The following is a 55693-nucleotide window of genomic DNA, read 5'->3' as shown; positions in this document are numbered from 1 at the left end:
GCGCGGCGCGCAGCCGCTGCCCTTCCTTGAGCTCCGGGTACATGACCTGCGGCGACCAGCGGACGAGCCAGTCGCCGTCCTTCTTCACCATCGGAAGCGATCCGTCGTACTTCCACACCCGGTCGCCCGCCAGCGTCACCTCGGCGCTGTAGGCCCCGCCGACCCTGCCGTCCTTGGGACGCCCCACGGACGCGACGGTGTAGCGCTGCCTGACGGCGCCGAGGTCGTCCCGCATCCGCGTGAAGCGCGTCTCGAAGTCGGCGGGCGGGGCGTCGGTGAGGGCCTTCATCGCGGCGGGGTCGCCGCCGCTCCAGGCCGCGAGGTAGCGCTCCGCGGCGTCCCTCGGATCGTCACCGTCGCGCAGGAACCACACCGCCCCCGCCCCCACGATCACGACCGCCGCCACGACCGCGGCGACGGCGAGCACACGGGATCGGCGCATCGTCGAACTCCTTCTCCCCCTGTCCGGCCACCGGCCGGGCGATCCGCAGAGCGCGGATGACCGATGGGGGCACCAGAACACCAGGCGACGCCCGAAAAGTCCAAGATTGATATCGGTCCAGATGAATATCCGTTTTGGTATTATCCCTGCTCGTGAACCTCGTCGGGCATCTGCGGTGCTTCGTCGTCGTCGCCGAAGAACTGCACTTCGGCCGCGCGGCCGAGCGTCTCGGCATGGCGCAGCCGCCGCTGAGCCAGCGAATCCAGCGGCTGGAGAAGGAGCTCGGCGTGCGGTTGTTCGACCGGTCCAGCCGGCGGGTGCGGCTCACCGCGCCCGGCGGGCTGCTGCTGGAGGAGGCACGTGACATCCTCACCCGCGTGGACCGCATCTACTCCGTCGCCGAGCGCGCCCGGCTGGGCGAGGTCGGGACGGTGCGCGCGGGCCTGCCGAGCGACCTCGGCGGCCGGGTGGTCGCCGCGCTGATCGCCGCGTTCCGGGAGCGCCGCCCGGACCTGCGGCTCGACCTGCGCGAGACGGGCACCGACCAGCAGATCCGCGCGCTCGCGGAGGGCGCACTGGACGCCGGTGTGGTGCGGCACCCGTGCGACGCCCGCGGGCTGGAGCTCGGCCCGATGCTGGCGCAGCCGCTCGGCGTGCTGCTGCCCGCCGGCGACGCCGTCGCGCGCCCGGACGCGCCCCCGGAGGTGCACCTGGCCGACCTCGGCACCCGCGACGTCGTCGTGCCGCCGCGCGAGGAGGCGCCCGGCGCCCACGACGAGGTGCTGGCGGGCTGCCGCCGGCACGGGTACGCGCCCGCGGCGGTCCACGAGGCACGGCATCCGGGCTTCGCGCTCGGGCTCGTCCTCGCCGGGACGGCCGTGGCCCTCGTCCCCCGTACCGACGACACCGCCGGGGCGGTGTGGCGGCCGCTGGCGGGCGAGCCGCTCGCCTGGCGGACGTCGTGCGCCTGGCGGCGGGCCCGCGATCCCGAGCACGCGCGCGCCATCGCCGACTTCACCGCCGTCGCGACCGCGGTGCTGCGCGGCGAGGCCGGCATGACCCCGCTCGACCGCGCCCCCGCCCGCCGGGTCGTCCCGCGCCCGTCCTCCGGGTTCCTGGCATGAGCGAGGCGCCCGTCAGGAGGGCGAGCGCGGCCGAGCGGATCAACGCGGCGTTCCGGTCGGCGGGCGTGACCGGCGTCCTGCACGTCGTGGACATCGACACCGGGCGGGACGTCGCGGTCGGCGCGGACGAGCCGGTGGTGCTCGCGTCGGTGTTCAAGGTGCCGCTGCTCGTCGCGTTCCACCGGCAGGCCGCCGCGGGCGTGCTGGACCCGACCGAGCAGGTCACGCTGCGCCCGGACGACCGCACCGCCGGACCGACCGGGGTGTCGGCGCTGCTGGACGAGGTCCGCATGTCGCTGCGCGACCTCACCTGCCTGATGATCACCGTCAGCGACAACGCCGCCGCCGACGTCGTCATGGACCGGGTCGGCCTGGACGCGGTCAACGCGACGGCCGCCGACCTGGGGCTCCGCGACACCGTCATCGAGGGCAACGGCCGCGACCTGCACGAGACCCTGCTCGCCGACGCCGGGGCGGGCAGCGTCGCCGAGGTCTGGGCGCGGCTCGACGAGCCGGGCCTGAAGGATCGGCTGCGCGCCCTCGACCCGCTCCGCACGAGCCGCAGCACGCCCCGCGACATGACCCGGCTGCTGTCGATGATCTGGCGGGACGAGGCCGCCCCGCCCGCCGAGTCGGCGGCGATGCGCCGCCTGTTCGGCCTCCAGGTCTGGCCGCACCGCCTCTCGTCCGGGTTCCCCTACGACGACGTCGTCGTCAGCGGCAAGACCGGCACCCTGCCGACTCTGCGCAACGAGGTGGGCGCCGTCGAGTACCCCGACGGCGCCCGCTACGCGGTGGCGGTCTTCACCAGGTCGACGCTGCCCGTCGCCGTCCTCCCGGAGGCCGACGCGGTCATCGGCTCCGCCGCCCGGATCGCCGTGGAGTCGCTCCGCCGCGCCTGAGCGCGGGTGCGGCGCTCCTGTGCGGCGCGACCCTCTGATCCGGTGCGACGCGGGCACCCCAGCACTCGCTTGGAAAACATAAGCTGTACCCCTGTTTTGGACGTTCTTGGGGAGTATTCGTTGCGGCTGCCGGAGCATCTGGAGCTACTGCTCACCGACGAGCCGGTGCTCGACGTCTACTCGCACGGCCCGTGGCGCGTCCCGGACGGGCTGTTCGAGGAGATCTCGGCGCGGATCGACGGGCTGGCGGCCGACCCGCGGGCCGTGGAGCTGACCACCGACGAGCACAAGCTGCTGACGCTGCCCGCGTCGCTCGTCACCGCGGAGATCTTCGGCATGCTGGCGTTCCTGCCGGGCGGCGGCGCGATCAAGGCGGGCTCGTGGTCGCAGCTCCCCGAGCGCCTGCTGCACCGGCACCTGGTCAACCCCGGCCCGCTCAGCACCCGCATGACGCGCTGGGACGCGCCGGGCGGGCGGTGGCGGCCCCCGGTGGACTGGCTCATCGAGGCGCCCGACCGGGCGCTGGCGATCGAGCTGGCCCGCGACTGCCTGTCGGTGCTGGAGGGCATCGAGCCGCTGGAGGAGCGGCGCAAGGCGCTGGTGCGCCTCTACGACGACCCGCCGGTCTGCGACGTGAACCTGCCGAAGACGGAACTGCGCGAGCACTGGCACGCGCACGCCGGCGACGACATCGTGGCGGCCGTGCCCGAGCTGCTCGGCCCGGTCGGCTACCTGGAGTGGGTGTGCGCGGGCCTGCTCGCCGCCTACGAGCACCTCATGGAGGCGGCGCCGCGCGAGGAGACCGTCGAGGTCCACCTGGTCCACCTGCTGCTCCAGGGCAGCATGGAGCAGGTCCCGGCCGAACTCGCGGTCGCGCTCGGCGAGGACCGGTACGGCGAGCTGCTCCAGCGGTTCACCGCGGAGCGCCGCGGGTTCAAGGCGGGCGCGTGGCAGGAGCGGACGCGGGCGTGGCTCGTCCGGGCCCTCGTCGCGGGCGCCGCCGACGCGTGCCGCGGCTGGCTCGACATGGCGATGCGCTTCGTCGCGATCGTGCAGGGCCTGCCGGGCGACCCGTGGTTCCCGAAGGCGGAGTGGATCCCGGTCGGCCAGTTCCAGACCGACCTGCGCCGCCTGTACGCGCCGCGCCGCCGCGTCGTGAACCCGCTCACCGAGACGCTGCGCAGCGTGCCCGCCGCCGACGCCGCGTCCGGGACGGCCGCGGGCGGCCGGGCGGAGATCGCCACGTCGCTGGTCGGGCAGCCCGAGGTGACCGCGGCGCTGGCCGAGCTCACCCGCGGCAACGCGCCGGTCCGGCTGCTGATCAGCGGGCCGGACGGCACCGGCAAGCGCGACGCCGCGCAGGAGCTCGGCAGGGCGCTGGCGCTCGGCCGCGACCCGCACTGGGTCACCGACAACCTGTTCTCCGGGCAGCGCCTGTCGGACGCCGTCGCCAAGCTGCACGCCGACGCCCGCGACTGCGCCGGCGACCGGCTGCTGATCATCGAGGGCCTGGACGGGATCGTCGCCGACCCCGGCAACGGCGAGGCCCTGGCCGCCGAGCTGCACCGGCTCCTCGCCGTCCACCCCGACCTGAACCTGGTGGCGCTGTGCGACGCCGGCGGCGAGGAGCGGATCCGCGAGATCAATCCCGTCCTGCCGCAGCGGTTCCGGATCGCCCGCACCCGGCCGTTCACGGCGGCGGGCCACGCCGAGCTGTTCCGCCGCGCGCTGGAGGCCCGCGGCGCCCGCGGCACCCGCCCGGCGATCGAGGCGGCGGGCGCGCTGCTGGCCGCGACCACGCCGACGCAGACGCTGCGCAACGCGCGCCTCGCGCCGCATCTCGCCGACCAGGTCGTCGCCGCCGCGCGGTCCCGGCTCGGCGCCGACGCGGCGGGCGCCGCGCCAGTCGTCCGCAAGCAGGACCTCCCGGCCGCGCTCGACACCGCGCAGGCCGCCGGCGACCCGCTGGCCGAGCTGCGCGAGCTCACCGGCCTGGAGAGCGTCAAGCACGAGATCGCCCTGCTCGTGGCGGGGACGCACGCGGCGCGGCTGCGCAGCGAGTCGGGCCTGCGGATCACGCCGCCGACCCGGCACATGGTGTTCACCGGCAACCCGGGCACCGGCAAGACGATGGTGGCCCGGCTGCTCGGCCGCATCTACAAGCGGCTCGGCGTCCTGTCGTCCGGGCACCTGGTGGAGGCGTCCCGCGCCCACCTCGTCGGCGAGTACATCGGGCAGACCGCGCCCCGCACGCGCCGCCTGGTGGAGCGCGCGGTCGGCGGCGTCCTGTTCATCGACGAGGCGTACACGCTGACGCAGTCGCCGCTGAAGGGCGACTACGGGCACGAGGCGATCGCCGAGCTGGTCAAGCTGATGGAGGACCACCGCGACGACCTCGTCGTGGTCGTGGCCGGCTACGAGCAGGAGATGGCCGAGTTCCTCGCCGCCAACCCCGGCCTGGACTCCCGGTTCCCCAAGCAGATCCACTTCCCCGACTACAGCGACGACGAGCTGATCACCGTGTTCGGCCGGCTCGCCGCCGCCGACGGCTTCGAGCTGGCCTCCGGCACCGAGGACGTCCTGCGCTCGATGCTGCGCCGCGCGCCCCGCGGCCCGTCCTTCGGCAACGGCCGCCTGATGCGCAACATGCTGGACGTGGCCGTCGCGAACCAGGCCGACCGCGTCGCCTCCGCCGCCGTCTCCCTCGCGGAGGGGACGGCGGCGAAGAAGGGCGGCGGCAGGGACAAGGGCGGCGAGCCGGCGACGCCGACCAGGGAGGAACTGGTCACGCTGACCGCCGACGACCTGCCCCCGCTGCTGGACCACCCCGAGGAGTTCTTCGGCCTCTACCTCTAGCCGGGCGCGGGCCCGGTCAGGAGGCGAGATGCTCGGCGGCGGCGAACAGGAGGTTCTCCGCTCCCCGGCGGGTGACGAGCTGCGCCCCGATCGGCAGCTCGCCGCCGCCGTCCGCCGGGACGGTACCGGCGGGAACGGACAGGGCGGGCAGCCCCAGCACGTTCCACGGCGAGGTGAGGCTGACCAGCAGGGCGGTGAGCGGGCCGAGGCCGACCTCGGTCGCGCCGATCCGGGGCGCGGGGATCGGCATGGTGGGCATGGCCAGCAGGTCGTAGCGGTCCAGCAGCCCGGCGATCTCCTCGGCGTGGCGGTCCCGCTCGCGCAGCGCCCGGACGAGCCGCCAGCCCGGCATCCGGGCCGCGTCCTCCAGGCGGGCGAGCGTCGCCGGCTGGTACCGGTCGGGCGCCTCGGCGACCCGCTCGGCGTGCACGTCGTACGCCTCGCTGTACTCGATCGCCAGGAACACCTGCCGGAGCCCCGCGAAGTCGATCCGCTCGGACGGCGCGTCCGGGAACAGGGCGCGGACGCGCCGCTCCACCTCGGGGTCGCACGCCGGCGGCTCGATCCAGGCGACGCGCCCGTACGCCGGGCCTCCGGCGCGGTCGCCCCCGCCGGCCGGGCCGTCCAGGAGGGACGGGACGGCCTCCGCCGGCCCGGTCAGCGCCTGGTAGGCCACGCGGCAGTCCGCCGCGGTGGCGGCGAGGACGCCCACGTGGTCGAGCGAGCGCGACAGGGGGAACACGCCGTCGGCCGGGATGGCGCCGTGCGGCGGCTTGAACCCGGCGATCCCGCAGAACGCCGACGGGATGCGCACCGACCCGCCCGTGTCGGTGCCGATGGCGAGCGGGACCATGCCCGCGGCGACCGCGACGGCGCTGCCGCTGCTGGACCCGCCGGACATCCGCTCCCGGTCGGCGGGGTTGCGGACCGCGCCGTTCACCGACACGTCGCCGCTGCCGCCGAACGCGAACTCCTGCGTCCCGGTCTTGCCGACGATCACCGCGCCCGCGTCCCTCAGCATCGTCACGCAGGCCGCGTCGGTCTCGGCGACGTGCCCGGCGAAGTGGCCGGACCCCATGCCGGTGGGCAGCCCGGCGACGTCGATGATGTCCTTCACCGCGACCGGGACGCCGTGCAGCGGGCCCCGGTCGACGCCGGCCGCCAGCTCCTCGTCGGCCCACCGGGCGGCGGCCTCGGCGCCCTCGGCGTCCAGGGTCACGAAGGCGTTCAGGTCCTTGTCGACCGACTCCAGGGCCCGCGCGACCAGGCCCCGCGCCGACTCCCGGCCCGCGCGCAGGTCGCGCCCGATCCCGGTCAGCGTCCGTCCGGTGAAGAACCCGCCCATTCCGCCTCCTTGCCGCTTACCTGTACTGATCTGCGTAGCATCTCAGACCGCCGCCGCCCCGTCCGTCCCGGTCGTCGCGCACAATGTGGCACTCTGTCACCAATTAGTCGCTCATTGTCAACCGTTCATCGCAGAATGCCCGCCGTTCGCCGACCGCGCGCCGGGAACCGTGAACCTACGCGCGAGTAGCCGCCAGGCTTCCAGCACCCGGAGGTGACGCTCCCGCCGGTTCGCTGGGGGGCGGGGCGGAGGCCGTGCGCCGGCGCGCCGGCATACCGCCCCTGTAGCCGGCTGCGGCCGCACCGAGGTGGGGGGACGAGGTCACGGCCGTGCGCCGTGGCCTCGTTGTCGTGGTGCGCCTGTCGCCGCACCCGCTGCCCGTCCGGCCATCCGGGACGTTCGGCCCTAGGCCCGCGGGCACCGGGCTGATGGGCTCTCTTCGACGGTTGAGAACCCCGTTCGTGGGGACGGGATGTCCTCAGGGCGGTCGAGAGCACCCGGAGGACGCGCATGACCCAGTCGGGCACCCTGAGCGACGACGAAGTACAACAGATCAACGCGTACTGGAGAGCCGCCAACTACCTCTCCGTGGGGCAGATCTACCTTCTGGACAACCCCCTGCTCCGCGAGCCGCTCGAACGGCGCGACCTCAAGCCGCGGCTGCTCGGGCACTGGGGCACCACGCCGGGCCTGAACTTCTGCTACGCCCACCTCAACCGCGTCATCAGGGCGCGCGACCTCGACATGATCTACGTCATGGGCCCGGGGCACGGCGGGCCCGCGGCGGTCGCGAACGCCTGGCTCGAAGGCACCTACAGCGAGGTCTACCCGGAGGTGTCGCAGGACGAGGCGGGCATGCGGCGGCTGTTCCGGCAGTTCTCCTTCCCCGGCGGCATCCCGAGCCACGTCGCGCCGGAGACCCCCGGCTCCATCCACGAGGGCGGCGAGCTGGGCTACTCCCTCGCCCACGCGTTCGGGGCCGCCTTCGACAACCCCGACCTCGTGGTGGCGTGCATCGTCGGCGACGGCGAGGCCGAGACGGGTCCCCTCGCGGCGAGCTGGCATTCCACCAAGTTCCTCGACCCGGTGCGGGACGGCGCCGTCCTGCCCATCCTGCACCTCAACGGCTACAAGATCGCGAATCCGACGGTGCTGGCCCGCATCCCCGAGGAGGAGCTCGTCCAGCTCCTGGACGGGTACGGCTACCGACCCTTCCTCGTGAGCGGCGACGAGCCCGCGTCCATGCACCGCAAGATGGCCGCCGCCCTCGACCAGGCCCTCGACGAGATCGCCGACATCCAGCGCGGCGCCCGCGAGGGCGGGGCGTCCGAGCGGCGCCGCTGGCCCATGATCGTCCTGCGGTCCCCCAAGGGCTGGACGGGCCCGAAGGAGGTGGACGGGCTGCCGGTCGAGAACACCTGGCGCTCCCACCAGGTGCCGCTCGCCGGAGTGCGCGAGGACGCCGGGCACCGCGCGCAGCTGGAGGAGTGGCTGCGCTCCTACCGCCCGGAGGAGCTGTTCGACGAGGCGGGCCGCCCGGCGGACGGGCTCCGGGCCCTCGCGCCCGCGGGCGACCGGCGGATGAGCGCGAACCCGCACGCCAACGGCGGGCTGCTGCTGAAGCCGCTGGCGCTGCCCGACTTCCGCGACTACGCCGTGGAGGTCGGCAAGCCCGGCTCCACCACGACGGAGCCCACCCGCAGGCTCGGGACGTTCCTGCGCGACGTCGTGCGGGCCAACCCGTCCAACTTCCGGATCATGGGCGCGGACGAGACGGCGTCCAACCGGCTCGGGGACGTCTTCCAGGCCACCGACCGCGTCTTCGAGGGCGGGCTGCTGCCGACCGACGAGCACCAGGCGCGCTCCGGCCAGGTGATGGAGGTGCTGAGCGAGCACCTGTGCCAGGGATGGCTGGAGGGCTACCTGCTCACCGGGCGGCACGGGCTGTTCAACAGCTACGAGGCGTTCGTGCACATCGTCGACGCCATGTTCAACCAGCACGCGAAGTGGCTGAAGGTCACCCGCGGCCTGCCGTGGCGGCGGCCGATCGCGTCGCTGAACTACCTGCTGTCGTCGCACGTGTGGCGGCAGGACCACAACGGCTTCACCCACCAGGACCCCGGCTTCCTCGACGTCGTGCTGAACAAGAAGCCGGAGATCGTCCGCGTGTACCTGCCGCCGGACGCGAACACGCTGCTGTCGGTCGGCGACCACTGCCTGCGCTCCCGCGACTACGTCAACGTGATCGTGGCCGGGAAGCAGCCCGCGCTGAACTGGCTGCCGATGGACGCCGCGATCGCGCACTGCACCCGCGGCATCGGCATCTGGGAGTGGGCGTCCACCGACGGCGGCGCCGACCCCGACGTGGTGCTCGCCTGCGCGGGCGACATCCCGACGCTGGAGACGCTCGCGGCCGTCGACCTGCTCAGGCAGCCGTTCCCCGAACTGCGCGTCCGGGTCGTCAACGTCGTCGACCTGATGCGGCTCCAGCCGTCCAGCGAGCACCCCCACGGCCTGTCGGACCGCGAGTTCGACACCCTGTTCACCACCGACAAGCCCGTCATCTTCGCCTTCCACGGCTACCCGTACCTCATCCACCGCCTCACCTACCGGCGCGCGGGGCACGGCAACCTGCACGTCCGCGGCTACAAGGAGGAGGGGACGACGACCACGCCGTTCGACATGGTCATGCTGAACGACCTCGACCGGTTCCACCTCGTCATGGACGTCATCGACCGCGTCCCCTCCCTCGGCGCCCGCGTCGCCCACCTCCGGCAGCGGATGGCCGACCAGCGCCTCTTCCTGCGCTCCTACACGCGCGAGCACGGCGAGGACGCCCCCGAGGTCCGCGACTGGACGTGGCCGTACTGATGCGGGTCCTGACGGTCAACCCCGGGTCGAGCAGCCTGAAGGTGAGCCTGCTCGGCGCCGACGACACGGTCCTCGCCGAGGACTCCGGCGGCGGCCACGAGATGGCCGGGCTGGTCGCGGGCCTGCCCCGGCCGGACGCCGTCGGGGTGCGGTTCGTCCACGGCGGGACCGACTTCACCGCGCCGGTGCGCGTCGACGAGAAGGTCACCGCGCGGCTCCGCGAGCTCGCCGACCTCGCGCCGCTGCACCAGCCCGCCTCCCTGCACGCCCTGGCCGAGATCTCCGGCGTCCTGCCGGACGTCCCGGCCGTGGCGTGCTTCGACACGGCCTTCCACGCCACCCTGCCGGACGCGGCCGCGACCTACGCGCTCCCCCGCGAGTGGCGCGAGCGGTTCGGGCTGCGCCGCTACGGCTTCCACGGCCTGTCGTTCTCCTACGCCGCGCGGCGCGCCGCCGCGATGCTCGGAGCCGACCCGGCCTCGCTGCGGACGGTGGTCTGCCACCTCGGCGCCGGCGCGTCCCTGTGCGCCGTCGCCGGGGGCCGGTCGGTCGACACCACCATGGGGTTCACCCCGCTCGAAGGGCTGGTCATGGCGTCGCGGGCGGGCAGCATCGACCCCGGAATCCCGCTCTGGCTGATCAAGCACGGCATCGCGCCGGAGGAGGTGGACGAGGCGCTCGAACGCGACTCCGGGCTGCGCGGCCTGACCGGCACCGGCGACATGCGCCGGGTCCGCGAGCGGGCCGCCGAGCACGACGCGACCGCCCTCGCCGCGCTGGACGTCTACCACCACCGCCTCCGCGCCTGCGCCGCCGCGATGACCGCCTCGCTCGGCGGGCTCGACGCCCTCGTGTTCACCGGCGGGATCGGCGAGCACGATCCCGCGGTCCGCATGCGGCTGGCCGGGGACCTCGCCCACCTCGGGACCGCGGTCGATCCGGAGCGCAACGCGGCCGCGGACGGCGACGCCGACGTCACCGCCGCCGGCGCCGCCGTCCGGACGCTCGTGGTGGCGGCCCGCGAGGACCTGGAGATCGCCGCCGGCGTCCGGAGCTGCCTGCGGCGCGACGCCCCGCCATCTGGCGCATAAGGTGTGAAGGTGGAGAACACGGCGGGCGCTTCGGAGGGCGCGATCCGCAGGCTGGCGAACATCCAGGCGATCACCGACGAGGCGTTCGCCCACATGGACGTGGACGAGCTGCTCGACACCCTCCTCGACCGCGTCCGGGCCATCCTCGAGGTCGACACCGCCGTGGTCCTCCTCCTGGACCGGGAGGAACGGTTCCTCGTCGCGACGGCGGCCAAGGGCATCGAGGAAGAGGTCGCCCAGGCCGCCCACGTCCCGGTGGGCGAGGGGTTCGCCGGGCGCGTCGCCGCCGGGCTACGGCCGGTCTACGTCCCGGACGTCCCGAGCGCCGGCGTGTTCAACCCGCTCCTCATCGAGCGGGGCCTGCACTCGCTGCTCGGCGTCCCGCTCGTCACCGGCGGGACGCTGGTCGGCGTCATGCACGTTGGAACGCTCTCGCCCCGCCGGTTCACCTCCGAGGAGACCGAGTTCCTCCAGCTCGCGGCCTCCCGCATAGCGCTGGCGGTGCAGGCCCTGCTCAGCCGTGCCGAACGCGCCGGCGCGCTGGAACTGCAGCGCAGCCTCCTCCCGGCCGCGCCCCCGGAGGTCCCCGGGCTGGAACTGGCCGCCCGCTACCGTCCCGGCAGGGCGACCGTCGGGGGAGACTGGTACGACGTGTTCGTCCTCCCCTCGGGCGAGATCGGCATCGTCATCGGCGACGTCGCGGGCAACGGGCTCCCGGCGGCCGTCGTCATGGGCCGGATGCGCAGCGCGCTGCGCGCCTACGCGCTGGACACCGACGACCCCGCCGAGGTGCTGCGCAAGCTCAACCGGAAGATGCTGCACTTCGAACCCGAGGCGACCGCGACCGTCCTGTACGCGGTGGCCGACACCGCCGCCGGCCGGGTCCGGCTGTCGTCGGCCGGGCACCCTCCCCCGGTCCTCGCGCTTCCGGACGGCCCGGTCGAGGCCGTCGACATGAAGTTCGACGTCCTGATCGGCCTGGGCGAGGACGTCCCACGCCGGACCCGCACCCTCGGCCTCCCGCCCGGCGCCCTGCTCTGCTTCTACACCGACGGGCTGATCGAGCGGCGGGACGAGTCGATCCTGGCGGGCATCGCCCGGCTCTGCGAGGCGGCCTACGCCGGGGCTCCCGAGGCGGTCGGCGCGGCGGTGATGTCGGCGCTGATCGGCCGCGAGGCGGCCCAGGACGACGTCGCGCTCCTGCTCGCGCGCCGCCTCCCGCCGGAGCGCCGGGACAGCTGACAGGAAGTGCCGCACCGCCCGCCCGTTCACGGAACCTCGGTGCGGGCGGGAGCGTCCCAGTCGGGCGTGCGGAGGCAGGAGGGCGGCGGTGGCGGGCGTTCGGCGGGCGGATCCAGGTCGGCGACGGCTCCTCGGTGCGGTGCCGGGCCGGCGACGGCTTCTGTGGGCGGTCCTGGCAGGGGCGGTGGCCGTGGCGGGAGCGGTCGTGGCGGTCGTGGTCGTCCTCGACGCGCCCGTCCGGCATCGGGAGTGCGGGTGCAGGCTGCCGCCGGTCACCAGCGGGATCGACGGGGTGCCGCGCGAGTGGCAGGCCGCCGTGACCCGGCGCGACGCCGGGACGGCCTGGCGGTTGCTGACGCCCGGGGCGCAGCGGCGGTACGGCTCGGTGAAGGGGCTGCGCGGGGCGCTCGCCCGGCTTGCCCCGGCTTCCCATGGGCCCGCGGGATGGCGGCTCGTCCACACGGTCACGCAGGGGAGCGGCACGCCCAGCACGTTCCTCTACCTGCTCGTCGAGAAGCGGAACCTGCGGCCGGACGGAGCAGTCGTCGTGCACTCCATGGCCGACGGCTCCGCCGACGGGCGGGTCGATCCAGCGCCCGCCGCCACTGTCCGCATCCTGCGCCCCGCCGCGCGGGCCACCGTGGACGTGCGCCCGCGCCTGCGCGCGGCGACCGGGCTTCCTCCCGCGTACGCGGTCGTGCGCCGGGACGGTGAGACCCAGGGGGCCGTGGGATCCATCCGCGACGCGGACGGGTGGGACGCGCCGTTCCACGAGGCGCTCAGGCCCGGCCCGGCGCTGATCGTCGCGGTCGCGGCGGACGGCGGCGGACGCCTGGCGTACGGAAGCGTCCGCGTCACGATCCGCTGACCTCGTGCCGGGGTCGCCGGCGGGTCAGTCGGCCGGCTTGCGGGAGGCGGCGCGGGCGCGCTTCTCCTCGTCCTCCAGTAGGGGGCCGAGGCGGAACGGGACCTGGTGGGTCAGGACGATCGAGGTGGTGCTGCGGCGGACGCCGGGGCAGGCGAGGATCGAGTCGATGACCTCGTGGAGCTGCTTGCCGTTGGGGGCGACCGCGCGGACGAGGAGGTCGCCCTGCCCGGTGATCCCGAGGACCTCCAGCACGCGCGGGATCGCCGAGAGCGCGACGGCGGCCTCGCGCAGCCGGCCCTGCGCGACCTCCAGGGTGACGAAGGCCGTCAGCTCGAAGCCGATGGCGCCGAGGTCGACCTCGCGGCCGCGGTGGCCGATGACGCCCTCGCGTTCGAGGCGCTCCACGCGGGCGTGCGCGGTGTTGCGGGCGATGCCGAGCTTGGCGGCCAGTTCCGTGACGCCGATGCGGGGCTGCTCGACGAGGCGGCGCAGGATCTGCAGGTCGAGGAGAGTGGTACGGGTCACAACGCTCAGCTCCGGCGGGTAACTCGGTTCTGACTTGAGCAATCCGCTCAATTATCGCCCAGCCATCTTGCACTCCGCTCAGCCTAGGCGGCTCAATGCAAGCATGAGCACCAGCGTTCCTTCCTCCCCTCTCCGCGACCGGCTCGAACTGGAGCGCGGCCGGATCGCGATCGGCGGGGTGCACGCCCTCGTCCGGCTGCTGCTGGAGCAGAGGCGCGCGGACGCCCGGCGGGGATGGCGGACCGCCGGTTTCGTGTCCGGGTACCGCGGGTCCCCGCTCGGCGGCCTGGACCAGCAGCTGGCGCGGGACGCGAAGCTGCTGGAGGAGCACGACATCCGGTTCGTGCCGGGCGTGAACGAGGAGCTGGCGGCGACGGCCGTGTACGGTTCGCAGCTCGCCGACCACCTGCCGGGCCCCCGGTTCGAGGGCGTGTTCGGGCTCTGGTACGGCAAGGCGCCCGGGGTGGACCGGTCGCTGGACGCGTTCAAGCACGCCAACTGGCTCGGCACGTCCGAGCGCGGCGGAGTGCTCGCCGTGGTGGGCGACGACCCGTCCGCGAAGTCGTCCACGCTGCCGTCGGCGACGGAGGGCGCGCTCGCTGAGGCGTTCATGCCGGTGCTGGCGCCCGGATCGGTGGGCGACCTGCTGCGCCTCGGGCGGCACGGCTTCGAGATGTCCCGGTTCAGCGGGGCGTGGACCGGGTTCAAGCTCGTGACGGACGTCGCCGACTCCCACGAGATCGTGGACGTCGAGCCGGTCCCCGGCCCGGTCCGCCCGGAGTTCGCGTGGCGCGGACGGCCGTGGACGCCGACGCGCAAGCCGGGCGTCGACCTCCAGGGGACGACGGCCATCGAGACCGAGGTCCTCCAGGGCCGCCTGCTGGCCGCGACGGCCTACGCCGCCGCCAACGGGCTCGACCGGATCGAGGGCGCCGCCGGCGACGCCGCCGTCGGCCTGGTCGCCGCGGGCCGCACCTACGTGGAGCTGCGCGAGGCCCTCGACCGCCTCGGGCTGGACGACGAGGCCCTGGCCCGCCGGGGCGTCCGGCTGCTGCGCCTCGCGCTGATCCACCCGCTGGACGCGGACCGGATCCGGGAGTTCGCCCGGGGGCTGCGCGAGATCGTCGTCGTGGAGGAGAAGCGGCCGTTCGTCGAGTCGCAGATCCGCGACGTCCTGTACGACCTTGCGGAGCGTCCCGCCGTGTACGGCAAGAACGGCCCGGACGGCGCCGGCCTGGTCCCGCCCGACGGGGGCCTGGACGCGGACCGGCTCGTGAAGGCCCTCGCCAGGCTCCTCGCCGACCGCGTCGGCGAGGAGCACATGGACCTGCGCGACGCGGTGCTGAAGCCCCGCAAGCCGCAGATCAACCTGCTCGCCCCGGCGCGCACCCCGTACTTCTGCTCGGGCTGCCCCCACAACCGGTCGACGGTCGTCCCGGACGGGTCGATCGCGGCGAGCGGCATCGGCTGCCACGTGATGACCGTGTTCACCGACCGCGGCATCGGCACCACGCAGATGGGCGGCGAGGGCGCGATGTGGGTGGGCGCGGCGCCGTTCTCCGACACCGGGCACATGTTCCAGAACCTCGGCGACGGGACGTTCTTCCACTCCGGCAGCCTCGCGGTCCGGCAGGCCGTCGCCGCCGGCACCAGCATCACCTTCAAGATCCTCTACAACGCGGCCGTGGCGATGACCGGCGGGCAGCAGGCCGACGGCGGCGCCGACCCGGCGGCGATCACCCGGATGCTGCACGCCGAGGGCGTCGCGAAGATCGTGGTGGTGGCGGACGACCCGTCCCGCTACCCGCGCGGGACGGACTGGGCGCCCGGCGTCCGGGTCCGGCACCGCGACGACCTCGACGCCGTCCAGCGGGAGCTGCGCGAGGTCCCGGGCGTGACCGTGCTGCTGTACGACCAGGCGTGCGCGGCCGAGACGCGGCGCAAGCGCAAGCGCGGCCTCGTCCCCGACCCGCAGACCCGCGTCCTGATCAACGAGGCCGTCTGCGAGGGGTGCGGCGACTGCGGCACCAAGTCGAACTGCCTCAGCGTGGAGCCGGTCGAGACCGAGTTCGGCCGCAAGACGCAGATCAACCAGACGTCCTGCAACAAGGACTACTCCTGCGTGGACGGCGACTGCCCCTCGTTCGTCACCGTCCTGCCCGGCACGAAGGTCCGGGCGGCGCGGACCCTGCCGCCGATCGGCGAGCTGGAGGAGCCCGAGTCGCGGCCCGAGTCGGCGGACGTGCTGCTCGTCGGCATCGGCGGCACCGGCGTCGTGACGGTGAACCAGGTGCTCGCCACGGCGGCCCTCATCGACGGCCGGCACGCCCGCGCGCTCGACCAGACGGGGCTGAGCCAGAAGGCCGGCGCCGTCGTGTCGCACCTGCGCATCGGGACCGCCGGCCTGGACCGGCCGGGCATGGTCGGCGCGGGCGGCGCCGACGCCTACCTCGTGTTCGACTCGCTGGCCGGGACGAGCGAGGCCAACCTGCGCCGCTGCGCGCCGGACCGGACCGCCGCGGTCGTGTCGACCAGCGAGGTGCCGACCGGACGGATGATCGTCGACACCTCGGCGTCGCTGCCGCCGAGCGCGTCGCTGGTCAAGCGGATCGCCGAGCGCACCCGCGCGGACCGGCTGGTCGCGCTCGACGCCCTCGCGCTCGCCGAGCGCTGGTTCGGCGCCACGACCACGGCCAACTTCGTGGTGGTCGGCGCCGCCTACCAGGCGGGGCTGCTGCCGCTGTCGGCGAAGGCCGTCGAGGAGGCCCTCACGCTGAACGGCGTGCAGGTGGAGGCGAACATCCAGGCGTTCCGCGCCGGGCGCCGCCTCGTGCTCGAACCCGAGAGCCTGGACGACGCCGCGGCGCCGGCCGCGCAGGTCGCGCCGCGCCCGCTGGACTCGACGGCGTCCGCCGCGATGGACCTCGTCGACGCGTCCGGCGTGGACGGCGAGCTGGCCCGCGTCCTGCGGATCCGCGTGCCCGACCTCGCCGCCTACCAGAACCTGGCGCTCGCCGAGCGGTACCTGGACGCGGTCCTGCGCGTCGCCCGGGCCGAGGAGGCGGCGGGCGCCGGCGGGCGGCGCCTCGCGGTCGCCGTCGCGCGCAACCTGTACAAGCTGATGGCCTACAAGGACGAGTACGAGGTGGCCCGCCTGCACCTCGACCCGGAGCTCGCCCGGCGCGTCGAGGAGCAGTTCGGGCCCGGCTCCACGGTCGCGTACATGCTGCACCCGCCGCTGCTGCGGGCCGTCGGGGTGGACCGGAAGATCGCCCTCGGCCGCACGGCCCGCCCGGCGTTCCGCGCGCTGCGCGCGATGCGGCGGCTGCGCGGCACCCCGCTCGACCCGTTCGGCGCCACGGCGCAGCGGCGCGCCGAGCGCCGCCTCGTCACCGGGTACGTCGCGGTGCTGAACGAGCTGGTGGCCGGGCTGGACGCGGGCGCCGCCGGGGACGGCCGGCACGAGGCCGCCGTCCGGATCGCCGAGCTGCCGGACATGATCCGCGGTTACGAGGACGTCAAGACCGCGAACATCGCCCGGTACGAGGAGAGCCTGCGCGAGCTGCTCGCCGCGTGGCGGGCCGAGCGGTCGCCGAGTCGCGTGTGACGCCCGGGTGAGCGCGGCCGCCGCCCCGGCCGGGTCCGTCGAACCCGCCGGGGCCGGCGGCGCGTACCTCCTGGCGAGCCGGGGACCGCGCCCGGCACCGGAGGGTGACGTCCAGTGGAACCGGGCCTGCGGCTGACGGAGCGCTACCGCCTCGTGGAACGCCTCGACGACGGCGGCACCATGGAGGTCTGGCGCGCCTGGGACGAGCTGCTGGGCCGTCCCGTCGCGGTGAAGGTCCCGGCGCCCGCGGGCGCGGGTCCGCAACGGAGGTTCCGGCAGGGAGTGAACCGCGCCGCCGCGCTCTCCCACGCCGCGCTGGAGACGGTCTTCGACAGCGACCAGACCCGCGACGCGTCCGGACGGCTCGTGTCCTTCGTCGTGACCGAGTTCCTGGCGGGCGAGACCCTCGCCGTCCGGCTGCGGCGCGGACCGCTCGCCGCGTCCGAGGCCGCCGCCGTGTGCGGCCGGATCGCGGGGGCGCTGGAGGCCGCGCACACCGCGGGCGTGACGCACGGCGACCTCACGCCGGACAGGGTCGTGCTCGCCTACGGGGACGCCGGCGTCGACGTGAAGGTCGTCGACACCGGCATCGGCGGCGTCCTCCGCGCACCGGCGGGCGGCGGCACCGAGGCCGCCGACGTGCGCGCGCTCGGCGCCGTCATCTCCGCCTGCGTCGCCCCCGGCGCGTCCGAGGAGCTGTCCGCGGTCGCCGCCCGCTGCACGGGCCCGGACGCCCCGTCCGCCGCCGAGGTCGCCGCTCTCCTCGTCCGCGACGAGGGGCCGCCGAACGCCGTCCTCACCGCCTTGGGCACGGGCCCGCCCGGCCACCGGGCCGGTGCCCTGCCCCCTCCGCCGCCTCCGCCCGCGACGGCCCGTCGCGGGCACGCCCGCCTCGCCGCGCTCGCCCTGGTCGCGGCGATCCCGGTCACGGCCGCCGCGGCGGTCCTGCTGTCAGCGCCGCGCTCACCGGCCGCCGTTCCGGCCCCGGCACGGACGAGCGCCGCCCCGGCGCCCCGGACGCCGCCGCCGACCGCCTCCCGCGTCACCGACGCGCTGGGCCGGCTGCGCCCCATCGTCAGCCGCGGCTACGCCGCCGGAGAGATCCGCTCCGACGTCGCGATCGACCTCGACAACGTCATCACGAACCTGGAGAACGACCTCACCGCCGACCGCGACGTCGACGTCGGCGGCCGGATCGCCGAACTCCACGACAAGATCGCCACCCGGCGGAGGGAGCGCGGCCTGTCCCCCGGCCTCGCCGACGAGCTGAACCGCGTCCTCGCGACCGTCCGGGCATGACGGGGCGGCGGGACGCCGCGGCGTGGCGGCGCGAGGACCTCCCCCGGACGCCGCCCGCCGCCCGCTTCCCCTGGCTCGCGCTGGCCGGCGTCGCCGCCACGATCGCGGCGGCGACCGTGCTCGTCCTCGGGATCGGCGACACCCTCTCCGCCCGCGACGACTCCGCCGGACGGCTGCTCCCGCTCCAGGCGGCGTCCCCGCCCGCACCGTCCCCGCCCGCGGAGTCAGGTCCGCGGACGCCCTCGCCCCCGCCCGCTCCCCCTCAGCCGCCGCCGACGGAACCGGGCGTCGACGAGGTCCTCATGAGGTTGCGGCACGCCGTGGACGAGGGCGTGGCCGCGGGGGACGTCCGCGACGACGTCGGCCTCGACCTCGGCAACGTGATCGAGCGAATGCTCCACCACGGGCGGCGCGGCCGCGCGGACGTCGCCGCCCTGCGGCACAAGATCGCCACCCGCGCCCGGGAGGGCACCATCACCGGCGGCCGCGCCGAGCAGCTCCGCGTGATCCTCGACGGCGCGCACCCCTGACCGCTCACCCGGCGACCGCCCGGACGGACAGGGGCTTGACGAAGGCATATCGTTTATCGTTATTATCGAAAAACGATACGCTCCCCAAGGAGAGTTGAGACATGACACTGGCCGCGCGCTGGACGAAGATCGACAGCCGTTTCCTGGAACTGCTCATCGGGCTCGGCCTGCTGCTGGTCGGACTCTTCCAGGCCCTCTTCCCGATCCTCGGCGTGACCGGGCCCTTCCCGCCGATCGACACCCGCGACGTCGACCTGCGCTCCACCGCGCGGGTGCCGGACCTCGCGGCCGGCGGAACGGTCCTGCGCGGCACCCGCCACGCCGAGCTGGCGGTCGGCGACCCCGGCCTCGGGGACCGGGTGCTGCTCGCCGCCCCCGAGGTCCTCCGCGCCGCGCTGATCATCGCGATCCTGTCGATCCTGATGCGGATGGCCGCGACGTTCCGCACCGGCGACGTCTTCGTCCCGGCGAACGTCCGGCGGCTCTTCGCGATCTCCACCGCCGTCCTGCTGCTCGGCACGGCCGCCCCCGCCGTCGACATGCTCACGACGAACGCGCTGGTCAGCGGCACCCCGATCGAGGACGCGGTCGAGATCGGCTTCACGGTGCGGGCCTCCACCGTCCTGCTGGCCATCCTGATCGCCGCGCTGGCCGGGGCGTTCGGGCACGGCGCCCGCCTGCGCGCCGACACCGAGGGCCTGGTCTGATGCCGCCCGAGGACCCCCACCAGATCACCGTCCACCTGGACAAGATCCTCGCCGACCGCGGCATCACCCTGGTCGAGCTGGCCGAACGCGTGGGCGTGACCCCCGTGAACCTGTCCATCCTGAAGAACGGCCGCGCCAAGGCGATCCGGTTCACCACCCTAAGCGCCCTCTGCCGCGAGCTCGACTGCCAGCCCGGCGACATCCTGTCCTACACCAAGGACTGAAAGCCCAGAGACCCGCAAAGCGCAACAGTCGACCCAAGGACCGCAACCGTCGGACACAGGGCCAGCAACCGTCGAACGCAACGACAGCAACCACTACAGCAACCACCAACAAGCCAAACCGTCGCGATTGCGAGCGAAGCCAGGTTCGAGCCTGCGAGAACCTGATCGCCGAGTGAGCCGCCAGGCGAACCGAGGCGATGCAGCAATCGCACGTGTTTTTTGGGCGGTCGGCGCCCCCAAGGCGCCGACCGCCCAAAAAACACAATAAATACAGCAGGCACCTCTCCGGATGAGGTGCCTGCTGTGCGGGGTACGGACGAACCGGGCCTCGCGGTCCGGGTCAAGGCTTCGCCCGTTTCCCGTGTCAAGGAGGGGTGTCAGGCGCGGGCGATCACTTCCGTTTCTGGCTCGGGGACGGGACGGGACGGCCGGAGCCGGCGCGGGGTCATGCCAAGGGCGGCGATCGCTGCGATCGCCATGAACGCGCCGACCATCAGCCAGGCGTGGACGTAGGCGGTGTGGGCGTCCGGGTAGCCGTGGGGGGTGCCGAGGACGGCGACGGCGAGGCTCACGCCGAGCACCGCGCCGATCTGCCGGCTCATGTTCACCACGGCGCTGCCCGTCGCGTAGCGGTGGGGCGGCAGCTCGACGGCGGCGGCGGACAGGATGGTGGGCAGGGCGAGCCCGACCCCCGTCCCGCCGACGAGCCAGCCCGGCAGCATCTCGGCGGCGTAGGCCGGCGCCGGGCCCAGGCTCATCGCGATCAGGACGACGCCGAACGCGCACAGCGTGCACCCGACCGCGGTGATCAGCCCGACCGGGACGCGCGCGGAGAGGCGTCCGGCGACGAGCGCCATCACGGGGACCATCAGGGGGCCGGGCGCGACGGCGAGCCCGGTGCGGATCGGCGAGTAGTGCCAGACCTGCTGCATCCACAGCACGCCGAGCAGCAGGTTGGCGGCGAACGCGACGGTGAACAGCAGGACCGCGGCGTTGGACCAGAGGAACGTGCGGACGGCCAGCAGCGCGGGCTCGATCACCGGCGCGGGGTGGCGCAGGGAGCGCAGCCAGAACCAGGCGAGGCCGAGCAGCGCGGCGGCGGCCACGAGGACCGTCCGCTCCCCCGGCCAGTCGTTGATCTTCACGACGCCGAGCGCCAGCAGCGCGATCGCGGCGGTCGCGACGGCGGTCCCGAGCAGGTCGGGGACGCGGGCCGTCACGCCTTCGCGCGAGTCGGGGACGAGCCGGGCGGCGAGCAGCACCGCCGCGATCCCGATGGGGACGTTGACCTCGAACACCCAGCGCCAGGAGGCGTCCACGAGGACGCCGCCGACCGCCGGCCCGGCCGCGGCGGCGATCGCCGAGGCCGCCGACCAGATCCGCACCGCGCCGCCGCGCCGCTCCGCCGGGAACGCCGACAGCAGCAGCCCGAGGCTGGTGGGGATGAGCGCCGCGGCGCCCGCGGCCTGCACGACGCGGAAGGCGACGAGCCACCACAGCGACGGGGCGGCGGCGCAGGCCTGGGAGGCGAGGGTGAAGACGGTCAGGCCGAGCAGGAGGCCGGCCTTGCGGCCGTAGCGGTCGGCGAGCCGGCCGAGCGGCACCAGCAGGGCGGCGAACACGATCGCGTATCCGTTGAGCACCCATGACAGGTCGGCCATCGACTCCCCGGCGAAGTCGCGGCCGATGTCGGTGAACGCCACGTTGACGATGAACAGGTCGAGGCCCGCCATGAAGGAGGCGACGGAGAGCACCGCGAGCACCGGTCCCCTGCGGACCCGGCCCGCGCCGCGCACCTGACTTTGTTCCACCATAGTCAGGGAGGCTAGCGAGCCCCCTGACTTTGGTCAAGCAAAGTCAGCAGGTTTATAGTGGAAGGGTGACAATCTCACTGGAAGGGCACTTCGCCGACCGCGACGCCTGGTCGATGCAGAACTGCCCGGTCGCGAGGACGCTCGCCGCGCTCGGCCCGCCGTCGGCGGTGCTGGTGCTCAGCGAGGCCTTCTTCGGGACGAACCGATTCGGCGACTTCGTGCGCAACCTCGGCATGACCGAGTCGGCCGTCACCGCGCGGCTGCGCCACCTCGTCGACGCCGGCCTGCTCACCAGGGAGCCCTACCAGGAGCCGGGGCAGCGCACGCGGTACGAGTACCACCTGACGAAGATGGGCCTGGACCTCGCGCCGACCCTCGTCAGCCTCATGGAGTGGGGCGAGACCTACCTTCCCCACGAGGAGGGCCGCCAGGTCATGCTGACGCACGCCCGCTGCGGCGAGCGCGTGACGGCGCAGGTCAGGTGCGCGGACGGCCACGACGTCGCGGTGGACGAGATCGTCATGGGGCCGCCGAGCGCGGCGGACGAGGACCAGGGGGACGGCGGGGGCGAGCCCGGCGGATCCGGGGGGTGACGCGCGGCCGCGCGGCGGTCACGCGTGCCGGGTGCCGCCCGCGAGCCGCAGCGCGTGCTCGACCAGCGAGACGAGCACCTCCTTCGCCGACCCCGTCCGGCGCGCGTCGCACAGCAGGACGGGCACGTGGGGGTCGATGTCCAGGGCCGTCCGGATCTCGGGCGCCTCGTAGCGGTCGGCGTCGTCGAAGCAGTTGACGGCGACGACGAACGGCGTGCCCTTGCGCTCGAAGTAGTCGATCGAGGCGAAGCTCGCCATGAGCCGCCGCGTGTCGGCGAGCACGACCGCGCCGAGCGCGCCGCGCGACAGCTCGTTCCACATGAACCAGAACCGCTCCTGGCCGGGCGTCCCGAACAGGTAGATGGCGACGCCGTCGCGCAGCGTGATGCGGCCGAAGTCCATCGCCACGGTCGTGGTGGTCTTGGCGGCCACGCCGTCGAGGTCGTCGACGCCGACGCTCACGTCGGTCAGCGCCTCCTCGGTGCGCAGCGGGCGGATCTCGCTGACGGCGCCGACCAGGGTCGTCTTCCCGACGCCGAACCCTCCGGCGACGAGGATCTTCAGCGCGACGCGCGGACCGTCCGCCCGGTCGTCGGGCTCGTCCGGTTCCGCGGTGGCGGGGGGCGGGGCGTCAGAGCGCGCGGAGTTCATCGAGCACCCTCCTGAGCAGGTTCGGGTCGTTGTGCGGCTGGAGCGCGGTCACCGGGCCGAACGGCCCGGACGGCGACGGCGCCGGGGACCATCGCTGGACTTCCAGGAGGCCGGAGTCGAGCAGGTCGCCGGCCAGCACCCGGATCACGCCGAAGGGCAGGTTCAGGTCCGAGGCGAGGTCGGCGAGGGCGTGCGGGCGCCGGCACAGCGCCAGCAGCCTGCGCTGCTGGCGCGAGAGCCGGCCGGGCTCGGGCGGCGGCCGCCCGGTCGCGACGAGGATCGCCACGATGTCGAGCGGCTCGCCGCTCGGCCGGGTGCGGCCGCGCGTCACCGCGTAGGGACGGACGATCGGCCCGGCGGCGGCGTCGAGCCACCGTTCCCTGCCGGGACCCCGGGGAGCGCCGGGCCCGTCACTGGGGTCCATGGCGGGTCACCGGTGTCCGGGCCCGGGTGCGCCCTGCCTGAGTCCGGTGGACAGCTGCCTGCCGACCCGCTTGACCAGCATCGTCATCTCGTAGGCGACGAGACCGGCGTTGGCTCCGACCTCGCTGAGCAGCGCGAGGCAGCTGTTGGCCCCGGCCGGGACGACGAAGAACAGGCCCTTGTCCATCTCGACGAGCGTCTGCCGGATCTCGCCGGAGTCCAGTTGCGGGCGCGCCCCGACGGCGAGGCTGTGGAACCCGGCGGCGAGGGCCGCCAGGTACTCGGAGTCCTCGCGCCCGACGCCCCGCGACATGCCCATGACGAGCCCGTCCCGGGACAGCACGACCACCTTCCGGATCTGCGGGACCCGGTCGACCAGGTCGTCGAGGAGGAAGTTCAGCTCGGCGGCCACTCCCTGATAGGTCATGATCTTCCTTCCATGCCGTCCGCGGGTCCTTCGGGCGCCTCGTCCTCGTCCCGGCCGCGCAGCCAGCCCGCCTGCAGCGACGCGAACAGGTCCCGGGACGCCTCCGCCGACCGTTCCTCCCAGGCGGCGATGGCGTCGCCGGTGGCGGGCTCTTCTCCGTACGGGCCGGTCTCCTCGTAGGAGCCGGTGTCTTCGTAGGCGCCGGCGTCGCGCAGCTGGGGCGCCAGGCTCCCGCCGCGCACCCGGCGCGGCAGCGGGGCGCGCCCGCCGCCGGCCGTCCCCGCGTCCCCGAACGGGGTTCCCCCGAACGAGGTCTCGCCGAACGACGCGGGCGCCGCGTACCGGCCGGCGCCTCCGCCGTAGGAACCGCCGCCGTAGGCGGGGCGGGGACCCGCGGCCTGGAACGGACGCGTGGCGTCGGTCGGCGGCGGACCGTGCGGCGGTGGGGTCCCGAACGACGTCGGGGTCTGGTCACCGTCGTCGAACCCCACCGCCACGTTCTGGTCCGGCTTCTCCTCGCTCTTCCACTGCGGGAAGGACACCGGCGTCTCTGGCGGCACCGCTTCACCGGCCGGCCCCGGGGCGTGGGGCGCCCTGCCGTTGGGCACCGGGTGGCCGGGCACCGCACTTCCGGGCACTGCGCTTTCGGGCACTGCGCTTCCGGGCACTGCCCTGTTGGGCGCCGTGTCGGTCGACGCCGCGTCCTCGGCGGGGGCGATGTCGTACACCGGCGCGTTGAGCGTCGCGGTGGACGACGGCGACGGAGGCGTGGGCCATGCGCGCATCGACCCGTTCGCCGCCGCCGCGCCCCGCTGCTGGACGGGGCCCGCCTGGACGGCGCCGTCATCGTCCTCGGGCTGGTCGGCGTCCACGATCAGCTGGCGCGGGATCAGCACGACGGCGCTGACGCCCCCGTACAGGGACGGCTGCAGCGCGACCTTGATGCCGTGCCGGCCGGCGAGCCGGCCGACGACGAACAGCCCGAGCCGGTCGGTGACGGCCAGGTCGAACTCGGGCGGCCGCGCCAGCCTCAGGTTCAGCGCGTCCAGTTCGGACTGGTCGAGCCCGATGCCGCGGTCGATGATGTCGACGGCGAACCCGTTGGCGCCCATCTCGCCGCGGACGAGCACCTCGGTGGGCGCGGGCGAGAACACCGTGGCGTTCTCGATCAGCTCGGCGAGCAGGTGGATGATGTCGGCGACGGCCTCGCCGATCACCGCGGCCTGCCCGGACACCACGACGATCTCGACCCGCGTGTAGTCCTCGACCTCGGCGACCGCGGCGCGCAGCACGTCCTCGACGTGCACCGGCCGGCTCCAGCCCCGTCCCGGGGACGTCCCGGACAGGATGACCAGGCCCTCGGCGTGGCGGCGCATGCGGGTGGTGAGGTGGTCGAGGCGGAACAGGTCCTCCAGCACCTTCGGGTCGGAGGCGTCGCGCTCCATCTCGTCCAGCATCCGCAGCTGGCGGTGCAGCAGCGACTGGCTGCGCCACGCGACGTTGAGGAACACGCGGCTGATGCCCTGCCGCAGGTAGGACTCCCGCACGGCGGTCTCGATCGCGGTGTGCTGCACCTTGGTGAAGGCGTCGCCGACGCGCGCGACCTCCCGGGACCTGCCGATGACCAGCGGCGGCGCCTCGGCGTCCACGTCCACCTCCTCGCCGCGCCGCAGCCGGGCGACGACGCCGGGCAGCCGGTCCTCGGCGAGCTTGAGCGCGGCGCGCTGCAGCCCGCGCAGCTCCCGCGACAGGCTGCGCGCGGCCAGCAGCGACAGCACGATCGAGGCGACCACCGCGAGCAGTCCGAACCCGCCCGCCAGGACGAGCCGCATGATGATCCGCTCGCCGATCGGCTTGGCCATCTCGTTGAGCGCGAGGCTCGCCTCGGTGACCTTCTGCGCCCACGCCTGCGACAGCAGCTGCGTGGTGGCCTGCCAGTCCGCGGCCTCGGGCGGCAGCCGGTCGCCGCGCGCGTTGACGATCGCGTCCTCGGCCGCCCGGTACCGCTGGAACTCCGGGGACGCCGCGAGCCTGGCGAGCGGTCCGCGGATCCGCTCGTTGAGGTCGGCGAGCCCGGCCTCGAACTCGCGCCGGCCCTCCGCGGCCCACTGGACGAACGCGGTGTGCTCGGCGGAGGTGAGCCGCCCGTTGCGCGCCATCGCCGCGGTGACGAGCGAGTCCTCCCGCAGCATGTAGGCGCGGGCGTTGCCGATGCCGATCAGCGCCCGGCCCTGGGTGAAGATGGCGACGTCGTTGACGGTCACCAGGCCGTCGAAGACCTTGATGACCTGGTCGAGCAGGACGCTGTAGGAGTTGATGACCTCCAGCGGCTGGACCCGGCCCGAGTCGACCCGGGCGCGCAGTTGCGGCAGCCGGTCCAGCGCCCTGACCGCGTCGGCGAGCCGCCGCTTGGTCGCCGGCTCGGCCGCGTCCCTCGCCTCGGGCGACAGCGCGGTCGAGCGGAACGCCTTGTCCACGGCGCTCACCCGGGCGCGCTGCCCGCCCAGCTTCTGCCGGTCCGCGGGGTCGCGCGTGCTGAGCGCGACGACGCTGAGCGAACGCTCCGCCTGGAGCTGGTTCACCAGGTAGATGCCGGGAAGGCCCACCTTCTCGTACGTCGTGGAGAAGTCGTACTTGTCGAACGCGTCGCCGAGCGTGATGTTCGCGGCGAACGCCCACAGGGTGATGAGGGACACCAGCGGGACCAGCAGCAGCGCCGTGATCCGCAGCCGGATGGGACGCCGGCGCCGGGGCCTTCTGCCGGACGCGTCGTCGCGGGGTGTCGTGCGGGACATCGAGATCACTACCTCTAGCCGGGGCCGGGCCGCGCCGCCGGCGTGTGCGCGCCGGGGCGGCCCGTGTGTCAGGGGTGCGGGGTCAGGGGCGGGCCTCGTCCAGGGCCGCGCGGGCGACCAGGCCGCGCAGCCGACTGGTGATCATCGCGACGGCCTGGGCGTGCCCGCGCAGGGCCTTGTCCCGCGCGGTGTACTGGCCGATGTCGGCGTGCATCGCGTGGTCGGACACGATCGTCTGCCACAGCAGCGGCCTTCCGTTCGCCGCGATGCCGAGGTCGATCACGGTGAACCAGGTCGAGACGACCACGACGACGGCGCCGACGCGGATGACGTCCTGCGCGAGCAGGCGTCCCCGCACGTCGAGCAGCAGCCGCTGGGCCTCCTCGGCCGTGGCGCGCCGCCCGTCCTCCCGGTAGTAGTCGGGGGGACGGCGGGGATCGGCGGGCCGCCGGCCGGCGGGCTCCCCCGCGGGCCGGTGGTCGCCGGGCCCCGGGTCGGCGGGCCTTCGGTCGACCGGCCCCCCGTCGGAGGGCCGCTGGTCGGCGGCCGGTTGCCCGAGGGGCGGCTGGTCGGAGGGCCGCTGTTCGGCGGGCCACCTGTCGGCGGGCCACTTGTCGGCGGGCATGGCGTCAGCAGGCATGGCATCTCCCATCGCCGTACCGGGGTGCGCGGGAGAGGCTCAGTGGCCGGGGTGCTCGTCCCGCGGCCAGGCGCGCACCTCGCACCAGACCGCCTTGCCGGAGGCGGTGTGGTCGGTGCCGTGCCCGTCGGCCATCACCGCGACGAGGAACCAGCCGCGCCCCGTCTCCTCCATGAGGTCGACCGGCCGCGCCGTCGGGACGGCGGCGCTCTGGTCGTGCACCTCGATGCGGAGCCGGGCGCCGGCGCGCAGCAGCCGCAGGCACAGCGCGCCCCCGGCGTCCGGCGCGTGCCGGACGGCGTTGGTGACGAGTTCGGACACCAGGACCTCGGCGTCGTCGGCGATGTGCCCGATGCCGGACGCGGTGCTGACGGACCTGCTGAAGCGCCGCGCCGCGGGCACGGACTCCCGCTCGGCGGGCAGCGTCAGCTCGCCGAGCAGGACCGCCGGCGGCTCGTCCAGGCCCCGCAGCCCGTTCGGCGCGGCGCCGTTCGGCGGCGCGACCGGCGACGCGGTGGTGGTCAGGTGGCTCGGGAGTGGGGTGCTAGGGAGTTCGATGGTGTGGTGGTCGCCCGACATCATGAACGCCTCCTTGACTAAGGCGTGCCGCCCGATTCCAGCCCTGCCGGGGTGCGAGGCTGAGGTGGGCGTGGGGGGGTTGTGCCGGTGCCGCCGCTGTCCGGGCAGACGGTGGCACGGCGTGCGAGGGACGCGGCCGCCTCATGGCGGGCCGCTCCCCTCGGACCGGGTGCCCGCCCGGGCTCGCAGCAGCCGGGCGGTGCTGGTGAACCACGCGTAGTTCTCCTGCTCGAAGCGGCGTCCGCGCAGGCACGTGAGGTAGGGGCCGAGAGGGGACCCGGTGCGCAGGAAGGACTCCTCGTCCTGGTCGCCGCGCAGGTGCTTGAGGGTGCGTTCGAAGACCTCGACCTTGGCCGCCGAGGCCACCGCCCGGTCCTCCAGCTGCGCGATGACGGAGTCGGCGCAGATGTGGTCCACGGCCTGCACCATGACGAGCAGGTTCTCGCGGATGATCCCTGGCTTGGCGGGGGTCACGGCGAACCGTTCGAGCTCGTCGACGCCCGCCTGGGTGACGGTGTACACGCGCTTGTTGGGTCGATCGTGCTGGATGATCTGCCGCCCGCTGATCAGACCTTCCGTCTCCAACCTCGACAGCTCCGAGTAGAGCTGCTGCGGTACGGCGTGCCAGAAGTTGGAGACCGACAAATCGAAGATCTTTGCCAGCTGGTAACCGCTGTACTCGCCGTCGAGCAGCGCCGCCAGCACAGCGTGACGTAGCGCCATCGGCCTTCTCTCCCCGCCTTGACTCAGGGTGATGCCCGACGTTAGCAGACAACGACATGATTAGTCATCATGTTGACTAGGATTGGTCAGCGTCGATCGGTGCGGGCGCCTCGCGGAGGCCGGCGACGCCCGGTTCGAGGTCGGCCGCGAGTTCGGTGATCTTCCCGGTCAGGAACGCCTCGCGGGTCAGCCGGCGCTGCATCTTCCCGCTGGTCGTCCGCCTGACCGAGCCCCGCGCGGCCAGCACGACGCTGACGGCGGGCAGCTCGAACGTGCGGGCCACCCGCGCCCTGACGGCGGAGGCCACCTCCTCCAGGGGCGTCCCGGCGGCCGCGCGGGTGCTGATCTCCTGGACGACGACGACCTGCTCCCGGCTCGCGTCGACCGCCGCGCCCCCGCCGGGCCGGCCGCCCGGCGGGGCCGGGCCGAGGTCGGCGTCGAGGGCGGGGTCGATCGCGAAGGCGGCGCCGAGCAGGGCGGCCGGATGGGATGCGCGGGCTACCTCTTCGATGTCGTGCGCGTGGATGTTGCGGCCGTTGACGATGATCAGGTCCTTGATCCGCCCGGTGACGTAGAGCTCGCCGTCGGCGGTGAAGCCGAGATCGCCCGTCCGCAGGAAGGGGCCCTCGCCGGTGGACGTGCGGGCGCGGAAGGTCGCCTCGGTCTGCTCGGGGCTCCCCCAGTAGCCGCGGGCGACGCTGCCCCCGCGCACCCAGATCTCCCCCACGCGCCGGTCCGGCCGCTCGGCGCGGGTGTCGGGGTCGACGACGCGGACGTCCAGGGTGACGGGACGGCCGCTGCTGACGAGCCGCCTGACGCCGCCCCGGGCGGGGCCCTCGCCGGGAAGGCCCTGCTCGTCCGCGGGGACGGCCTCGTTCCGCGCGAGGGCCCCGGCGTCGAAGTCGCGGACGACCGGGCCGCCGCCCAGGGGCGCGCCGGTGATGAGCAGGGTCGTCTCGGCCATCCCGTAGCACGGCATCCACATCGAGGGCCGGAACCCGACCGGGGCGAACCGCTCGGCCACCGCCTCCAGCGTCGCGGCCCGGACGGGCTCCGCGCCGTTCTTCACGACGGTCAGCGACGACAGGTCGAGGCCCTCCATCTGCCGGTCGGTGACGCGGCGCAGCGCCAGCTCGTACCCGAAGTTGGGCGCCACGGTGATCGTCCCCCGGTACCGGGTGATCAGCTCCAGCCACAGCACGGGCCGCTTGATGAACGTGATCGGCGAGGTGAACACGTACCGGCAGCCGAGGTAGAGCGGCTGGAGGAACTGACCGACCAGGCCCATGTCGTGGTAGTGCGGCACCCAGCCGACGCCGACGGTGGCGTCCGAACCCTCGATGCGGCGCTTGATCTCCTCGCCGTTGGCCAGCAGGTTGCCGTGGGTGACCATGACGCCCTTGGGCTCGCTGGTCGACCCGGAGGTGTACTGGAGGAAGGCGACCGTGTCCGGGCCGGACCGCTGAGGGGACCAGTCGCCGGCGTCGGTGTCCTTGCCCGCCTGGGTGTCCAGGCAGTGCACGCGCCCCTTCAGCCCGGCGGCCGACAGCCACGCGTCGAGGGTGTCGCGGTGGGCGGTGTCGGTCAGGATCAGCGCGACGTCGGCGTCCTCGATGATCCGGCGAGTGCGGCCGAAGCGCCCCGCGTCCAGGTCCGGGAGCGGGGCCGGGACGGCGATGACGCGCGCGTACAGGCAACCGAGGAAGGCCGCCAGGAACTCCAGCCCCTCCGGATAGAGGAGCAGGACCGCCCGGTCCCGTAGGCCGCGCGCCTCCAGGCGGCAGCCGAGCGCGCGGGCCTTGCGGTCCAGGTCGGCGAAGCCGAGCACGTTCTCCCTGTACCGGCGCCCCGGCTCCTCGCTGATGAAGGTGAAGGAGCGGGCGTCGCCGTGCGTCCGGATGTTCTCCCGGACGTGCGACACGAAGTCTCTCGTCGTCTCCGGTGGCCCGGCCATGGTGTCAGCCGTCCTCGGGCGAGAGGAGCCGGGAGAGCGGGAGCGAGGACAGGGACAGCAGGGAGAACCAGCGCCGGTCGCCCTCGCAGCGGAACATCGCGTCCTCCAGCGGCGGGAGGAAGTCCTCGGACAGGACGGTGTCGGGCTGCGCCCGCTGGAGCAGCCGCTGCAGGCACAGGACGAGCCACTGGCCGTCCTCGAACGCCCCGCCGAACACCTCCCGGTTGTGGAGCCAGGTGAGCATGCACGACGTCATCGCGTGCAGCTCGCAGTACCGCCTGGCCCGCGTCAGCGCCGCGACGGAGGAGGTGTCGCCCTCGTTCGCGCGGATGCCCTCCTCGATCCTGGCGCGCAGGGCGCCGATGGCCGACAGCAGGTCCTTCAGCTCGGCCGCGACGCCGGGCGCGGCGTGCGCGTTCGCCGCCGCCAGCACCTCCTCGGAGATCTCCTCGAACCGCTGGCCGATCTCGTCGCGCCCCTCGTTGGTGAGCTGGAGCTGGCGGCCGTCGGGGTCCCAGGCGGGCGGCGTCCGCGTCCAGCCGAACAGGTCGGCGAGCAGCTCGTCCTCGCGGCCCGTCTCCGCCGGCGGGTCGATCAGGAAGGGCAGCTGGCCCGCGACGTTGGCGAGGTTCACGTGCGTGGTGCCCTCGAAGATGCTCGCGATCGCGTGGTCGCGCTGCAGCTTCTGGAACACCCCGTGCGCCACGCCCTCGCGCAGGTAGCCGCGCGCGGCGAGCACGGTCCCGATGCTGGCCACGACCTCCTCGCCGAGGACGGGCACGAAGTACTTCACGATCGAGGACCACAGGCTGAGCCGACCGGGCGCGACCGTCAGGCAGCGCGCCACCGGGATCGCCACGCACTCGGCGATCAGCAGGTCCAGGTGCGCCTTGACCAGATGGTCGCGGATCACCGGGATCCGGTAGATGTCCGATCCGTACAGGGTGCGCTGGCGCGCGTACTCCATCCCGATGCGCACCACCGCGTCCATCGTCCCGACCGACAGCGCCGCGATCGCGGTCCGGGTGATCTGCAGGGTCTTCAGCGTCTGGACGAGCCCGGAGCCGCGCCGCCCGATCACCCGCTCGGCGGGCAGCCGCGCCCCGGAGAACGCGACGCCGGACAGGTCGTGGCCGCGCAGCCCCACCGTCCGGACGGGAGGCAGCGTCGACCACGCCGCCGGGTCGAGTTCCCGCTTGTCGACCAGGATGAGGGAGAAGTCGCGCGGACCGGTCTTCGCATAGGTGGTGACGAACCGCCCGCGGGTGGCGTTGCCGACCGGCCACTTCACCCCGGTCAGCACCAGCTCGTCGCCCTGGATGTCGGCCTCCGACTCCGACGCCATCACGTCGCTGCCGTGGTCGGCCTCCGAGACGCCGAAGCAGGCCAGGTCCCCGCGCAGCACCCCGTCCGCCACCGTCCTGCGCTGCCACGCGTCGCCCCACAGCCACACCGGGTTGACCGCCAGCAACCCGGACCCGTACATGACCGCGACGGTGACGCTGCGGCGCGAGATGCCGCGGGTGACGAAGAACAGCTCCTCCAGCGTCGTCAGGCGCCCGCCCAGCCCGCTCGGCACCAGGTACTTCGGGAAGCCCCACGCCCGGACGGCGTCCACCGCGCCCGGGGGAAGCTCGTCGCGCTCCTCCGCCTCCACGATCGCCTTGTAGGAGAACGGCCCGGCCTCGTCGTCCATCGGGTCGCCGAGGTAGCCGTCCAGGTCGGCGGCGATCCGGTGCGCCGGCGCCAGCCGCTCGCCCGGGGGCCGTCCGGGCGCGGAGCCCCCCGAGGCGGGCCGCTCGGGCGCGGGGCTCTCGGACCCGGGGGTCGCCGCCGCGGGGTTCTCGGACGAGGGGTTCTCGGAATGGCCCGGGTGGACGGAACGCGCGGGGTGGACGGAGTTCTCGGCGTGGGCCCCGGTGGCGGAGTGAGCGGGGCGGGCAGGGTGCACGGGGTGTGCGGGGACCTTGCTATCCATTTTTCCTTCGACTCCCTTGTGTGGGTCGCGCCTTCGGGTTCGCGGGCCGCGACTCCTGTGCGGGTCGGCTCCCTATGGCTGCGCGGTGTCGCCGGACGGGCCCCCCGCGTCGTCGGCGCCGGTCGGATCCTCCATGCGCCTGCCGACCACCCGGGCGAGCGTCATCGCCGCGGGCAGCGGGCGGACCATGACGGTCAGGCTCGTGACCAGCCCGGTCTCGCCGAACCTGAGCAGGTCCAGCCCCTGGAGGTCCTTGCCCAGCACCCTGGCGCTGAAGACCAGGGCCTGCGCGGGCGGGCCCGCGCCGTTCGTCCCGCCCGAGGGGACGCCCACCAGCTCGTCGGTGTAGTGGAAGTCCTCGAAGACCTCCAGCAGGACGCCGAGCAGGGCGGCGACGGCGTCGCGCCCCAGGTAGGGCTTCACCATCACCGGGCTGCGGAACTCGATGCCGGGGTCCAGCGCATCGGTGATCGCGGCGAGGTCCTTGGCCTCCACCGCTGATCGGAACGTTCCGGGAACCGTCATCCGGCTGCTCCCTTTCGCTTGCCGTGTCGTCAGTCGGCCGTCCTCGGCGGGACGGCTCCGGCGGGGGGCGTGTCCTGGGGCGGGTCGCCGGGTTCGTCGGCGGGAGCGGCGGGTCCGGGGGCGGGAGCGGCGGCGACGGCGGCGCGGGCGAGGTCGCGCGCCCAGACGCGGTAGCCCGCCGCCGACGGGTGGAAGCCGTCGGCCGCGAAGAGCCGCCGGTCGCGGGCCATCGCCTCGTCCATGGGAGCGTGGACGGCGCCGCCCGCCGCGGCCGCGTCCCGGGTGATCCGGTCCATGGCGCGCGCCCGCGCGCCGAGGACCGAGCGCAGCGGCCGCGGCAGGGCGGGGAACCGGTGCACCGGCGGCATCCCGGCGACGAGCACGGTCGCCTCCGGGAACCGGCCGCGCACGAGGGCGACGAGCTCGGTGACGTCGGCCGCCCACCGGCGCAGGGGACGCCGCCTGAGCAGGTCGTTGATGCCCGTGGTGACGACGACCAGGTTCGGCGCGGAGCCGTTCGCGGGCGGGACGAGCCCGCCGATGATGCTCCGGGCCGTCGCGCCGTTCCGGCCGGAGACCGACCAGGCCACGCTGCGCCGGAGCCGCTCGCCCAGCTCCTGCGCCAGGAAGCCGGGCAGCGCCTCGGCGTGCCGGGACGCGCCGACGCCCACCGCGGTGGACTCGCCGATCACCATGACCCGGAAGGCGGGGCCCCGCCCGGGGTCGGCGCCGGCGACGAAGCCCTGCTCGTCCCCGGTCGCCGGGTCCAGCCGCGGTGTCCGCCGCAACGTCCGCCATGCCTGCACCACCAGTACGGGAGCGAGGAACGGCAGCATCGGCGAACGGAGTGCGCGGGCGACGGAATGTGCTCTTTTCATCAGTCTCCCAGACTGCCGGATCGGCCCCCGGAACTCATTTCACCCGCTCGCCGAGCAGGCTTGCCGCAATCTGCGCCATCACTTTCGCGACATAGGCGTGCCCATCCGGATTCAGATGGATTCCGTCGGCGCTCCACATCGCGGGATCGGCGACCGTCGCCACCGTCTCCCGTTCCGGGAACACCATTCCGAACTCGCGCGACACCCGGTCGAGTTCGGCGTTGAAGTCGTGAATTCGCTGGACCGTGCGTTTCTTGCGGAACTGCGAGATCGGGGTGATGTCCAGCAGCGGCGGCCGCGGCACCGGGATGGCGAGGACGACCGCGCCGCGCCCGCGGGCCCAGCCGAACAGCTCCGCCAGCCGGCGCGCCGCGGCCTCCCGCTCGAAGCCGCGCAGCGCGTCGTTCATGCCGCAGCCGAGCACCACCAGCCGCGGCGCCAGCCCGCGCACGGCGGGCAGCTGGTCGCGGACCACGTCCTCGACCGTCGCGCCCGGGTCGGAGGCGTTGAGCATCTCCTCGCGGGGGATCCCCAGGTGAAGGGCCAGTCGTCCGGCCCAGCCGAGCCACCCGCCGGCCGGATCCGGATCGTCCTGGCCCTCGGCCACGCTGTCGCCGAGCACCACCATGGCGGGCCCGGCGGCGCCGGCGCCGCCCACCTCGGGGGGCCGGCCGGCCATCACGCGACGAGGTCGAGCAGGTAGTCGGTGAGGTCGGCCACGGTCTCCCGGCGCCGCGCCTCGGCCACGTCGACCTCCACCTGCAGGTGGTCCTCGATGTCGCTGATGATGCTGATCGCGTACACCGAGTCGACCCCGTAACGGGCGAGTTCGACCCCGGGATCGATGTTTTCCACAGGCCTGTCGAGGTAGAAGGCGATCTTGTCAAGAAGCCACGATTGCAGCTCGTCGTGGGAAATTATTTCCGATCGGGACACCGCCACTCCTCCTTATGTCAGAGGATCATCGAAACAATCGCGATTGGTAACGGAAGACGAGCAACACGCAAGATACAGCCAAATGGTTGGCGTGTCTCGATCCGCATGTGAACGATCGGACACGGAGGTGTCTCCGTCCTGTAAACCGAGTCAGTGGTACGGTAAAAACGGCGACAAGTTACTTACCAGTAACCACTTCCGATAAGGGCCCAACGCCCGCGGGCGCGGCACGCCGTCCCCGCGCGCCCCACCGATACGTCCTCCCCCGCGCGACTTCCGGCGGCACGCCACCTGCGCCGTTCCCCCACCGGGCCGGCCCGGGCGCGCCCCCGCGAGGGCCGCGAACCGGGCATGTTCCTGGAGAGTTTCGGACAACCCTTCGACCCGGTCCCGTGCGGCATGGCCGAGAGTGCCTTACCTGAAGGCAAGGGCCACCTGTCCCTTCAGTCCCCGCCCTCAGTCTGCCAGGACACGCTTACCGGACCGTTCAGCCGCGAGACCACGGGGTTGGGCTCGCGCCGCTCCGCGAGCCGCTCGCGGAGGGTCTGCGTCTGCCGCGCCCGCCAGCGGTACACCGCGAGGCGGTGGAATCTGACGAGCGGCGCCGCCGCCGGACGCGTCCCCTCCGTGACCGCGTAGCCGTGGATCCGCAGCCGGGACGCGAGCACGTGCTGGACGAGGTCCGCGTCGCAGGCCTCCAGCCGGTGGCGCCAGGCGCCCACCTGGCGGCCGTTGACGGCCTCGTGCGTGCCCAGATGCCACTTGCGCGTCGTCGGCACCGTCCTCCGCGCGTGCCGGTACGCCGTCGTCATGGCGGGGTCGTACTCCTCGCCGAGGAACGCGCACAGCCTCGTCAGGGCGTCCTCGGGGTCGGCGACCAGGTCCTCGTAGCGGAACTCGTAGAACGTCTCCGGCCCGAGCCGGGTCCGGAGGCGTGCGCCCATGTCGACCGCCTCCCGCCACGTCAGCGCGGCCGTGTGGATGTCGCCGTCGAACCACGGCATCCGCACCAGGGAGCTCACCGCGTCGCGGCCGTCCCGGACGAGGTGGATGAACTGGGCGTCGGGGAACATCCGCCGCAGCATCGGCACCCGGCGGAAATAGCTCGGCCGCTTGTCCCCCCAGCGCGGTTTCCCGTGCTGGCGCGCGTACGCGCGGAACACGGCGGCGATCGCCGACCCGAGCGTCGGCGGCCCCTGCACGATCTCCTCGACCACGGCGGCGGCGTCCAGCCGCAGCACCCGGAACTTGGTGCCCTCCCCGCCGGTGATCCATTCGGCCAGCGCGCGCCGGTTCTCCGCCCGTTCCAGGTCCCCGAACCGGTGCCGGATGTCGTAGGAGACATGCACGAACCGTGTCTCGGAGGGGAACGCGATGCGCCGGTGCGAGTGCAGCATCTGCTGGAGCAGCGTGGTCCCCGAGCGCGGGCACCCGAGCACGAAGATGGGTCGGCATGACTCCCCTGTCATGGCCCGCGAGTACCCGCACCCCTCGCGAAGAAGCTCAAACGAACCTCAACAGATCCTGAAAACCGCAGGTCGCAGGAGTCTCACGTTCCCCGTCGGCCCCTCGCGCCCGCCCGGGCCGGCCTTCCCCGCCCCGGCGCCGGAGGCGTGCCGGCCCCGCACGGCGCCCTGTTCCTCCTCGTTCACCCGCCCGCCGGATGCGTCCGAAGTGGTGGAAGAAGGGCCTATGCGGCGGCGGCCGGTGTCGCCGGGCGGACGCCGTCCGCGTCACCGTCGCCGGTCGCCCCTGCCCTTCCCGAGTAATGCCCGATGTGCGGATTCCGTGGGCGCGCATTGAGCGGCGAGATATGCGATGGCCGGCGTGCGGACACTTCCCGAGTGGCTCACGCCCCGTGTCCGCCCGCGCTCCGCCATTTTCCGCCGCCGACGTTTCCGGCGTCGCGATGGGGCGTCCAGGACCGCCGGAAAAGCGGTCGCGGCCCGAGACGGTCCAAGGGTCCTTCGGGGACGGCCGGGGTCGCGGCGATCACGGCCGGCCGTTCCTGGCGGTCGCCGCCGTGATCCCGTCTCCGCCGTCGCGGAACGCGGTCCCGGCCCGCTGGTCGCCGGCCGGGAGCGCCGCGCGTCAGCAGATGCGCGGCAGCGGGTCCCCGACCAGGAGGTCGACGATGCGGGTGCCGCCGAAGGCCGTCCTCAGCAGCACGAGCCCGGACGGGTCGTCGGTCACGCGGCCGATGACGGCGGCCTCCTCGCCCAGCGGGTGGGCCCGCAGCGCCGCCAGCGCGTCCCGCTCGCACTCGGGGGCGACCACGACCACGGCGCGGCCCTCGCACGCGACGTACATCGGGTCGATCCCGAGCAGCTCGCAGGCGCCCCGGACGGCGGGCCGGACGGGGATCGCGTCCTCCTCCACCACCACGGCCGTCCCGGCGTCCGACGCCAGCTCGTTGAGGACGGTCGCGACCCCGCCCCGGGTCGCGTCCCGCATCCGGCGCAGGCCCCCCGGGCAGGCGTCGGCCAGGTCCGCGAGCAGGCAGGTCAGCGGCGCGGTGTCCGAGACGACGTCGGCCTCCAGCTCCAGCTCGCCGCGCGCCAGCATGATCGTGACACCGTGCTCGCCGATCGGCCCCGTCACCAGCACGACGTCCCCGGGGCGGACCTCCCCCGCGAGCCGGGACCGCACGACCCCGACGCCCGCCGTGGTGACGAAGCAGCCGTCGGCCTTGCCGCGCTCCACGACCTTGGTGTCGCCGGTGACGATGTCGACGCCCGCCGCGTCCGCCGCGCGCCGCATCGACTCGGTGACGCGGCGCAGGTCGGCGACGGGGAAGCCCTCTTCGAGGATGAACCCCGCCGACAGGTGCAGCGGCCTCGCGCCGCAGACGGCGAGGTCGTTGACCGTCCCGTTGACGGCCAGGTCGCCGATGTCGCCGCCGGGGAAGAACAGCGGCGACACGACATGGCAGTCCGTGGTGAAGGCGAGGTCGGCGCCGTTCACCCTGAAGAGCGCCGAGTCGTCCATGCGGTCCAGGAGCGGGTTGGCGAACGCCTCCCGGAACACCGCCTCGACCAGCGTGTGGGTGGCCTTGCCGCCGGAGCCGTGCGCGAGCGTGATCGTGTCCTCGCGGAGCCGCGCCCTGCGGCCCCGCGCGCGCTCGATGCGTTCCAGGACCTGCTCCTCGCGGACGGTCATCGCACGGCCTCCCTGACCCCGCCGGGCTCCCCCGCCCGGCCCGCCTTGCCGATGCGCTCGCGGGTGAAGCGGCCGAAGTTGTAGTACGCGGCGCAGGCGCCCTCGGACGAGACCATGCACGTCCCGATCGGCGTCTCCGGGGTGCAGGCCGTCCCGAAGACCTTGCACTCCCACGGTTTCAGGACGCCCTTGAGCACCTCGCCGCACTGGCACGCCTTCGGATCGGCGACCCGCCCGCCGGGGATCTCGAAGACGCGCTCGGCGTCGAAGGCGGCGTACTCCTCCTTCATCCGGAGCGCGGAGTGCGAGATGAAGCCGAGGCCGCGCCACTCGAAGTACGGCCGCGGCTCCATGACCCTGGAGATCGCCTCCAGCGCCCGGGGGTTGCCGTCCCACGGGACGACCCGCCCGTACTGGTTCTCGACCTCCGAGCGGCCCTCGGCGAGCTGGGCCAGCAGCATGTGCACCGACTGCAGGATGTCCAGCGGCTCGAACCCGGCGACGACCAGCGGTTTCCCGTAGTCGCCGGTGATGAACGAGTAGGGCCCGCAGCCGATCACCGTCGACACGTGGCCCGGGCCGAGGAAGCCGTCCAGGCGCAGGTCCGGCGAGTCGAGGATGGCCTTGATCGCCGGAAGGATCGTCACGTGGTTGCAGAACACCGAGAAGTTCCCGACCCCCGCCGCGGCCGCCCGCAGCACCGTCATGGCGGTGGACGGCGCGGTCGTCTCGAACCCGATCCCCATGAACACCACGCGCCGCGACGGGTTCCGCTCGGCGATCCTCAGCGCGTCCAGCGGCGAGTACACCATGCGGATGTCCGCGCCGGCGGCCTTGGCGTCCAGGAACGACCCCCGGCCGCCCGGCACCCGCATCATGTCCCCGAACGACGCCATGATGACGTCCGGCTGCGACGCGATGTGGATCGCGTCGTCCACCCGCCCCATCGGGATCACGCACACCGGGCAGCCCGGACCGTGGACCAGCGAGATGCTCTCCGGCAGGTAGTCCTCCAGGCCGTGCTTGTAGATGGTGTGCGTGTGGCCGCCGCACACCTCCATGAACTTGTAGTGCCGCCCGGGCTCGCACAGCGAGGCGATCGAGGCCGCGAGGACCCTCGCCCGCTCCGCGTCCCGGTACTCGTCGACGAAGCGCATCAGTCGATCCTCGATTCCCGCAGCGCGTCGATCTCGTCGTCGTAGGCCTCGCCGAGGCCCTCCAGCAGCGCCAGCGTCGCCCTCGCCTCGTCCTCGTCGATCTTGGACATGGCGAATCCGACATGGATCAGCACCCAGTCGCCGGCGGCGAGCCGCTCCCCGTCGAGCAGGGCGGTGTTCACCGCCCGCCGGACGCCGGTCACGTCCACCGTCGCCACCGGGCGGTCCGGCATGATCTCCACGATCTCGCCCGGTATCGCCAGGCACATCAGAAGGCCTCCCCCGCCAGTTCGAGCTGCGTCAGTTCCCAGAGCGCGTGGTAGATCGTCGTCTGCGCCTCCTGGACGCGGTGCACCGACGACGACGGGACGGTGAACAGGTGGTGCAGGCCGGGCGTCTCCGCCATCTGCCCCCCGGTGTATCCGGCGAGCCCGACCACCGTCATCCCGCGCCGCGCCGCCTCCCGCAGCGCGGCGATCAGGTTGTCGGAGTTCCCGCTGGTGGACAGCGCCAGCGCGATGTCGCCCGGACGCCCGAACGCGGCGAGCTGCCGCGCGAACACCACCTCGAACCCGACATCGTTGGACAGCGCGGTGACCACGGCGACGTCGGTCGTCAGCGCCAGCGCCGGCAGCGGCCGCGCGGACCCGCCCGGATTGAGGAACAGCGAGGCGACGTCCTGAGCGTCCGTCGAGCTGCCTCCGTTGCCGAACGTGAAGAGCCGGCCGCCGGAGCGGAACGCGCCCGCCATCCGCGCGGCGCAGGCCGCGAGGTCCTCGGCGTACTGCTCCAGGACGGCCTCGCGCAGCCGGACGATCTCGTCGGTCTTCTCGCGCGTCGAGCGGCGCACGTCCTCCAGCAGGGTGTCCAGCCCCGAGCCGCCCGCGTACAGGAAGGGATAGAGCATCTCGGTCACGTCGTCACGACCCCGATCGCCTCCTTGGCGTGGACGAGCACGGTGTCGCCGACATCGGCGTCCACCAGCGCCACGCTGACCCGTTCGATCCGGCCGCCGCCGACGTCCACGTCCGCGAGGCCGTCGGCGAGGAGCCGCGCGACGACGACCGGGACGGCCTCGTCCGCGCAGGTCACGCAGTGGTCGCCCGCGCATTCGGTCACGCCGTCACCTCCCGGCCGAGCACGCCCGGCTGCTCCAGGAACACGTGCACCAGCTCCCACAGCACGTGGTAGGCGGTGACGTGCACCTCCTTCACGACGCGCGGGTCGCCGGACGGCACGGTGACCAGGTGGTCGACCGCGCCGGCGAGCGCTCCCCCGTCCCCGCCCGCCAGCGCGACCGTCAGCATGCCGCGGTCCCGCGCGCACTCCATGGCGCGCAGCACGCTGCCGCAGCGGCCGTCCGGCGAGATCCCGAACGCGATGTCGTCCGGGCCGCCGAAGCAGCGGACCTGGTGGGCGAACGCGTCGTCGAAGCCCGCCCCGGCGCAGACGCCGGTGAGCGTCGCGACGTCCCCGGTGAGCGACAGCGCGGGCAGCGCCCGCTTGCCGACGATCACCGGGTGCACGAACTCGACCGCCACGTGCTGCGCGTCGGTGGCGGCGGCGCCGGTCCCGAAGGTGAGCAGGCGCCCCCCGCGGTGGAACCGGGCCGCCATCGCGTGGCAGGCGGCGGCGATGGCGCCCGCCTCCTCGGCGAGCGCCGCGCCCGGCTCCGCGCGCCGCTCGAACACCTCCGCCACGGCGGCGGTCACCGGCCGTCCCCCGCGGGCGGGGCCTGCCGGGCGCGCAGCGACATGTCCACCGCGAGGTCCCAGCGGTCCGACAGCTCGTGCGAGATCGCGTGGGCGTCCTCGCACATCGCCGCCGCGATCCCCGCCGTCGCGGGGTCCCCGGCGCGGTCGGCGAGCCGCCGCAGCGTCTCGCCCGCCGCGATCTGCAGGTGGACGGCGACGTAGGCGTCCCGCATGTGCTTGACCGGGTCGCGGTGGCCGTGGCCGATGCCGCCCTCCAGCACCGACGCGAGCAGCGTCCCGGCGTCGCGCGCGACGCTCGGCGAGGCCCCGTGCGCGTGCAGCCGCGCCTCGATCGCCCTGGTGTACGCCCGCGACCGCTCGGCGTAGTGGCCGAGCGGCCGGCACAGTTCCGGCTCGTCCGCCGCCGCGGTCAGCATCTCGCTGAGCGCGGCCTCGGCGTGCTCCTGGAGCGCGTGCGCGTCCTTCAGGTGGCCGACGAGCCGCCGCTCGATCGTCGTCATGAGCGTCCGCTCCGCGTCCCCGATCACATCGACTCGGCTTTGAGGTACCGGCGCATCGCCGGCAGCTCCTTGAGGACCATCACGACCGCGCCGACCGCCACCAGCCCGAGCATCACCCGGACGGCGACCGCGCCGCCGCACGTTCGCTTCCTCATCCCCCCGCTCCCTCCTGTGCGAGTTCCCCTGTGAATTCCTCCGCCAGCAGCCGCTCGACCAGCGCGGCGGCCTCCTCGACCGCCGCGCCGACCGGCGCGCTGAGCCTCATCTCCCAGGTGGCGTCCGTAGTCCGCGCCGACGGCTCGCACGCGACGAGCAGGATGCGCGGCGGGACCGGACCGTTGTCCCGGGCCAGCCGCAGCACCTGCGCCGGGTCGAGGCCGTGCGCGTCGACGGCGACGCCGCCGAAGTCGTCCGGGCCGGGCTCGACGAGCGACACGGTGCCGGGCGCGTGGCCGCGCTCGGCCGCGTCGACCAGGATCGCGGCCCGGTAGCCGTCGCCGAGCGCGTACATCAGGTCGATGCCGCGGATGCCGAAGTCGACGACGTCCACGCCGGGCGGCAGCGATCGGGTCGCCAGCAGCCGGACGACCTCCACGCCGAACCCGTCGTCGCCGTGGAAGACGTTCCCGATCCCCGCGACGAGGACCGTGCGGGACGGCGCCTCCCCGGGCAGCGGCTCGACCTCGTCCGGCCGGACGAAGAAGCGGTGCCCGAGCTGGTTGTAGGGGCCGAGGTCGCGGCCCGGGTCGTCGTCCAGCGCGACGACCAGGTGCACCCCGCCCTCCATGTCCTCCTCGACGCGCTCGACGACGGCGGTGCGGCCGACGAGCGCCAGGTCGAAGATGTCCGCGCCCCCGCGGGGCCGCAGCCGGACCCGGCTCCCCGGAGCCGCCTCTCGCCCGCCCGCGTCGCCGTTCTCCCCGCTCACCAGACGTCCTTCCGCGGATCCCGCAGCGTGCCGTGCAGCGCGAGCAGCTCACCGGACGACAGCGCGCCGCACCGCTCCAGGATCCGCCGCGCCTTCGGGTCGGTCGCCGCCACCTCCCGCCGCTCCTCCTCGGTGAGGGTGAGCACGCTGAGGATCAGCAGCTGGTCGATCTCCGTCCCGTCGAACAGGTCGCCGGGGCTCTCCGGCGCCACCTGCGGCCAGTCGTAGAGGACGATCGGCGCCGCGAGGACGGTGTCGCGACTTCCCGGCTCCCCCGCGAGGACCGGCCACAGCCCGTCCCTGCCGCACTCGGCGGCCGCCTCCGCGAGCCGCTCCGGCGGATCCGTGAGCGACGCGAACGCGCCCCCGCCGGTGCGCGCCACGACATGCGCGCACAGCATCCCGGCGCGGACGGCGTCCTCGCGCTCCTCGGCGGCGCCGGTGTTGACGACCTCGACGCGCAGCCGCACCGCGCCGTCCCCGGCGGGCACGGCCGAGACCTCGACCCGCCCGTCCACCCGCTCCCACGAGCGGACGAACCGCACCCCGCCGCCTCCGCACGGCGCCTTGCCGTCCACGGGCTCCTCCTCGGCGCCCGCGGCCACCTCGACGGGGACCCGGACGGGAGCGCGCACGAGGCGCTCGACCGCGATCGGGCCGCTGGTGAGCTCGCGCTCGCGGGCCTCCTGCCAGGTGGTGTGGGTCTCGTCCCCGGTGCTGATCTCGTCCACGGGCGTGTCGCCGTGCATCACCTGGCGGTGCACCGCGTGCAGGAACCGCAGCGTCACCTCGACCTCGGCGCCGGGGCCGGCTTCGAGGAGGAACTCGGCGTGAACCCTCCACCGGTCGCCGTTCCGCTCGGCATGGCCGCGCGGGTAGACGCCCCCGATCGTCCAGCGCTGCCGGTTCTTCAAGGCGGACCGGCGGTACGGCCAGAGGAGGTACCCCTCGTAGAGGACGGTGTCCGCGATCGCCCTCAGGCGGTCCACTCTTCCTCCTCGCGTCGCTTCTCGGCGTGGCGCAGCAGCTCGTCGACCGTGTCGTCGAACGAGGAGTGCGCGCGCCGGGCCCGGTACGCCGACAGGCGGCCGAAGCAGTCGTCGTCCAGCCGCAGCCAGCGGGCGGTGCCGTAGTAGCGGCCCATCAGGTCCCGCCACACCTGGAGGGGCAGGTCGCCGGTGGCCTCGTGATGCCACGGGATCTGCCCGGTGCGCAGCGCGCCGTCCTCGCCCGGGTAGAAGACCGTGCCGTTGAAGGCCAGGTCGAGCGGGACGTCGCCGCCGCCGAGCGCGTGCAGGTACCGGTCGGCCGCGACCTGCATGTCGTGCCCGCACGGCAGCGACAGCGCCGCCTCCGTCCCGCCCCGGAACGTCGGCACGGTGGCGCCGACGCGCGCCCAGGTCAGGCCGCGCAGCGACCGGTCCCACATCTCCGGCGGGCCGAACACCCCGGCGAGCCGGTCGCGCTCCGCGTCGTCGTAGCCGCAGCGCGCCGCCGCGATCGTCACCGTCGTGGTGAGCAGGACGCACTGGACGGGCCCGCCGTCCAGCCGCCGCAGCCCGATCCGCAGGCTCAGCGTCGGCGTCGCCGCGAACCTCTCCGGCTCGATCCCGAGCAGGTCGAGCCCGAGCTCCGGTGTCTCGCTCATCATGCTGTGTCTCCCTGCGGGGGGACGGCCCCCCACGCCCCCCGGTCCGCCTCGCTCATGCCGGTGACAGATTCGGCATGGAGTCGAGGATCGGGCCGTGCGTCTCCGGGTTGATCCCCGTCGAGCGGGCCGCGGTGGACGTCCCGTCGGGCAGGTGCCCGACCTGCTTGTCGTAGTTGCCCGTCCGGTTGCCCTCGCGGACGCCCCGCGTGTGCGAGGGCTTGTCGGGACTGACGTCGGGCTTCCCCACTCTGATCATCGTGTTCCCCTCTTCTCCCCGGCGGCCGCCCGGGCCGCCCTCAACTCCGTGAAGAACTCGCCGAGGTGTTGCCAGACCGCCCCGCCGCCGCTGAAGCCCGTCCAGTGCTCGCGCAGCAGGGCGGTGAGCCGGTAGCAGTCGTCGATCGGGAGGATCCAGTGCTCGGCCGCCTCCCTCGCCCGGTGCACGACCAGCGCCTCCACGTCCGGGCGCAGCTCCGCCAGGACGGGGTTGGCGTCGACCAGGCGCCGCCAGCTCCCGGCGTGGACGGCCGCGTGCAGCGCCCCCGCCGGGCTCGGATAGCGGGCGGTGACCTCGCCCGTCCCGGAGACGGAGAAGAAGGCCAGGTCGACCGGGACGCCGAGACCCGCCCACAGCGGGCCGTCCAGGTGGAAGCCGGTCAGCTCGCGCCGCCGGTCCGGGACGAGCCGGTAGTGCCGCCCGCCCGCCGCCTGCCCGTCGAACAGGACGGTGCACGCTCCGCACGCGCACATCAGCTCGCCCTTCTCCAGGTCGAGCAGGTGCCGGTGCGCGCCGTGCACGGGTTCGGCGCACAGCTCGCACCGCTCCACGACCTCGCCCGGCGGCGGCGCCGGGCGCGGTGGAGCCGAGGCCAGCGCCGCCAGCCTCGGCGTGGAGAGCCGCTGCGTCATGCGCGGCTCCGCACCTGGTCCAGGGTGATCAGCACCTTCTCCGGCGCGGGCGCCTCGATCTCGACCCGCTCCAGTTCCGGCGCCGCGGCGAGGGCCGCCCGCTCCACGGCGTCCAGCACCGGGCGCGGCGCGGCGGCGCGCCCCTCGGTCGCGGCCCTCAGCCGCACCGTGTCCCCGTCCACCCCGGTCAGCTCCACGGACGTGCGGTGCTTGGCCAGGAACCCCTCCAGCGCGGCGAGGGCCCGCCGGACCCGCGCCTCCGGCGTCTCCGGGTGCAGGCCGTGCATGGCCAGCAGGTGGCAGACCAGCTCGTCGCCGGTCAGGTCCGAGGCGTCCGCGCAGCGCCGCACGATCCGGTCGAGGGCCTCCCCGTACAGCTCCACCAGCGCCTGGACGGCCTGGTGCGCCCCGGGGTCGAGCCCGTCGAGCAGCCCTTCGAGGCGCTGGACGTGCTCGCGGACGCGCTCGTCGTCCCAGCCCATCAGTGGCCCTCCTGGGCGCCGAACATCGGCGAGTGCCGCTTCTCGATCGTCCGGCCGTTGCCGACGTACATGTGCACGCCGCAGGGCAGGCACGGGTCGAAGCTGCGGACGGTCCGCATGATGTCGATGCCCTTGAAGTCGTCCGGGCCGTTCTCCTCGAAGATCGGCTGCCCCTGGACGGCGTCCTCGTACGGGCCGGGCGTGCCGTAGGAGTCGCGCGGGCTGGCGTTCCACGGCGTCGGCGGGTACGGGTGGTAGTTGGCGATCTTGCCGTCGCGGATGACGAGGTGGTGCGAGAGCACGCCGCGGACCGCCTCGTGGAACCCGCAGCCGATCGCCTCGTCCGGGACGTCGAAGTCGGTGAACACCTTCGTGCGCCCGGAACGGACCTCGTCGAGGGCCTTCTCGGCGAAGTACAGCGCCATCCCCGCCGCGTACGCGATGAAGTACACGCGAGCCCGGTCGCGCTCGATGGTGTTGGCGTACTGCGGCGGCGTCCACTCCAGGTTGACCTCCGGCATGCCGGGGGTCTTCGGCAGGTCGATCTGGACGCTGTGCCCGGTGGAGCGGACGTACGGGGTGTCCACCTCCCCCGCCAGCGCGGTCGACCACAGGCGGGCGAGCGGCCCGCCGCCGGTGTCGAGCGCGAGGTGGTCGCCGGTCTCCGGGTGGCGCCAGCGCGGGCTCATCACCCAGCTGTACTTGCCACCGTCGTTGAGGTCGCGCTTCTGCGGGTTCGGCAGCGTCGTCTGGTTCCACGGGTGCCGCTGGTCGATCGGGTTGCCGAGCGGGTCCTCCTTGACGAAGGTCTCCTCGTTGGCCCAGTCGTCGTAGTAGGAGCTGCCGAGCAGGATCCGCATGCCGAGGTTGATCTCGACCAGGTCCGTCGTGACGAGCTGCCCGTCCACGACGACGCCCGGGGTGACGTAGGCGGCCCGCCCCCACTCGGACATGTGCCGGTAGTCGTAGTCGACGACGTCCGGGTTCTGGAAGGCGCCCCAGCAGCCGAGCAGCGTCCGCCGCCGGCCCACCTGGTCGTAGCCGGGCAGCGCCTCCAGGAAGAAGTCGAAGATGTCGTCGTTCATCGCGACGGCCCGCTTGATGAAGTCGAGGCAGCGCGTCAGCCGGACGAGGTAGTCGGTGAACACCTGCGGCGTCGCGACCGTCCCCACTCCGCCCGGGTACAGGGTCGACGGGTGGACGTGGCGCCCCTCCATCAGGCAGATCATCTCGCGGGTGATGCGGCTGAGCTGGAGGGCCTCCTTGTAGACCGAGCCCTCGAACGGGTTGAACGCCGTCATGATGTCGGCGATCGTGCGGAACCCGTGGACGGAGCCGCGCGGCGCCTCGGTGTTCTTCGCCGTGGCCAGCAGGCTCGGGTTCGTCTCCGCGACCATCCGCTCGCAGAAGTCGACGAAGACCAGGTTGTCCTGGAACAGCGTGTGGTCGAACATGAACTCGGCGGCCTCGCCGAGGTTGATGATCCAGTCGGCGAGCGGCGGCGGTTTGATCCCGTACGCCATGTTCTGGGCGTAGACCGAGCAGGTCGCGTGGTTGTCGCCGCAGATGCCGCAGATCCGGCTGGTGATGAAGTGCGCGTCGCGCGGGTCCTTCCCCTTCATGAACACGCTGTAGCCGCGGAAGATGGACGAGGTGCTCCGGCACTCGGCCACCTGCCCGTTCGCAAAGTCGATCTTGGTGTAGATGCCGAGGTTGCCGACGATCCGGGTGATCGGGTCGAACGCCACCTCGACGAGCCCCGCCTGCGTGGCGGCCCGTTCGCCGCGCGTCTGCGTCCCCTGCTTCATGACTCGCCCCGCTCCATGAACTCGCCCCTGTTCCCTCGCCCGCCGCCGTCCGTCGGCGCGGCCGTCCTGCGTTCGTGTCCTCGCCGGTCAGGCCGTGCCGCGCCGGTGGGGACCCCACCGGCGCGGCCGCCGCTCACTGGTGCGGCCAGCGGGGCTGGTAGCCGCTGGTCAGCCTCTCCCGGTTGTGGCGCCATTTCGGTTCCCGGTTGGCGCTCTTGTTGGTGATCGACCGCATCTTCCGGATGAACGGCCCGTAGGACCGCAGCAGCGTCGTGGACAGGCTCGCCCCCGGCGGCTCGTCCATGAACGGCATGAACTTGTCCGGGAAGCCGGGCATCGTGCAGCCGATGCAGATGCCGCCCACGTTGGGGCAGCCGCCGACGCCGTCCATCCAGCCGCGCTTGGTGACGTTGCAGTTCACGACCGGGCCCCAGCACCCGATCTTCACCTGGCACTTCGGCGAGTTGTAGTCGCGCGCGAAGTCGGCCTGCTCGTAGTAGGCGGCGCGGTCGCATCCCTCGTGGACGGTCTTGCCGAACAGCCACGTCGGGCGCAGCTTGTCGTCCAGCGGGATGACCGGCGCCTGCCCGGCGGCCTGGTGCAGCACCCAGAGCAGCGTCTCCATGAAGTTGTCCGGCTGCACGGGGCAGCCCGGCACGTTCACGATCGGCAGCCCGCCCGCGGAGCGGAAGTCCCAGCCGAGGTAGTCGGCGAGGCCCATGCAGCCCGTCGGGTTGCCCGCCATGGCGTGGATGCCGCCGTAGGTCGCGCACGTGCCGATCGCCACGACCGCCCACGCCTTCGGCGCGAGCCGGTCGATCCACTCGTTCACCGTGATCGGGTCGCCGGTCTCCGGGTCGTTGCCCATCGACGTCCAGTAGCCGTCCCCGTTGATGTTCTCGTTGGGGATCGAACCCTCGACGACGAGGACGAAGGGCGCCAGCTCGCCGCGCGCGGCCTGCCGGAACGCCTCCATGAACTCGTCGCCGTTCTCGTAGGCGAGCACCTTGTTGTGCAGGTGGACCTTCGGCAGGCCCGGTATCGCGCCGAGGACGACGTCCTCGATGCTCGGCAGCGAGGCCGCGGTCACCGAGACCGTGTCCCCGTCGCAGCTCATTCCCTCGGACGTCCACAGAATGTGGATCTCGTCCGTCAGCGGTTGCGCCGGAGCGACGCTCGTCATCGCTTCCCCCCTCGACCGACTGCGGCCAACACCATGCGGTTGCCCTGCGGGAACAGCGCGAAACACCGCCCGAAAAGCCCCTCAAGCCATTTCCCCGATTCGGTAAACACACCGTTTGAGCTGGGAAGATCCGGGCAGCAGAACGGCGCTGGGACAATGGAAGCGGGCCGGGAGGGCGCGTGCACGAATTGGCCGTGACGGAGAGCGTCATCGCGGCAATTTCTACCCAATTGCCCGATTCGCGGGTGGTGGTGGTGCACCTCGAAATAGGGAGACTTTCCGGAGTCATGCCGGACGCGGTGCGCTTCTGCTTCGAACTGGCCGGCGAGGGGACGTGTGTCGAGGGCGCGCGGCTCGACATCACCGAGCCGGAGGGCGTCGGCGAGTGCGCCGCCTGCGGGGCCTCGTTCCCCGCGCGCGACCCGCTCGCGCTGTGCCCGTGCGGCAGCGCCGACGTGGTGATCAGCGGCGGCGCCGACCTGACGATCAAGGCGGTGGAGGTCGCCGACGATGTGTGAGACCTGCGGCTGCGACGGCGGGGACGCCGCGCGCCTGACGACCCTGACGGCCCCCGGGGACGGCCCCGGCCACCCCGCCGGGCACATCCACGTCCACGATCCCGTCCCCGTCCCCGGGTACGGGCACGGGCACGGGCATGAGGACGGGCACGTCCTGACGCTGGGCCAGAAGGTGCTGGCCCGCAACGACGACCTGGCCGGCCGGAACCGGGCGTGGCTGGCCGAACGCGGCATCGCGGCGCTCAACGTGATGAGCTCCCCCGGTTCGGGGAAGACGACGCTGCTGGAGCGCACCGTCGCCGACCTGAGCCCGGACCGGCCGATCTCGGTGATCGAGGGCGACCAGGAGACCCTGCTGGACGCCCGGCGGCTCGCCGCGGCCGGGGCCCGGACCGTCCAGGTCAACACGGGCGCCGGCTGCCACCTGGACGCCGCGATGGTGGCCGGGGCGCTGGCCGCGCTGGCGCCGCCGGACGGCTCCACGGTGTTCGTGGAGAACGTCGGCAACCTCGTCTGCCCGGCGCTGTTCGACCTCGGCGAGCGGGCCCGCGTCGTGCTCATGTCCGTCACCGAGGGCGACGACAAGCCGCTGAAGTACCCGCACATGTTCCGCGGCGCGGACGTCCTGCTGCTCAACAAGACCGACCTGCTGCCGCACGTCGACTTCGACGTGGACGCCTGCCGGGCCGCGGCCCGCCGGCTGTGCCCCGGGCTGCGGGTGCTGCCCGTCTCGGCGACCCGCGGCGACGGCCTGGACGCCTGGTACGACTGGCTCGCCGAGGCGACGGCCGGGCCTTGACCTGGAGCGCGCTCCAGCACCTAGCGTTCTGCGCGAGCGACTGACGAGGAGCACGCATGCAGTACCGCAAGCTCGGCCGTACCGGCGTCGAGGTCAGCACCCAGACCCTCGGCGCGATGATGTTCGGCGCGGTCGGCAACCCCGACCACGGCGAGTCCGAGCGCATCGTCCACCGGGCCCTGGACGCCGGGATCAACTTCATCGACACCGCCGACATGTACTCGGCCGGCGAGAGCGAGGAGATCGTCGGGAAGGCCCTCAAGGGCCGCCGGGACGACGTCGTCCTGGCGTCGAAGTTCTTCTTCCCGCTCGGCGACGAGCGCAACGCGCGGGGCGGGTCGCGGCGCTACATCGTCCGCGCCGTGGAGGACAGCCTGCGCCGCCTCGGCACCGACCGCATCGACCTGTACCAGATGCACCGCCGCGACTGGGAGACCGACCTCGAGGAGACCCTCGACGCGCTGACCGACCTCGTCCGCCAGGGCAAGGTCCTCTACGTCGGGTCGTCGTCCTTCCCCGCCGACTGGATCGTCGAGGCGCAGTGGGCCGCCGAGCGCCGGGGCGGCGTCCGGTTCGTCTGCGAGCAGCCCCAGTACTCGATCTTCGCCCGGTCGATCGAGGAGTCCATGCTGCCCGCGGCGCGGCGCCACGGCATGGGCGTGATCCCGTGGAGCCCGCTCGCCGGCGGCTGGCTCACCGGCAAGTACCGGCGCGGCGAGCAGGCCCCCGAGGGCGCCCGCTTCGCGCCGTCGGACAACCCGGCGTGGCGGGGCCGCACCATCGACACCGACCCCAGCGTGTCGGCCCGCTACGACGCCGTGGAGCGCCTCACCAAGATCGCCGAGCAGGCGGGCCTCTCGCTGACCCACCTGGCGCTCGGCTTCGTCGCAGAGCACCCCGCCATCACCTCGACCATCATCGGGCCGAAGACGATGGACCAGCTGGAGGACCTGCTCGCCGCCGCCGAGGTCCGGCTCGACGCCGCCACCCTCGACGCCATCGACGAGGTCGTCCCGCCCGGCACCGACATGGCCGGCATCAGGCACCTGACCGGCAACCCGTCCCTGGACGCGGGGCACCGCCGCCGGTCCTGACGAAGGCCACGGCCCCGGCGCCGCCGTGCCGGGGCCCGGCCGTCCTAGCGGATCAGCGGGTCGCGGGGCAGGCCGAGGATGCGCTCGGCGATCTGGTTGCGGGTGATCTCGGAGGTGCCGCCCGCGATGGACATGCCGCGGGACCCGAGGCGCATCAGGCCCGCGAACTGCCCGAGGCCCTCGGTGAACGCGGTCTCGGGCCCGGCGAACTCGGCGAGGAGGGCGGCGGTGGCGTGGCCGTGCTCGGCGAGGACGAGCTTGGTGATGTTGCCCTCGGGACCCGGCTCCCCGCCCGCGACCGCGCGCTCGGCGGACCGCAGGTTGAGCAGGCGCAGGGCCTGCTCCTCGGCGGCGTACGCGCCGACGCGCTCGGCCGCGGCCGGGACGCGGTCGCCGCGCTCGGCGTAGAGCCGGAACACGTCGGGTCCCGGCGGGCCGCCGACGCCGCCGCCGATGCTGACCCGCTCGTTGCCGAGGGTGGCGCGGGCGACGGTCCAGCCCTTGTTCGGTTCACCGACGACGTCGGCGTCAGGGACGAAGACGTCGGAGAAGAACACCTCGTTGAAGTCGGAGGTGCCGGTCGTCTGGCGCAGCGGCCGGACCTCCACGCCGGGGTGGTGCATGTCGACGACGACCATCGTGACGCCGGAGTGCTTCGGCGCGTCGGGGTCGGTGCGGACGGTGGCGAAGCCCCAGCGGCAGTACTGGGCGCCGCTCGTCCACACCTTCTGGCCGTTGACGAGCCAGCCGCCGTCCACCCTGACGGCGCGGGTCCTGACCGCCGCCGCGTCCGACCCGGCTTCGGGCTCGCTGAACAGCTGGCACCAGACCTCCTCGCCGGTGAGCGCCAGACGCACCCACCGGTCGATCTGGTCCTGGGTGCCGTGCTGGACGAGCGTGAGGATCACCCAGCCGGTGATGCCGAGCTGGGGGCGCTTCACGCCCGCGGCGCGGAACTCGTCCTCGATGACCAGTTGCAGCCCGGCGCTCGCCTCCACGCCCCAGGGGCGCGGCCAGTGCGGCTGGACGTAGCCGGTCTCGATGAGCCTCTCGCGCTGCTCGGCCGGGGGCAGCGCGGCGATCTCCCGGGCCAGCCCGCGGATCTCCGCGCGGCGCGCCTCGGCCTCGGGCGGCAGGTCGAGGCTCGCCTCCCGGACGACCCCGGCCGCCCGCAGCCGGGTCACGTCCCGCTCCGCGGCGTGCGGGCCGGCGACGGCCTCCAGCGTCGCGGCGCGGCGCAGCAGCAGGTGCGCGTCGTGCTCCCAGGTGAAGCCGATGCCGCCGTGCACCTGGATGTTCAGGCCCGCGTTGGAGGTGAAGGCGGGCAGGGCGAGCGCCGCCGCCACGGCCGCGGCCAGCTCGAACTGGTCGGACGGGCCGGACGCGGCCCGCGCCGCGTCCCACACCGCGGCGGTGGCGAGCTCCGCGGCGACGAGCATGTTCGCGCAGTGGTGCTTGACGGCCTGGAACGTCGCGATCGGCCGCCCGAACTGCTGCCGCACCTTGGCGTACGCGGTGGCGGTGTCGACGCATTCCAGCGCGCCGCCGACCGCCTCCGCGGACATCAGCGTCCGGGCGACGGCGGTCGCGTGCGCGCGGGCCCCGGCGAGGACCTCCACGGCGGCGCCGTCCAGCCGCACGCGGGCGGAGCGGCGGGACGGGTCCAGGTTGCCGGGCACCTCGACCGCGACGCCCGGCGCGCCCGCCCGCACGACGACCATGTCGTCGCCGGCGGGCAGGACGAGCAGTTCCGCGAGGCCGCCGCCCAGCACGACGCCCGCGTCCCCGGTGGCGGCGCCGCCGGTCACGGTGAGCGCGCCGTCCAGCCCGAGGGCCGCCGGGGTCGCGCCGGACGCGAGGCCGGGCAGGAGCCGGGCCCGCTGCTCCCCGTCCCCCGACGCGGCGAGCACGGCGGACGCGATCATCGTCGGCAGCATCGGGCCGGGCGCGGCGGCGCGGCCGAGCTCCTCGGCGACCACGACCAGCTCCGGCAGGCCCGCTCCCCCGCCGCCGTGCTCCTGGGGAAGGTGCAGGCCGAGCAGCCCCAGCGCGGCGAACTCCCCCCAGAAGGCGGGCAGGGGCTCCTTCTCGGCGTCCAGCAGCGCGCGGTTCGCCGCCCGCGCCTCCTGGTCGCGCAGGAACGAGCGCGCCGTCCGTGCCAGCTCGCGGTGTTCGTCGCTGATGGCGATCGCCATGGCCCCTCCAAGCTTCCGTCCCGGCCAGAACACCAGAATGGCATTCGGTTACCCTCCGGGGCGAGGGGGAGACCCGATCGACCGTGTCCCGCACACCGCGCCCGGAGAACGGGGTCAGGCGGTGGCCTCCACCTCCGCGCGGGACAGCACCGGGTCGGGCGCGTCCGGCGCGGTGGAGGCGACCGGCGCCGACACGCCCGCCGCGACGCGGGCCTGCGCCTGGCGGAACTCCGGCAGCGGCCCGGTGGCGTCGTGCAGCGCGTTGAGGACGACCCAGAGCGTCGTCCTGCGCAGCCGTAGCGTCACCGGGTTGGGCGGCTGGTAGAGGGCGAGCTTGCGCGCCCATTCCGGCAGCATGTCGCGGGCCGCCCAGTCCATGAACGGGCTGCCGGGCTCCCACGGCCTCGTCTTGCTGCCGCGCAGGTTGGGCCCGGTCCCGAACGCCTTGATCGGAGTGATCGCGAGGCGCGGCAGGTAGGACTCCAGGCACTCGGCGACGTCCGCCTTGGTGGCGGGCAGGTCCGTCCCGCCGAGGGCCTCGCCGACGCGGACGAACTCGCGGTAGTAGCGCTCCAGGTCGTCACCCTTGAGCGGGCGGCGGTGGTAGCGCTCGTGCGCGGTCGCCAGCCCCCACACCACGGTCGCGTAGTTCCAGCGCAGCCAGTCGGGGTCGTCGGCGTCGTAGGCCAGCCCGTCCGGGCGGGTGCCCTTCACCGTGTGGTGCATGGCGCGGACGGTCCGGGCGAGGCGCTCGGCCGTCGCGGTGGAGCCGTAGGCCGTCCCGATGAAGAACGAGAGGGAGTGCCCGAGCCGCACGGCCGCGCCCTCGGGGTCGATGCCGCCGGTCGGGACGCCGTCCACCCGCTCGGGGATGCGGGAGTGGTCGTAGGCCATCCAGCTGATGCTCGGGTCCAGGCCCTCGATGTAGGCCGCCCCGACCAGCCCGAGCAGCAGGGTCGGCAGGTGCGAGTGGACGTACCAGACCGCGCTGCCGGGCCCGAACCAGCCGGGGTCGCCCTCCGGTCCGGCGAACTCCAGCCCGCGGAAGAACCTGGAGCGGATCTCGGCGTCGAAGGCCCGCTCGAACCGCGCCGCGATGATGGTGTTCCTCGATGGCATGCCGCACTCCCGGCCAGTCTGGTGACAGGTGTATCCAGAGTAAGTGTCTGGGTACACGCGTGTCCAGACTTCGGGGGCCGCTCCGGCCCGGCGGGGTAGGGTGGCCGGCATGGCGAGCACGCGCACGGCCGCGTCCACGCGGTGGGCCGGCGTCCCCGCGGGCCGGCGCCGCGACGAGCGGCGCGCCATGCTCCTGCGGGCCGCGTTCCGGCTGTTCGGCGAGGAGGGCGAGGCCGCCCTCACCGTCCGCGCCGTGTGCCGCGAGGCCGAGCTCCACACGCGCTACTTCTACGAGAACTTCGCCGACACCGGCGAACTGCTCGCCGCCGTCTACGACCGGGAGGCCGCCGCCCTCGGCGAGGTCCTCGCCCGCGCCCTGGACGGGGCGGGCCCCCGCCCCGACGTCCGCACGCGCGCCGGCATCCGCGGGGTGCTGAGCTTCATCAGCGACGACCCCCGCCGGGGCCGTGTCCTGTTCGCCGAGGCGCGCGGCAACGAGTTCCTGGCCGAGCGCCGCCGCGCCGCGCAGACCGCCCTGCTGGAGGGCGTCCTCGCGATGAGCCGCGCCGAGAGCCCGCCGCTCCCCGTCGTCGTCGCCGCGACGATGTTCACCGGCGCGATGACCGAGCTGGCCCGGCAGTGGGCCGACGGACGCCTGGGCGACGATCTCGACGCCGTGGTCGACAGCGCCGTCGAGCTCTCCCTGGCCCTGCACGCCGCGACCGCCCCCCACCTCCCCGCCGGTTAGCGGCACCGGGGCGGAGCCGGTCCGGAACGGTCGGCGCCTCGCGCATCTCTTCCAGGGGGAAATCGACCCTAGAGTATGGGGGACGGTCGGCGGAGAGGGGAGCGCGGTGAGCGCCGGAATCGGCACTGCGGAGGACGTTGCGGCGGAGGCGGCGCGGCGCCGGACGTTCGCGGTGATCAGTCACCCGGACGCTGGCAAGTCCACGCTCACCGAGGCGCTCGCCCTGCACGCGCAGGCGATCGAGCAGGCCGGCGCGGTGCACGGCAAGGCCGGGCGGCGCGGCGTCCGCTCGGACTGGATGGACATGGAGCGCTCCCGCGGCATCTCCATCACCTCCTCGGTGCTGCGGTTCGAGTTCGGGGACGCCCTGCTGAACCTCCTCGACACCCCCGGCCACGCGGACTTCTCCGAGGACACCTACCGGGTGCTGGCCGCCGTCGACGGGGCGATCATGCTGCTCGACTCGGCCAAGGGCCTGGAGGCGCAGACGCTCAAGCTGTTCGACGTCTGCCGGCACCGCGGCATCCCCGTCATCACGTTCGTCAACAAGTGGGACCGGCCGGGCCGCGAGCCGCTGGAGCTGCTGGACGAGGTCGAGCAGCGCATCGGCCTGCACCCGGCGCCGCTGAACTGGCCGGTCGGCATCGCCGGTGACTTCCGCGGCCTGATCGACCGCGCCGACGGCTCCTACACCCGGTTCCGCCGCACCCCCGGCGGCGCCACCCGCGCGGCCGCCGAGCGCGTCCCGGCCGACCGGGCCGCCGCCGAGGAGGGCCAGGCCTGGGTGACCGCGAACGAGGAGCTGGCGCTGCTGGAGGAGATCGGCGCCGTCCTCGACATGGACGCCTTCGCCGCCGGCTCCAGCACCCCCGTCCTGTTCGGCGCCGCGCTGCCCAACTTCGGCGTCGGCGCGCTGCTCGACACCGTGCGCCGGCTGGCGCCCGCGCCGTCCGCGCGCACCGACGCCGCGGGCCGCGCGCGCCCGGTGACGGCGCCGTTCTCCGGGCAGGTGTTCAAGGTGCAGGCGGGCATGGACCGGGCGCACCGCGACCGGCTGGCCTTCATCCGCGTCTGCTCGGGCCGCTTCGAGCGCGGCGCGACCCTCACCCACGCCCCGACCGGGCGCCCGCTGGCGACCAAGTACGCCCAGACCGTCTTCGGCCGCGACCGCTCCACCCT

The 55693-nt window shown here is 73.9% G+C and carries 54 protein-coding genes (2 of these 54 only partly in view); 18 read left to right on the top strand and 36 right to left on the bottom strand.

The window, feature by feature from the left end; all coding sequences use genetic code 11:
- Window positions 1-442: the 5' end (the start) of a penicillin-binding transpeptidase domain-containing protein gene (locus ABD944_RS07095; protein ID WP_345173505.1), read on the bottom strand. The gene continues 1208 nt to the left of window position 1, outside the view; only the first 442 of its 1650 coding nucleotides appear in the window; it begins with the start codon at window positions 440-442; the stop codon falls past the left edge of the window.
- A gap of 152 nt (window positions 443-594) precedes the next feature.
- Between ABD944_RS07095 and ABD944_RS07090 the strand changes: the two genes are divergently transcribed.
- From ABD944_RS07090 to ABD944_RS07080, 3 genes are all read left to right on the top strand, one after another.
- Window positions 595-1566, top strand: coding sequence for a LysR family transcriptional regulator (locus ABD944_RS07090; protein WP_345173503.1), 972 nt, complete (start codon window positions 595-597; stop codon window positions 1564-1566).
- Window positions 1563-2468 carry a serine hydrolase gene (locus ABD944_RS07085; protein ID WP_345173502.1) on the top strand — a complete coding sequence of 302 codons (906 nt, stop codon included), beginning with the start codon at window positions 1563-1565 and terminating at the stop codon, window positions 2466-2468. The genes ABD944_RS07090 and ABD944_RS07085 overlap by 4 nt, the downstream gene beginning before the upstream one ends.
- Before the next feature lie 120 nt (window positions 2469-2588).
- The gene (locus tag ABD944_RS07080) at window positions 2589-5324 is read left to right on the top strand and encodes an AAA family ATPase (protein ID WP_345173500.1); all 2736 of its coding nucleotides are present in this window, start codon (window positions 2589-2591) and stop codon (window positions 5322-5324) included.
- A gap of 16 nt (window positions 5325-5340) precedes the next feature.
- Here the strand turns inward: ABD944_RS07080 and ABD944_RS07075 are convergent, their stop codons facing one another.
- Window positions 5341-6669 (bottom strand): amidase, encoded by a 1329-nt coding sequence (locus ABD944_RS07075; RefSeq protein ID WP_345173498.1) that lies wholly within the window; start codon window positions 6667-6669, stop codon window positions 5341-5343.
- A gap of 510 nt (window positions 6670-7179) precedes the next feature.
- Here ABD944_RS07075 and ABD944_RS07070 point away from each other — a divergent pair.
- From ABD944_RS07070 to ABD944_RS07055, 4 genes are all read left to right on the top strand, one after another.
- On the top strand, window positions 7180-9540 hold the full coding sequence (locus ABD944_RS07070) for a phosphoketolase family protein (protein WP_345173497.1): 2361 nt from the start codon (window positions 7180-7182) through the stop codon (window positions 9538-9540).
- Complete coding sequence (locus ABD944_RS07065) at window positions 9540-10631, top strand: acetate/propionate family kinase (RefSeq protein ID WP_345173622.1); 1092 nt, start codon at window positions 9540-9542, stop codon at window positions 10629-10631. The genes ABD944_RS07070 and ABD944_RS07065 overlap by 1 nt, the downstream gene beginning before the upstream one ends.
- A 9-nt stretch (window positions 10632-10640) precedes the next feature.
- Window positions 10641-11873 (top strand): PP2C family protein-serine/threonine phosphatase, encoded by a 1233-nt coding sequence (locus ABD944_RS07060; protein ID WP_345173494.1) that lies wholly within the window; start codon window positions 10641-10643, stop codon window positions 11871-11873.
- A 190-nt stretch (window positions 11874-12063) separates the two neighbouring features.
- Complete coding sequence (locus tag ABD944_RS07055) at window positions 12064-12741, top strand: hypothetical protein (RefSeq protein ID WP_345173493.1); 678 nt, start codon at window positions 12064-12066, stop codon at window positions 12739-12741.
- Window positions 12742-12765: 24 nt separating this feature from the next.
- Here the strand turns inward: ABD944_RS07055 and ABD944_RS07050 are convergent, their stop codons facing one another.
- Window positions 12766-13266 carry an Lrp/AsnC family transcriptional regulator gene (locus ABD944_RS07050; RefSeq protein ID WP_345173491.1) on the bottom strand — a complete coding sequence of 167 codons (501 nt, stop codon included), beginning with the start codon at window positions 13264-13266 and terminating at the stop codon, window positions 12766-12768.
- Between the two features lie 103 nt (window positions 13267-13369).
- Here ABD944_RS07050 and ABD944_RS07045 point away from each other — a divergent pair, with 103 nt between their 5' ends.
- The 5 genes from ABD944_RS07045 to ABD944_RS07025 all read left to right on the top strand — a co-directional run bounded on the left by ABD944_RS07045 (window position 13370) and on the right by ABD944_RS07025 (window position 19633).
- On the top strand, window positions 13370-16873 hold the full coding sequence (locus ABD944_RS07045) for an indolepyruvate ferredoxin oxidoreductase family protein (protein WP_345173490.1): 3504 nt from the start codon (window positions 13370-13372) through the stop codon (window positions 16871-16873).
- A 114-nt stretch (window positions 16874-16987) separates the two neighbouring features.
- Window positions 16988-18172 carry a protein kinase family protein gene (locus tag ABD944_RS07040; protein ID WP_345173488.1) on the top strand — a complete coding sequence of 395 codons (1185 nt, stop codon included), beginning with the start codon at window positions 16988-16990 and terminating at the stop codon, window positions 18170-18172.
- Entirely contained in the window at window positions 18169-18702 is a 534-nt protein-coding gene (locus ABD944_RS07035; protein WP_345173486.1) for a hypothetical protein, read from the top strand. The genes ABD944_RS07040 and ABD944_RS07035 overlap by 4 nt, the downstream gene beginning before the upstream one ends.
- A 101-nt stretch (window positions 18703-18803) precedes the next feature.
- The gene (locus ABD944_RS07030) at window positions 18804-19409 is read left to right on the top strand and encodes a DUF2975 domain-containing protein (RefSeq protein ID WP_345173485.1); all 606 of its coding nucleotides are present in this window, start codon (window positions 18804-18806) and stop codon (window positions 19407-19409) included.
- The gene (locus ABD944_RS07025; protein ID WP_345173483.1) at window positions 19409-19633 is read left to right on the top strand and encodes a helix-turn-helix domain-containing protein; all 225 of its coding nucleotides are present in this window, start codon (window positions 19409-19411) and stop codon (window positions 19631-19633) included. Before ABD944_RS07030 ends, ABD944_RS07025 begins: the two co-directional genes overlap by 1 nt.
- 377 nt (window positions 19634-20010) lie before the next feature.
- Here the strand turns inward: ABD944_RS07025 and ABD944_RS07020 are convergent, their stop codons facing one another.
- A complete protein-coding gene (locus ABD944_RS07020; protein ID WP_345173482.1) occupies window positions 20011-21447 on the bottom strand; it encodes an MFS transporter in 1437 nt (478 codons plus the stop codon).
- Between the two features lie 65 nt (window positions 21448-21512).
- Here ABD944_RS07020 and ABD944_RS07015 point away from each other — a divergent pair, with 65 nt between their 5' ends.
- Complete coding sequence (locus ABD944_RS07015; protein ID WP_345173480.1) at window positions 21513-22040, top strand: winged helix-turn-helix transcriptional regulator; 528 nt, start codon at window positions 21513-21515, stop codon at window positions 22038-22040.
- An 18-nt stretch (window positions 22041-22058) separates the two neighbouring features.
- Here the strand turns inward: ABD944_RS07015 and ABD944_RS07010 are convergent, their stop codons facing one another.
- From ABD944_RS07010 to ABD944_RS06865, 30 genes are all read right to left on the bottom strand, one after another.
- Window positions 22059-22691 carry a GTP-binding protein gene (locus tag ABD944_RS07010; protein ID WP_345173479.1) on the bottom strand — a complete coding sequence of 211 codons (633 nt, stop codon included), beginning with the start codon at window positions 22689-22691 and terminating at the stop codon, window positions 22059-22061.
- The gene (locus ABD944_RS07005) at window positions 22672-23115 is read right to left on the bottom strand and encodes a DUF742 domain-containing protein (RefSeq protein ID WP_345173477.1); all 444 of its coding nucleotides are present in this window, start codon (window positions 23113-23115) and stop codon (window positions 22672-22674) included. The genes ABD944_RS07010 and ABD944_RS07005 overlap by 20 nt, the downstream gene beginning before the upstream one ends.
- A gap of 6 nt (window positions 23116-23121) precedes the next feature.
- A complete protein-coding gene (locus tag ABD944_RS07000; RefSeq protein WP_089311298.1) occupies window positions 23122-23541 on the bottom strand; it encodes a roadblock/LC7 domain-containing protein in 420 nt (139 codons plus the stop codon).
- Window positions 23538-26336, bottom strand: coding sequence for a sensor histidine kinase (locus tag ABD944_RS06995; RefSeq protein ID WP_345173475.1), 2799 nt, complete (start codon window positions 26334-26336; stop codon window positions 23538-23540). Before ABD944_RS06995 ends, ABD944_RS07000 begins: the two co-directional genes overlap by 4 nt.
- Window positions 26337-26418: 82 nt before the next feature.
- The gene (locus ABD944_RS06990) at window positions 26419-26976 is read right to left on the bottom strand and encodes a hypothetical protein (RefSeq protein WP_345173474.1); all 558 of its coding nucleotides are present in this window, start codon (window positions 26974-26976) and stop codon (window positions 26419-26421) included.
- A 39-nt stretch (window positions 26977-27015) separates the two neighbouring features.
- Window positions 27016-27558, bottom strand: coding sequence for an ATP-binding protein (locus tag ABD944_RS06985; RefSeq protein ID WP_345173472.1), 543 nt, complete (start codon window positions 27556-27558; stop codon window positions 27016-27018).
- Between the two features lie 138 nt (window positions 27559-27696).
- Window positions 27697-28278 carry a PadR family transcriptional regulator gene (locus tag ABD944_RS06980; protein WP_345173471.1) on the bottom strand — a complete coding sequence of 194 codons (582 nt, stop codon included), beginning with the start codon at window positions 28276-28278 and terminating at the stop codon, window positions 27697-27699.
- A gap of 76 nt (window positions 28279-28354) precedes the next feature.
- Window positions 28355-30232, bottom strand: coding sequence for a fatty acyl-AMP ligase (locus ABD944_RS06975; protein ID WP_345173469.1), 1878 nt, complete (start codon window positions 30230-30232; stop codon window positions 28355-28357).
- 4 nt (window positions 30233-30236) lie between these two features.
- Window positions 30237-32210 (bottom strand): acyl-CoA dehydrogenase family protein, encoded by a 1974-nt coding sequence (locus tag ABD944_RS06970; RefSeq protein ID WP_345173468.1) that lies wholly within the window; start codon window positions 32208-32210, stop codon window positions 30237-30239.
- Window positions 32211-32282: 72 nt separating this feature from the next.
- Window positions 32283-32735 (bottom strand): nuclear transport factor 2-like protein, encoded by a 453-nt coding sequence (locus tag ABD944_RS06965; protein ID WP_345173466.1) that lies wholly within the window; start codon window positions 32733-32735, stop codon window positions 32283-32285.
- 29 nt (window positions 32736-32764) lie between these two features.
- Window positions 32765-33613, bottom strand: a complete 849-nt coding sequence (locus ABD944_RS06960) for an SGNH/GDSL hydrolase family protein (protein WP_345173465.1) — start codon at window positions 33611-33613, stop codon at window positions 32765-32767.
- A gap of 34 nt (window positions 33614-33647) precedes the next feature.
- Window positions 33648-34241 (bottom strand): SGNH/GDSL hydrolase family protein, encoded by a 594-nt coding sequence (locus ABD944_RS06955; RefSeq protein WP_345173463.1) that lies wholly within the window; start codon window positions 34239-34241, stop codon window positions 33648-33650.
- A 50-nt stretch (window positions 34242-34291) separates the two neighbouring features.
- Window positions 34292-34549, bottom strand: a complete 258-nt coding sequence (locus ABD944_RS06950; RefSeq protein WP_345173620.1) for an acyl carrier protein — start codon at window positions 34547-34549, stop codon at window positions 34292-34294.
- Window positions 34550-34992: 443 nt separating this feature from the next.
- Complete coding sequence (locus ABD944_RS06945; RefSeq protein WP_345173462.1) at window positions 34993-36018, bottom strand: sulfotransferase family protein; 1026 nt, start codon at window positions 36016-36018, stop codon at window positions 34993-34995.
- 622 nt (window positions 36019-36640) lie between these two features.
- On the bottom strand, window positions 36641-37708 hold the full coding sequence (hypE, locus tag ABD944_RS06940; RefSeq protein ID WP_345173460.1) for a hydrogenase expression/formation protein HypE: 1068 nt from the start codon (window positions 37706-37708) through the stop codon (window positions 36641-36643).
- Window positions 37705-38865, bottom strand: a complete 1161-nt coding sequence (gene hypD / locus ABD944_RS06935) for a hydrogenase formation protein HypD (RefSeq protein ID WP_345173458.1) — start codon at window positions 38863-38865, stop codon at window positions 37705-37707. Before hypD ends, hypE begins: the two co-directional genes overlap by 4 nt.
- On the bottom strand, window positions 38865-39134 hold the full coding sequence (locus ABD944_RS06930) for a HypC/HybG/HupF family hydrogenase formation chaperone (RefSeq protein WP_185032181.1): 270 nt from the start codon (window positions 39132-39134) through the stop codon (window positions 38865-38867). Before ABD944_RS06930 ends, hypD begins: the two co-directional genes overlap by 1 nt.
- Window positions 39134-39772, bottom strand: coding sequence for a D-sedoheptulose-7-phosphate isomerase (locus tag ABD944_RS06925; RefSeq protein WP_345173618.1), 639 nt, complete (start codon window positions 39770-39772; stop codon window positions 39134-39136). The genes ABD944_RS06930 and ABD944_RS06925 overlap by 1 nt, the downstream gene beginning before the upstream one ends.
- A 5-nt stretch (window positions 39773-39777) precedes the next feature.
- Complete coding sequence (locus ABD944_RS06920) at window positions 39778-39984, bottom strand: HypC/HybG/HupF family hydrogenase formation chaperone (RefSeq protein ID WP_345173455.1); 207 nt, start codon at window positions 39982-39984, stop codon at window positions 39778-39780.
- Window positions 39981-40577: a D-sedoheptulose-7-phosphate isomerase gene (locus ABD944_RS06915; protein WP_345173453.1), complete on the bottom strand. Its 597-nt coding sequence runs from the start codon at window positions 40575-40577 to the stop codon at window positions 39981-39983. Before ABD944_RS06915 ends, ABD944_RS06920 begins: the two co-directional genes overlap by 4 nt.
- Window positions 40574-41080: a DUF892 family protein gene (locus tag ABD944_RS06910; protein ID WP_345173452.1), complete on the bottom strand. Its 507-nt coding sequence runs from the start codon at window positions 41078-41080 to the stop codon at window positions 40574-40576. Before ABD944_RS06910 ends, ABD944_RS06915 begins: the two co-directional genes overlap by 4 nt.
- Before the next feature lie 23 nt (window positions 41081-41103).
- Window positions 41104-41235, bottom strand: a complete 132-nt coding sequence (locus tag ABD944_RS06905) for a DUF6893 family small protein (protein WP_345173450.1) — start codon at window positions 41233-41235, stop codon at window positions 41104-41106.
- Window positions 41232-42008 carry a hydrogenase maturation protease gene (locus ABD944_RS06900; protein ID WP_345173448.1) on the bottom strand — a complete coding sequence of 259 codons (777 nt, stop codon included), beginning with the start codon at window positions 42006-42008 and terminating at the stop codon, window positions 41232-41234. Before ABD944_RS06900 ends, ABD944_RS06905 begins: the two co-directional genes overlap by 4 nt.
- Entirely contained in the window at window positions 42005-42997 is a 993-nt protein-coding gene (locus ABD944_RS06895) for a hypothetical protein (RefSeq protein WP_345173447.1), read from the bottom strand. The genes ABD944_RS06900 and ABD944_RS06895 overlap by 4 nt, the downstream gene beginning before the upstream one ends.
- Window positions 42985-43659, bottom strand: a complete 675-nt coding sequence (locus tag ABD944_RS06890; protein ID WP_345173445.1) for a DUF6084 family protein — start codon at window positions 43657-43659, stop codon at window positions 42985-42987. Before ABD944_RS06890 ends, ABD944_RS06895 begins: the two co-directional genes overlap by 13 nt.
- Before the next feature lie 52 nt (window positions 43660-43711).
- Complete coding sequence (locus tag ABD944_RS06885; protein ID WP_345173444.1) at window positions 43712-43915, bottom strand: hypothetical protein; 204 nt, start codon at window positions 43913-43915, stop codon at window positions 43712-43714.
- Window positions 43912-44568 carry a DUF5947 family protein gene (locus ABD944_RS06880; RefSeq protein WP_345173442.1) on the bottom strand — a complete coding sequence of 219 codons (657 nt, stop codon included), beginning with the start codon at window positions 44566-44568 and terminating at the stop codon, window positions 43912-43914. The genes ABD944_RS06885 and ABD944_RS06880 overlap by 4 nt, the downstream gene beginning before the upstream one ends.
- A complete protein-coding gene (locus tag ABD944_RS06875; protein WP_345173441.1) occupies window positions 44565-45050 on the bottom strand; it encodes a hypothetical protein in 486 nt (161 codons plus the stop codon). Before ABD944_RS06875 ends, ABD944_RS06880 begins: the two co-directional genes overlap by 4 nt.
- Window positions 45050-46858 (bottom strand): nickel-dependent hydrogenase large subunit, encoded by a 1809-nt coding sequence (locus tag ABD944_RS06870; protein WP_345173439.1) that lies wholly within the window; start codon window positions 46856-46858, stop codon window positions 45050-45052. The genes ABD944_RS06875 and ABD944_RS06870 overlap by 1 nt, the downstream gene beginning before the upstream one ends.
- 133 nt (window positions 46859-46991) lie before the next feature.
- A complete protein-coding gene (locus ABD944_RS06865) occupies window positions 46992-48041 on the bottom strand; it encodes an NADH-quinone oxidoreductase subunit B family protein (protein ID WP_345173438.1) in 1050 nt (349 codons plus the stop codon).
- A gap of 179 nt (window positions 48042-48220) precedes the next feature.
- On the opposite strand from ABD944_RS06865, the gene ABD944_RS06860 reads away from it, so the two are divergent.
- Genes ABD944_RS06860 through ABD944_RS06850 form a run of 3 tightly spaced genes read left to right on the top strand, consistent with a single transcriptional unit; the run spans window position 48221 to window position 50452 of the window.
- Window positions 48221-48559 carry a hydrogenase maturation nickel metallochaperone HypA/HybF gene (locus ABD944_RS06860; RefSeq protein WP_345173436.1) on the top strand — a complete coding sequence of 113 codons (339 nt, stop codon included), beginning with the start codon at window positions 48221-48223 and terminating at the stop codon, window positions 48557-48559.
- Complete coding sequence (gene hypB / locus ABD944_RS06855) at window positions 48552-49358, top strand: hydrogenase nickel incorporation protein HypB (protein ID WP_345173435.1); 807 nt, start codon at window positions 48552-48554, stop codon at window positions 49356-49358. Before ABD944_RS06860 ends, hypB begins: the two co-directional genes overlap by 8 nt.
- Before the next feature lie 56 nt (window positions 49359-49414).
- Window positions 49415-50452 carry an aldo/keto reductase gene (locus ABD944_RS06850; protein ID WP_345173433.1) on the top strand — a complete coding sequence of 346 codons (1038 nt, stop codon included), beginning with the start codon at window positions 49415-49417 and terminating at the stop codon, window positions 50450-50452.
- A 44-nt stretch (window positions 50453-50496) separates the two neighbouring features.
- On the opposite strand, the gene ABD944_RS06845 is transcribed toward ABD944_RS06850, so the two are convergent.
- Together ABD944_RS06845 and ABD944_RS06840 are read right to left on the bottom strand one after the other, a co-directional pair.
- On the bottom strand, window positions 50497-52647 hold the full coding sequence (locus ABD944_RS06845; protein WP_345173432.1) for an acyl-CoA dehydrogenase family protein: 2151 nt from the start codon (window positions 52645-52647) through the stop codon (window positions 50497-50499).
- Between the two features lie 114 nt (window positions 52648-52761).
- Window positions 52762-53766 carry an oxygenase MpaB family protein gene (locus ABD944_RS06840; RefSeq protein ID WP_345173430.1) on the bottom strand — a complete coding sequence of 335 codons (1005 nt, stop codon included), beginning with the start codon at window positions 53764-53766 and terminating at the stop codon, window positions 52762-52764.
- A 109-nt stretch (window positions 53767-53875) separates the two neighbouring features.
- On the opposite strand from ABD944_RS06840, the gene ABD944_RS06835 reads away from it, so the two are divergent.
- Together ABD944_RS06835 and ABD944_RS06830 are read left to right on the top strand one after the other, a co-directional pair.
- Complete coding sequence (locus ABD944_RS06835; RefSeq protein WP_345173428.1) at window positions 53876-54514, top strand: TetR/AcrR family transcriptional regulator; 639 nt, start codon at window positions 53876-53878, stop codon at window positions 54512-54514.
- A gap of 106 nt (window positions 54515-54620) precedes the next feature.
- Window positions 54621-55693, top strand: the 5' portion of a protein-coding gene (locus ABD944_RS06830) for a peptide chain release factor 3 (protein ID WP_345173426.1). 535 nt of this gene lie beyond the right edge of the window; only the first 1073 of its 1608 coding nucleotides appear in the window; it begins with the start codon at window positions 54621-54623; the stop codon falls past the right edge of the window.

This window comes from Actinomadura verrucosospora, from assembly GCF_039540335.1.
Classification (GTDB): Bacteria; Actinomycetota; Actinomycetes; order Streptosporangiales; family Streptosporangiaceae; genus Spirillospora; species Spirillospora verrucosospora.
The sequence above is the reverse complement of the archived record's forward strand: the minus strand, read 5'-3'. Positions and strand labels throughout refer to the sequence as shown.

What these genes read in the sequence shown, in the direction of transcription:
- ABD944_RS07085 (WP_345173502.1), top strand. Translation starts at nt 1,563, where the DNA reads ATGAGCGAGGCGCCCGTCAGGAGGGCGAGCGCGGCCGAGCGGATCAAC.
- ABD944_RS07075 (WP_345173498.1), bottom strand. Translation starts at nt 6,669, where the DNA reads ATGGGCGGGTTCTTCACCGGACGGACGCTGACCGGGATCGGGCGCGAC.
- ABD944_RS07070 (WP_345173497.1), top strand. Translation starts at nt 7,180, where the DNA reads ATGACCCAGTCGGGCACCCTGAGCGACGACGAAGTACAACAGATCAAC.
- ABD944_RS07065 (WP_345173622.1), top strand. Translation starts at nt 9,540, where the DNA reads ATGCGGGTCCTGACGGTCAACCCCGGGTCGAGCAGCCTGAAGGTGAGC.
- ABD944_RS07045 (WP_345173490.1), top strand. Translation starts at nt 13,370, where the DNA reads ATGAGCACCAGCGTTCCTTCCTCCCCTCTCCGCGACCGGCTCGAACTG.
- ABD944_RS07035 (WP_345173486.1), top strand. Translation starts at nt 18,169, where the DNA reads ATGACGGGGCGGCGGGACGCCGCGGCGTGGCGGCGCGAGGACCTCCCC.
- ABD944_RS07030 (WP_345173485.1), top strand. Translation starts at nt 18,804, where the DNA reads ATGACACTGGCCGCGCGCTGGACGAAGATCGACAGCCGTTTCCTGGAA.
- ABD944_RS07025 (WP_345173483.1), top strand. Translation starts at nt 19,409, where the DNA reads ATGCCGCCCGAGGACCCCCACCAGATCACCGTCCACCTGGACAAGATC.
- ABD944_RS07020 (WP_345173482.1), bottom strand. Translation starts at nt 21,447, where the DNA reads ATGGTGGAACAAAGTCAGGTGCGCGGCGCGGGCCGGGTCCGCAGGGGA.
- ABD944_RS07010 (WP_345173479.1), bottom strand. Translation starts at nt 22,691, where the DNA reads ATGAACTCCGCGCGCTCTGACGCCCCGCCCCCCGCCACCGCGGAACCG.
- ABD944_RS07005 (WP_345173477.1), bottom strand. Translation starts at nt 23,115, where the DNA reads ATGGACCCCAGTGACGGGCCCGGCGCTCCCCGGGGTCCCGGCAGGGAA.
- ABD944_RS07000 (WP_089311298.1), bottom strand. Translation starts at nt 23,541, where the DNA reads ATGACCTATCAGGGAGTGGCCGCCGAGCTGAACTTCCTCCTCGACGAC.
- ABD944_RS06995 (WP_345173475.1), bottom strand. Translation starts at nt 26,336, where the DNA reads ATGTCCCGCACGACACCCCGCGACGACGCGTCCGGCAGAAGGCCCCGG.
- ABD944_RS06990 (WP_345173474.1), bottom strand. Translation starts at nt 26,976, where the DNA reads ATGCCTGCTGACGCCATGCCCGCCGACAAGTGGCCCGCCGACAGGTGG.
- ABD944_RS06985 (WP_345173472.1), bottom strand. Translation starts at nt 27,558, where the DNA reads ATGATGTCGGGCGACCACCACACCATCGAACTCCCTAGCACCCCACTC.
- ABD944_RS06980 (WP_345173471.1), bottom strand. Translation starts at nt 28,278, where the DNA reads ATGGCGCTACGTCACGCTGTGCTGGCGGCGCTGCTCGACGGCGAGTAC.
- ABD944_RS06975 (WP_345173469.1), bottom strand. Translation starts at nt 30,232, where the DNA reads ATGGCCGGGCCACCGGAGACGACGAGAGACTTCGTGTCGCACGTCCGG.
- ABD944_RS06970 (WP_345173468.1), bottom strand. Translation starts at nt 32,210, where the DNA reads ATGGATAGCAAGGTCCCCGCACACCCCGTGCACCCTGCCCGCCCCGCT.
- ABD944_RS06965 (WP_345173466.1), bottom strand. Translation starts at nt 32,735, where the DNA reads ATGACGGTTCCCGGAACGTTCCGATCAGCGGTGGAGGCCAAGGACCTC.
- ABD944_RS06960 (WP_345173465.1), bottom strand. Translation starts at nt 33,613, where the DNA reads ATGAAAAGAGCACATTCCGTCGCCCGCGCACTCCGTTCGCCGATGCTG.
- ABD944_RS06955 (WP_345173463.1), bottom strand. Translation starts at nt 34,241, where the DNA reads ATGGTGGTGCTCGGCGACAGCGTGGCCGAGGGCCAGGACGATCCGGAT.
- ABD944_RS06945 (WP_345173462.1), bottom strand. Translation starts at nt 36,018, where the DNA reads ATGACAGGGGAGTCATGCCGACCCATCTTCGTGCTCGGGTGCCCGCGC.
- hypE (WP_345173460.1), bottom strand. Translation starts at nt 37,708, where the DNA reads ATGACCGTCCGCGAGGAGCAGGTCCTGGAACGCATCGAGCGCGCGCGG.
- hypD (WP_345173458.1), bottom strand. Translation starts at nt 38,865, where the DNA reads ATGCGCTTCGTCGACGAGTACCGGGACGCGGAGCGGGCGAGGGTCCTC.
- ABD944_RS06930 (WP_185032181.1), bottom strand. Translation starts at nt 39,134, where the DNA reads ATGTGCCTGGCGATACCGGGCGAGATCGTGGAGATCATGCCGGACCGC.
- ABD944_RS06925 (WP_345173618.1), bottom strand. Translation starts at nt 39,772, where the DNA reads ATGCTCTATCCCTTCCTGTACGCGGGCGGCTCGGGGCTGGACACCCTG.
- ABD944_RS06910 (WP_345173452.1), bottom strand. Translation starts at nt 41,080, where the DNA reads ATGACGACGATCGAGCGGCGGCTCGTCGGCCACCTGAAGGACGCGCAC.
- ABD944_RS06905 (WP_345173450.1), bottom strand. Translation starts at nt 41,235, where the DNA reads ATGAGGAAGCGAACGTGCGGCGGCGCGGTCGCCGTCCGGGTGATGCTC.
- ABD944_RS06890 (WP_345173445.1), bottom strand. Translation starts at nt 43,659, where the DNA reads ATGATGAGCGAGACACCGGAGCTCGGGCTCGACCTGCTCGGGATCGAG.
- ABD944_RS06885 (WP_345173444.1), bottom strand. Translation starts at nt 43,915, where the DNA reads ATGATCAGAGTGGGGAAGCCCGACGTCAGTCCCGACAAGCCCTCGCAC.
- ABD944_RS06880 (WP_345173442.1), bottom strand. Translation starts at nt 44,568, where the DNA reads ATGACGCAGCGGCTCTCCACGCCGAGGCTGGCGGCGCTGGCCTCGGCT.
- ABD944_RS06875 (WP_345173441.1), bottom strand. Translation starts at nt 45,050, where the DNA reads ATGGGCTGGGACGACGAGCGCGTCCGCGAGCACGTCCAGCGCCTCGAA.
- ABD944_RS06870 (WP_345173439.1), bottom strand. Translation starts at nt 46,858, where the DNA reads ATGAAGCAGGGGACGCAGACGCGCGGCGAACGGGCCGCCACGCAGGCG.
- ABD944_RS06865 (WP_345173438.1), bottom strand. Translation starts at nt 48,041, where the DNA reads ATGACGAGCGTCGCTCCGGCGCAACCGCTGACGGACGAGATCCACATT.
- hypB (WP_345173435.1), top strand. Translation starts at nt 48,552, where the DNA reads ATGTGTGAGACCTGCGGCTGCGACGGCGGGGACGCCGCGCGCCTGACG.
- ABD944_RS06850 (WP_345173433.1), top strand. Translation starts at nt 49,415, where the DNA reads ATGCAGTACCGCAAGCTCGGCCGTACCGGCGTCGAGGTCAGCACCCAG.
- ABD944_RS06845 (WP_345173432.1), bottom strand. Translation starts at nt 52,647, where the DNA reads ATGGCGATCGCCATCAGCGACGAACACCGCGAGCTGGCACGGACGGCG.
- ABD944_RS06840 (WP_345173430.1), bottom strand. Translation starts at nt 53,766, where the DNA reads ATGCCATCGAGGAACACCATCATCGCGGCGCGGTTCGAGCGGGCCTTC.
- ABD944_RS06835 (WP_345173428.1), top strand. Translation starts at nt 53,876, where the DNA reads ATGGCGAGCACGCGCACGGCCGCGTCCACGCGGTGGGCCGGCGTCCCC.